The following is a 47871-nucleotide window of genomic DNA, read 5'->3' as shown; positions in this document are numbered from 1 at the left end:
GAAATCCGGTGGGCGGGGCCGGGGCCGGTACGGCCCGTGCCGCGCCCTCTGCCACAGCCGCCGCCCTCAGTCCCCCACGGCTTCGGCCTCCTCCTCGGTCTCCCGCACCCGCGGGCCGAGGATGGAGGGCAGGGTCTCCACGAACCAGGTGTAGATCACCACCGTGCCGGCGGTGGCGCCCACGGAGAACAGGATCTCCGCCACGCTGGGCGTGTACTGCGAACCCAGGGCGCCCATCAGCGCCGTGAAGCCCACGTTGAGGCGCAGGGCGATCATGCCCAGCACGGTGAGCAGGCCGCCGGCCACCAGGCCCGCCCTGGTATACCGGGCCCGGGAGGAGAGGATGACGATCGGCGCCACGAAGCCGACCAGGATCTCCGCCCACCAGAGCAGGGTCTCCACCCGGGGGGCGAAGAGCAGCCCCAGCTGGCCATCCGCCGCCAGCCAGCCCACCCGCCAGAGCAGCACGGCCGAGAGGAAGCCGGCGCACCAGGGGGCCAGCCGCGCCAGCGCGTCACGCTCGAACTTGATCTTGTAGTAGGCGCTGGTGAAGCCCTCGATCACCATCATCATGCCGAGGCCGGTGGCGATCGAGCTCAGCAGGTAGACGTAGTTCAGCCACGGATGGTACCAGAGCGGGTCCATGCGGCGGCCGGTGATCATGAACAGCGTGCCCAGCGAGGAGTGGTGCATCGTGGAGAGCAGCACGCCCACCAGCACGAAGCCCGGCAGGATCTTGTGCAGCGCGTGGTCGGCCCGCTTCACCCACGGCCGCTTCTGCTCCTCCGCCACCCGGCTGATGTTCTCGAAGAAGAGCACGATCAGGTAGAGGAAGACGCACCAGGCGATCTCAAACAGCGGCGAGTGCAGGTTGCCGCCGAAGACGATGGGGTTGATGATGCGCCAGGGGATGCCGATGTCGAAGGCCAGGCGCACGCCCATCGAGAGGTACATGATCGCGGCCCAGATCACCGCCCGGCGGTTGATGTACTCGTACCGCTCGCCGCCCGGGGTGAAGTAGCGCACGAAGGCCATCACGAACCCCGTCGCCCCCAGCGGCACCACGACCACCACGTCGTAGATCTTCCAGAGGCCCCAGGGCATCGAGTCGTTGAGGCCGGTCACGGCCCCGAGGCCCACGAAGAGGCGCACCAGGGCGACAACAGCGGCCGCACCGAACAGGAGGAGCAGGAGCGCCTTGCCCGGCGTCATGCGCCAGCGCCACCACTCCAGCTGCAGGAGCCGCGTGGGCTTGCAGGTGCTCGTCATGCTGGTCGTGCTCACTGCGCCACGCCTCCCCTCTGCTCGGCCTCAATCAGCGCCCGCCGCTTCGAGTAGGCCATGAGCCCCAGCGAGAGCACGGCCACGCCGCTCACCAGGGCCGGCAGCTGCCGCATGGCCTTCCAGGTGAAGCTGGGCACCGGGTCGGTGGTCACGTCGGTGTTGAGGGCGGTGAGGTCCAGCGGCACGGACGAGATGTAGAGCACCGAGGTGCCGCCCGCCTCGTGCTCCCCGTAGATGTGGTCGACGTACCTGCCGCCGCCCCTGGCGATGCGCTCCCGGGCCAGCTTCAGCAGGTCGTCCCGCTCGCCGAAGATGATGGCGTCGGCCGGGCAGGTGGCCGCGCAGGCCGGTTCCAGGCCCGCCTCGATGCGGTCGAAGCAGAAGTCGCACTTGCGCATGCGGGGCACGACCTGGTCGTACTCGTACTTGGGCACCCCGAAGGGGCAGCCGATCTGGCAGTAGCGGCAGCCGATGCACTTGTCGTGGTCGATGGTGACGGCGCCGTTCGGATTCTTCTTGATGGCACCGGCGATGCAGACCGACTCGCAGGCCGGCTCCAGGCAGTGCAGGCAGCCGGTCTTGGTGAAGGTGGAGACGGTCTTGCCGTTCACCTCGGCCGTGATGAACTCGATGGTCGTCCAGGTGTAGGCAGACCGCTTCTGCGGGTTGGTGTAGTCCGTTCCCAGGCTGGTCTCCTCTCCGGGCAGGTCGTTCCACTGCTTGCAGGCCACCTGGCAGCCCCGGCAGCCCATGCACTTGGAGAGGTCGATGAGCATTCCGTAAGCCATGAGCCTACCCCCTTACCGGGCCGGAGCCGCCGGCCTTCTTCACGTTGCAGAGGAACGCCTTGTACTCGGGGATGTTGGTGTTGGCATCCCCCACGTGCGGCGTGAGCACGTTGGCGGAGGCGCCGGTGAACTTGCCCATGTAGCCCCAGTGCCAGGGCATGCCCACGATTTCGATCTCCCGGCCGTGGACCCGCACGGGCCGCATGCGGGGCGTGACCATGGCCGGGGCCACCAGCGAGCCGCGGACGGTGGTCACCTCCACCCGGTCCCCGGGCTGCACGCCCAGCCTGGCGGCCAGGCTCGGCGAGATCTCGACGAACATGTCGGGCATCAGCTCGCCCAGCCAGGGGAGGGACCGGGTCATGGCGCCGGACTGCCAGTGCTCGGTCACCCGGTAGGTGGTGCAGATGTACGGGAAGTCGGGGTCCTCGGCCTCGGTGAGCCGGCCGAACTCGCCCTTGCCGGAGATGGTGATGGCGGGGTTGAACTGCCGCCGGTTCAGCCGGTTGGCCACCGGCGACTCCACCGGCTCGTAGTGCTCGGGGATCGGTCCGTCCTTCATGCCGGACGGGGACCAGAGTGCGGCGACCCCCTCCTGCATCATGATGAAGGGGTTCTGCGCCGAGACTTCGGGCGGGTTGGCGGCGGCGAAGTCGGGCACGTCCTGGCCGGTGAACTTCTCGCCGTCCCACCAGAGCAGGGCCCGCTCCGGATCCCACGGCCGCCCCTGTTCGTCCGCCGAGCAGCGGTTGTAGAGGATGCGCCGGTTGGCCGGCCAGGCCCAGGCCCAGCCCAGGTGGGTGCCCAGGGTGGTGCCCGGCTCGTCCTTCACCCGGCTCTTGCACTTCGGCGTCTCGAAGTTGTCGAAGTAGCCGGTGTAGATCCAGCAGCCGCAGGCGGTGGAGCCGTCTTCCTGGAGGCTTCCGAAGCTGGTGAGGCCCTTCCGGTCGGCCCAGGTGTAGCCGTTGATCTCGAAGGCCACCTTCTCGGAGGACGGGTGCCCGCTGCCGTCGTCATAGTCCCAGTGAAGCTTCAGGATCGGGTCGGGGAAGACCCCGCCCTCGGTGGCGTACAGCTCCCGTAGCTTCTTGTAGAGCCGGTCGGCGATCCACAGGTCGTCGTGTGCGTCACCCATGGGCTCGACGGCCTTGTCGCGCCACTGGATCCAGCGGCCGGAGTTGGTGACGGTACCGCATTTCTCGTAGGAAGCGGCGGCCGGCAGCAGGAAGACCTCGGTCTGAATCTCGGCCGGATTCATGCCCGGCCCCTTCCAGAAGGCCGCCGTCTCGGTCTCAAAGAGGTCGACCACCACCAGCCAGTCGAGATTGGCCAGCGCCGCCCGCTCCTTCGAGACGTTGGGGCCGCCCACGGCGAAGTTCTGGCCCCAGGCGAAGAGGCCCTTGAGCTCGCCCCGTCCCATCGCCTCGAAGATGGACATGTGGGTGTGGTCGCGGCTGTCCAGCTTCGGCAGGTAATGGTAGGCGAACTCGTTCTCCGGCGTGGCGTTCTCGCCCCACCAGGCCTTCAGCAGCGAGATCATGAACTTGCGCCGGTTGGACCAGAAGCCCGACTTGGGCGTCGTCGCCTGGTAGGCCTCGAGCGTCGGGTGGGTCTTCGCCGCCGGCATCGGCATGTAGCCGGGCAGGTTGTTCCAGAGCATCGCCAGGTCGGTGGAACCCTGCACGTTGGACTCGCCGCGGTGGGCGTTCACGCCGCCGCCGGGGATGCCGATGTTGCCGAGGAGCAGCTGCAGCATCGCCACCGCCCGCACGTTCTGGGAGCCGTGGGACGACTGGGTGATGCCCATCGCGTACATGATGTTGCCCGCCTTATCCGGCCGGCCGGTGGAGGTGAAGAGCTCGGCCACCTCCAGGAACTCCTCCACCGTCATGCCGCAGGTCTCGGCGACCATCTCGGGCGTGTAGCGGCTGTAGTGCTTCTTCATGAGCTGGAAGACGCACTGCGGATGCGTGAGCGTCGGGTCCTTGAGGATGTTGCCCTCCGTGTCGAGCTGGTACTGCCAGGTCGTGGTGTCGTAGGTCACCTGGCCGTCCTCGCCCACCTGGGCCCCGGAGAAGAGGCCGTCCTCAAACTGGAAGTCCGGGTGGATGAGGTAGCTGGCGTTGGTGTACTTCACCACGTAGTCGTGGAAGTACCGGCCGTGGGTCATGGCGTAGTTCATCAGGCCGCCGAGGAAGGCGATGTCGGTGCCCGGACGGATCGGCACGTAGAGATCGGCCTTCGCCGCCGTGCGGTTGAACTTCGGGTCCACCACGATCAGCTTGGCGCCCCGGGTCTCCCGGGCCCGGTCGATCCAGCGCATGGAGATCGGGTGGTTCTCGGCCGGGTTGGTGCCCAGCACCATGAACACGTCGGTGTTCTGGTAGTCGTTCCAGTGGTTCGTCATCGCTCCACGGCCAAACGAGGGGGCCAGACCGGCCACCGTGGAGCTGTGTCAGAGGCGGGCGTGGTGCTCGAGCCGCACCACGCCTAAGGCGCGCATCAGCTTGCCGATGACGTAGTTCTCCTCGTTGTCGAGGGCCGCCGAGCCGATGTGGGCCAGGGCGAAGGTGCGGTTGACGGTGACGCCGTTTTCGTCCACCGTCTCGAAGGTGGCGTCGCGCACCTCCTTCACCTTCCGGGCGATCCGGTCGATGGCCCAGTCCCAGTCCTTCTCCTCCCAGTTGCTGGCCCCGGGGGCCCGGTAGAGGACCTTGGTCAGCCGACGGGGATTGGGCACGTAGCGGTTGTCCTTGCCGGCCACCAGCCGCAGGTTCAGGATGGACGCGCCCTTGGGACAGAGGGTGCCCTCGTTGATCGGGTGGTCGGGGTCGCCGTTCACGTGCACGACCTCGCCGTCCTTCACCCACAGCTGGATGCCGCAGCCCACCGAGCAGTACGGACAGATGGTCCGGTAGTCCCTGGCCCCCTCCAGCTTGAGCTCGCCGCGGGTCCCGGCCTCCGCCTCATCCGCCAGCCCCAGGAGGGAGAGGGCTCCGCCCGCCGCCAGCGATGTCTTCAGCAGTTCGCGCCGGGTCAGTGTCAAGACTTCCACCCCCATGTGGTCAGAGAAGACCGTTTCGATCCAAAGTGCTATGGGTGCGCTGTTCCTCTGGACGAACGGTTTACTCTCAGCTTACCTTTGGTCTAGGCGGACGGAAAATAGGTCAGGGTGGAGGTTTTGTGATGGTACGCTTGGCTCCTGGGTCTAATTGTTAGCGCGATCACAATCCCGACGGTGGATGTTACCCCCTTCACAAGCCGGGGCGAACGACCGTTGGATAGGTCCTTTTGGCTGGGGCCATCAGGCGGTATCTTCCCGCTGTGATGCTCACTTCTGCCTATCTCCCGCGGTCTCGTGGCCGCCGGGACGGGCGCGGCCTGTGTAGAGACAGATAGGCGGGCCCTGGTGTGGACCCGCCCTTTGTTCATAGCCATGTGGCGGCGTATCAGGATGATTGGCAGTTATATAGAACTAGGTATTCCATGCTAGGCAGTCTACATGCGCAGATTGTGAAGGCTATCACGACCATAGTGCTTGAGCGTTATTCCGAAAGTTTGGATGTGTGGCATGGGTGAGACGCGTTTTAAGTCACCTGCAGATTTACGCGTCTTGCGCCTGCAGCAAGGCCAGGCCGTCCGCGGGAGCGCGGGGGAGGCACAGACTGGCCCGGCTGCCGGTGAGGCCCTCATTTACCCGGCCACAACGGCGCCTCCGGAGGCTGGTCGCCACACGGGCCGGGCCATGGCCGGCGGCGCACCGGCGCGACAGAGGCTGGCCGGGGAATGCAGACACACAGGGCCCCGCCGGGGATCGGGCCGGGCGCCCGGTCCCGTGCCGGTCCGTGTGGGGCCACGTAACGCGCGGCCGGGGCGGGCACTCAGTGCGTGTGCCCGCCAGCCCGCAGGAGCACGTAGACCAGCATCATCCCCAGCAGTGACAGCCAGGGCAGCTCCTCCCGCCGCAGGGCCCGCGGCAGCAACTCGGACGCCCCCACGTAGAGGATGCCGCCGGCGGTGATGCCCAGTCCGCCCGCGGTGAGGGCGCCCCCGCCGCCCAGGTATCCCAGCCAGGCGCCGGCCACGGTGGCCGTGGCGGCGGTCGCCAGGTTGAACAGGGCAACCCGGGTCGAGCCGGTGGCCGTGCGGAAGAGCGCGGCGCCGCTGATGCCCTCGGGGATCTTGTGCAGCATGAGCCCGATCACCACCAGCCGCGCGGCCGGGCCCGCATGCCGCAGCGCCAGCCCCAGCGCCACCCCTTCCAGCAGGCTGTGCAGGCCCATGCTGGCCAGCGCGGTCCAGGCGGAACCCGTCCCCTCCTCCCCGCCCTGCCGGCCACCCACCAGCGCCCGCAGCAGCAAGAACAGGCCGAACCCCGCGCCCAGGGCCCCCGCCCCTCCGGGGGCGCTCACCGCCCCCGGCACCAGAGACAGCAGGGCGGTGCCCACCAGGAAGCCCGCACCCAGGGCCGCAACCTGCTCCACCTCGCCGCGCACGTCGGCCAGCCGCAACGCCACCCATCCCCCGGCCATGTGGACCAGCGCGGCCGTGAGCGAGACCAGTGTGACGACTCCCATCGCGCCCCCCTCCGGGGGCATGTATACGCCCTGTGGGACAGCCTGAGAAGGGGACGGCGGGGTTGCGGAGGGACCCGTCGCATCCACCCGTGGCGCCAGGGAGCAACGGCCTTCGGGCCCGGCGATTGCCTTGCCCTCATCCGGACACACGGCGAAACGTTGCAAGTGCATCTTGCAAAACTGTAAGGAAGAAGTTCGCATCCGTCACGTAATTCGCAGGAAGTCCCTCACCGCGGCCGCTACACTGGGGGCAGAACCCCGTGGAAGGAGGCCCCCAGATGTTCTGGCATAGGCTTAAGCACGCCGCCGCGGTGCTGGTCACCTGCGCGGCCCTGGCCGGCCTGGCTGCGTCGCCGGCCATCGCAGCGTCGGACACTCTCCAATCGCCCCGGTACCCCACGAAGCCGACCGAAGTGGTGATCATCGGAACCATGCACTCGGCCCAGTTGGAGTTCGCGGACCACAGCCCGGCCAGGCTGCGGGCGCTGCTGAACCGCATCAACCCCGCCGCCGTGGGCGTGGAGACGCCGCCGCAGTGGTTTGAGCACGACGTGTACTACGAGATCAGCTACGAGTCTTACGGGGTAGCCGTGCCCTGGGCCCGCGAAAAGGGCCGGGAGGTCCGGCCGGTGGACTGGGTGCCCGACACCGCTGAGCAGGTGAGTGCGCTCGCCTGGCCGTGGGTGGAGACGGACGCCGGGTCGATGTCGTATGCGGATCTCCTCGCGTCCTGGGAGGTGCCGCCCCTCCTCTTCGCCGACCTGCCCGAGTGGCACGCCGCGGTCAACCAGACCTACGCCAACGGCGACGCCGATCCCAATCCCTACAACGAAGCGGGGCGGCGCTACATGCTCTACCGCAACCTGATGATCGCACGGGAGATTGTGAACATGGCCGCGGACTACGAAGGCCAGCGGGTGGCCGTCCTGATCGGCGCCGCCCACAAGCCCGACCTGGACCTCTTCCTCGCCACGGTGCCCAACATCGTCGTCCGGCAGGCCTCCGAGTGGGGCGGCACGGCAACCGTGGACGAGGTGGCCGCCGAGGAACGCCGGCCCGACCACCTGGCGATCCTCTGGTACAACCTGGCCGGCAGCCGCATGCCGCCCGCAGCCGTCGACCTGGCCCGGATGGACCGCCTGCTCGCCGGGCTGGAGAAGGAGACGCCCCGTGACCCCGAGGTCCGGTTCCTGCGTGCCCGCTGGCACCAGCTGAACGGGCAGACGGCCCGGGCGCTTTCCATCTACCGCACCCTGGCCTGGGGGGAGGCGTGGACCGACCGGCCGTTCACCTTCCCCGACCTCGGCCTGGCCCAGCGCACCGTCGATTGGTGGAATGCGAACGCTCCCCTCGACGAGCCCGTGCAGCTGGGGCTGGACAACGTCTTCTCCCCGGTGGGCAACCTGACGATCCGCCAGCGGGTGCTCTACGAACTGGCCCTGCAGCAGGCGGACCCGACCGCCCGCCAGCGGGCCCGGGCGGAACTGCTCAGTCAGCCGTTCAGCCCGACGCAGCTGCAGCAGCTGCAGGCGCTCCTGGACGCCCCCGCGGCGGCACAGCCCTGACGCCCGCAGACCGCCTCCGGGTCCGAGCGCTGCACCTCGAAGCTGTCTGCGATCTGTCCCACTCCCAGAGTCACGCCCTCGGCAACGGCGCCTGCAGGCTCCTCTGCAGGCGCCTGCCGCGCCGGGGCGACGCGAGGCGCCTTCCAACACCGCCCCCGGGCCTGCATCCCGCAAGCCACGCGGGTAGGGACAGGTAAGGGGTATGCAGAAGACTAGAAGGGCACCAACGGTGGGAGGGAATTCCCTTGCTGCACCTGCTCGAAGCCTTCTGCGCCGCCGCCGAAACCGGCAGCCTGAGCAAGGCCGCCGAGGCGCTGCACCTGTCTCAGCCTGCCATCACACGTCAGATCAGGGCTCTGGAGGCCCAGCTCGGCGCGGTGCTCCTCACCCGCACCCCCAGGGGGGTGGAGCTGACGCCGGCCGGCCAGGCCGTGCTGCCCCACGCCCGGGCCGCCCTGGCGGCCGTGGCTGCCTGCCGCCACGCCGCCGCCGAGGCGTCCGGCCGGGGTCCCGCCCGCCTGCGCATCGCCGCCGGAACCATGATCACCCTCTACACCCTTCCCCCCGTCATCGCCGCCTTCCGGGAGGCCTACCCCTCCATCCCCGTCGAGCTGCTGCCCGGCCACCACCGGGACGCGCTGGAGCAGGTGATTGAGTACAAGGCCGACGTGGCCTTCATCGCCACCAACGTCTCCGTGCCCGGGACCAAGGCGATCAGACTCTTCTCCGATCCGCTGCTGCTGGTGAGCCACCCCGAGTCGGAGCCCCTGGAGCGGCTGGCGGACCTGCGGGACCGGACCCTGCTGGTGCTGGAGCCCAGGGCGGGCATGCGGCACGAGGTCGAGCGCGCCCTGGCCGAGCACGGGGTCTCCTGCCGCCTGGTGGAGCACCCGACCGTGGAGACCATCAAGACCGCGGTGATGCTGCAGATGGGCGTCACCATCCTGCCCGCCAGCGCGGTCCGGGAGGAGGTGCGCGCCGGCCGGCTGGCCGCCCGTCCCATTGCTGACTGGCCGGGGTCGGTCCGGACCATCCAGGCCTTCGTGCGCGCTGAGGGGACCCTGCCGGAGCCGGTGCGGGCCTTCATCCACATGGTGAAGCGCCACTACCGCGAGCAGTGACGAGCCTTTGACGCGGCGGACCATCTGCGCTATCCTCTTCGTTGAAAACATTCTTACTGGCTGCCGACACCAGCCGACAGCCCACTTACCGAAAGCAGGTGGAGTCATGCAATCGCCCACGCCTTCTGAAGGGCTCCTGGCCGATGAGTACGCGCTCGAGATGATGCGCGCCTACTGGCTGGCCGGGCAGCACCGCCGCAGGGTGGTCAAGGAGGTCTTCTTCCGCAAGGCCCCCTTTCAGGGCCGACTGGCGCTCGCCGTCGGCATCAACCAGGTGGCCGACTATCTGCTTAACCTGAAACTGACCGAGGATGACCTCCAGTACATCGCCTCGCTGGGCTTCGAGCCCGAGTTCGTCGAACACCTGCGTGGCCTGCGCTTCACCGGTGACATGTACGCCGTGGCGGAGGGGACGTTCGTCTTCCCCGGCGAGCCCATCATCACGCTGGTGGGCCCCATCGAGGAGCTCACGTACGTGGAGGCCCGCGTCCTCAACATCGTCAACCCGCAGACGCTGGTGGCCACCAAGGCCTACCGGGTGGTGGAGGCGGCCGAGGGCGACCCCATCCTCGAGATGGGGCTGCGCCGTGCGCAGGGGGGCGACGCCTCCATCTACCACAGCCGGGCCGCCTACATCGCCGGCGTGGCCGGGACCTCGAACCTCGAGGCCGGCCGCCTTTTCGGCATCCCCGCCAAGGGCACGCACGCCCACGCGCTGGTGATGCTGGGGGGTGACGAGAAGGAGGCGTTCCGCCTCTGGGCTCAGTCCCAGATCAAGCTCGGCCGCAACCCCACCTTCCTGGTGGACACCTACGACTCGCTCCGCTCGGGCCTGCCCAACGCCATCGCCGTGGCGCGGGAGATGGGCATCCGCATCGGCGCCATCCGCATCGACTCGGGCGACCTGGCCTACCTGTCGAAGAAGTGCCGGAAGATCCTGGACGACGAGGGCTTCAAGGACGCCCAGATCATCGCCTCGGGCGACCTGGACGAGTATGTCATCCGCGACCTGAAGCTGCAGAAGGCCCCCATCGACATGTGGGGGGTGGGCACCAACATGGTGGTAGCCGCCGACCAGCCCTCCCTGGGCGGCGTCTACAAGATGTCGGCGGTGGAAGAGAACGGGGCCTGGTCGCCCCGCATCAAGGTCTCGGAGAACCCCGAAAAGGTCACGCACCCCGGCGGGCCGAAGCAGCTGATCCGGTTCCGCTGCCGGGAGACGGGCTACTACCTCGCCGACCTGCTGATGCTGCCCGATGAGCCGCTGCCCAAGCCCGATCAGCCCTTCCTCATCTTCGACCCCGTCCACACGTGGAAGCGCACGTGCCTGCGCAACTTCGAAGTGGAGAACCTGCTGATCACGTATGTCCGCGACGGCCGGCGGGCGATTCCCCGGCGGTCCCCCGCCGAGGTGACCGCCGAGGCCCGGGAGCGCGTGGCCACACAGCGGCAGCGCTTCTACGAGGAGATCCAGCGGCTCACGAACCCGGCGGCCTACAAGGTGGACCTGTCGGAGCCGCTGTGGAAGCTGAAGATGCAGATGCTGGACGCCATGACCCGGCACTGAACGGGGTTTTCGGGGCTGTCCCAGAGTCGCCGCATGTGACTCCGGGACGGCCCCTCTGGCGTTTCCGGGCTCTGGTCTCGCATCGTCCCTCCCCTCACCGCCTCGGGATCTGCCCCGGGCCCGTGCCCAGCAGCTCCCGACGGTCTGCCACCTGTGCCCGGGCCCCCGCCCTGCCCACCAGCCCACCCGGCGGCCCGTTCTGTTAGATTTTCGTACCCCTCCCCCCCAACCCTGTACGAATTTGTGTCACTTCATCCCTCAACCATCGGGCCACCCGACCCCCGTAATGCCCACCAGCCCACCCGGCGGCCCGTTCTGTTAGATTTTCGTACCCCTCCTCCCCGACCCCGTGCGAGTTTCTATCACTTCATCCCTTAACCATCGGGTTGCCCGACCCCCGTCCTGCCCACCAGCCCACCCGACAGCCAGTTCTGTTAGATTTTCGTACCCTTCCGCCCGGACCCCGTGCGAATTTCTGTCACTTCATCCCTCAACGATCTGCGCGCACAGTCTCAGGCCTTGCTTCGGTCGCTCCGAAAGGCAGGCAGGCGTGAGCTGTCCCGGCCATTCGCGGAAACCTCCAGGAAGACCCCGATCCGAAGTGCCTCCGTACGAAGGAATTCTCCACTACAGCAACTAAGGCAGGAGGAAATGACCGACGACGGTGGAAGAAGGTCATATCGCAACACGCCAGGAGGCTTTCCGCCTTGCCACACCCTGAAGCGCCGTCAGAGACCGGCCCTGGTGGGTCCCCGAGCCCCCACACCGAGGCACGGACCCCACCTGGCGATCCCCAGGTAAGCCGCAGCAAGCCACTGACCCGGACCGTCGAATCGCAGGCTCCCCCGTCATCGTCTCCGTCCGGCCTCACCCCGGCGCAGACCCGTCTCGCCATGGGCGCCGCCCTCGTCGAGGGCGGCCTGTTCGCCGTCTTCTCCGGCGCCATCAGCGGGAATCTGCTCACGGCCTTCCTGCTTCACCTGGGCGCTTCCAACAACCAGATTGGACTGCTCTCCGCCCTGGGGCCGCTCAGCAGCCTCTCCACCCTTTTCGCGGCCTACGTGCTGGCGCTGCTTCCCCGGCGCAAGCCCTTCATGCTGGCCATGGCCTTCCTCCACCGCACGCTCTGGCCGCTGGCCGGACTCATTCCCCTGCTCCTGCCTGCCGGCGTGCGGGTATGGACCTACCTCGCCGTCTACTTCGTGGCCAACCTCGGGATCTCGCTTTCGGGGCCGGCGTGGCAGTCGATCATGGCCGACACCGTCGCCCCCGAGCTGCGGGGCCGCTACTTCGGCCTGCGCAACGCGGTGACCCAGGTGGCCACCGTCGGGACCGTGCTCTGGGCCGGCCACTACCTCGATGCGCACCCCGGCTCGGAAGGCTTCCGGACCCTCTACCTGATGGCCCTGCTGATCGGCCTGCTGGACGTCGCGACCTTCCTGGTGCAGCCGGAGCCCGCCTACGTCCGGCGGAAGCCCGAAGGGGCGCTCCGCCACCTGGCCCTCCCGTTCCGGTCACGCCCATTCCTCGTGGCGGTGCTCTTCACCACGGGCCTCAGCATGGCCGGGTCGATGGTGAGCCCGTTCTACGCCGTCCAGATGCTCAAGGTGCTGAACCTGAGCTACGGCTTCGTGACGCAGGTCTCGGCCGTGGGCACCGCGACGGGCATCCTGGCCTACCTGGTCCTCGGTCGCGTGGTGGACCGCTTCGGCGAGGAGGCCGTGCTCGGGGTGCTGCCGTGGCTGAGCATCATCCCCACGGCCTGCTGGTTCGCCATCGGGCCGCACTCCACGCTGCTCCTCTACCTCGTCTTCGTCCTGCAAGGGCTGATTGGCGCCCTGCAGGGCCTGGTTGTGTTCAACGTCAACCTGGGCATCGCCCCGCGCACCGACCGGCCCATCTACCTGGCGGCCTTCTCGGCCGTAAACGGGCTGGGGGGATTCTTCGCACCGGTGCTGGGCGGCGCCATCTCGGACCGCAGCGGTCTCTTCCCCCTGCTCTGGCTCTCCATCGGGGCGTACTGCCTGCTTGCCCTGCTCTGGCGGGGCCTGGTCCGACCGCAGGTGCGCGCAGCCATGCAGGCGGGGAAAGAATGAGGGCAGGCCCGGAAGCCAAGAACTGAATGCAGGAAAGGCGTGATCCGCCCGTGAAACTGAGGCCCGGGGACCGCGTGCTCTTCTACGGCGACAGCATCACCGAGCAGCACGGCTGGACCCTCTACCTGGAAAACCTGCTCCTCTGGCAGGAGCCCACGCTGACCATCCGCAATCGCGGCTGGGCCGCCAACCGTGCCGAGGACGGGCTGGCCCGCTTCGACCGCGACGCGGCCCCGCTTGCCCCCACGCACGTCTTCATCGCCTTCGGCATGAACGACGGCCGCTATCTGCCGCCCTGCCCCGAAATCGCCGATGGCTACGAGGCCGCCCTGACCGCGCTGGCCCGGCGGGCCCGGACCCTGGGGGCCGGGGCGGTTCTCTGCTCGCCGCCGGCCGTGGACGAGGCGTGCGACCCGGTGCTCGCGGGCTACAACGAGACACTGGCCCTCCTCACCGACCGCTGCCGGGCGGTGGCCGAGCGGGAGGGCGTGCCGTTCGTGGACTTCTTCCACCCGACCCTCGCGGCGGGGCCCGGGCTCAGCCCGGACGGCATCCACCCGGGTCCCCGGGGCCACGTCATCATGGCCCGCGCCGCGGCCCAGCAACTGGGCCTCACCGGCTGGGCGGAGAGGATGCACTGCGGCGATGGGAGAGCACCGGTGCGGAGCGCCGGTGGTGCGAAGCCTTCCGGGCCGTCCGGAAGTACCGTGCCCGCTGGAGTGCCCGCCGGGGCGACGCTGCTGGAGGACGGCACGCCGGAACCGGTCCTCCCCTGGCGGAGCGCCGCGCCCCTCAAGCCGGGGCGCTACTCGGTCTATGTGGACGGGGTGCGCACCGGCAACTTCAGTGCGGAGGAGCTCGACAGCGGCGTGCCGCTCCGGGGCGGCGGCCTGACCGCCCGGGCCAGGGCGGTGATGGCACTGAGCCAGGCCTTCTGGCAGCTGGACCGCATGGCCTGGCGCACCTGCGGCCCCCTGGGCTGCGACCAGAACCGCTCGCCGGCGGCCGCCGCGGCTCTCGCAGCGGCCGCGGCCGACCTGGAGACCCGCCGGCGGAATCTGCTGCAGCAGCCGTTCACGGTGGAGGCGAGGCCGGAGATCCCGATCTCCCTGGGACCCTGGCGCGTCTTTGGCCCGTACCGTCCCGACTCGCCGGTTCTGCTCACGACCCAGCGCTTCCCCCCCGAGCCCGCGGCCGACGGGACTGGCCAGGAGGCCGGGCCCCGGGAGCAGGATGGCGGCTCTCGCGGCCAGAGCGGCAACCCGGCGCGGCCCGCCCCGCCCGAGGGTGCGACCGTCGCCGCCGAGGGCCCCGAGGGCTTCGTGGACCTGCTCCCCCTCTTCGGCCCGCTCAGCCAGGCAGTGGCGTACGCCGAGTGCACCTTCGCGGCCCCCGCAGACGGCGAACTGCTCCTCCGCCTTGGCTCCGACGACGGCTACCGACTCTATCTCAACGGCCGGTGCGTGGCCGACGTGCCGGTCTTCCGGGGATCGGCGCCCGGACAGGAGGAATACCGGCTCCCGGTGGGGAAGGGCGCAAACCACCTGCTGCTCCGGGTTCACCAGGGCATCGGGGACTGGCACTTCTTTGCCACCGCCTACCTGCAACCGAAAGGGGAATGATGATGCGCACCCTACTGCTGACCCCCGACCTGCTTCCCCAGGCCGTGGACCTGTGGAACCGCGCCCTGGGCGCGCACTTCCCGATGCGCCCGGCGCTCCTCAAAGCCAACCTCTGGGAGGAACCCAACTTCGACGCCGAGGGCAGCCGCGCCGTCCTGAAGGGCGACCGGCTGGTCGGTTTCATCGCGCTGAAGCGCCGCACCGCGCCCATGGGGAACCTGCCCGCCGACCAGAAGGGCTGGATCTCGGCCCTGGTGGTGGATCCCGAGTTCCAGGGGCAGGGCGTGGGCACCGGCCTCCTGCGGGACGCCCTGGCCCATCTGCGCCAGTTCTCCACCGAGCCGGTGGGGATCGGCAGCGACCCCGGCCACTTCTTCCCCGGGATTCCGCTCGAGTGCCGCCAGGCCCTGGACTGGTTCGCCCGGCGGGGGGCCGAGCTGGGCGGTCTCTCCTGCGATCTGGTGAGCCACGAGATCGCCGCCTACACGCACCCGGAGGCGGCCCTGCAGGCCTTCCGCCGCTCGCCATCGGTGATGTACCGTCCGATGGAAGACGGGGAACAGGAAGCCGTGCTTGCCTTCATGCGGCAGGAGTTCCCGGGCCGCTGGGCCTGGGAGATGGAGCAGCACCTGAGCCGGGGCGGGAACCTGGAGGACGTGATGCTGGCGCTGGACGAAGGGCAGGTGGTGGGCTTCGCCCGGATCCATACGCCGCGGTCCCGCCGGTTCGGGCCGGGCATCTACTGGGCCCCGCTCTTCCCGGGCGCCCACGGCGGCCTGGGACCCATCGGGGTGGGCGCTGCCCAGCGGGGACGGGGCATCGGGCTCGGGCTGCTTTCGGCCTCCATCGCCGAGCTGCGCAACCGGGGGGTCGAGAGCGCCGTGATCGACTGGACCGGGCTGGTCCGTTTCTACGGCATCGTGGGCTTCCGCCCCTGGAAGTGGTACGTGATGGCCTCGTTCAAGTAGCGCCCGCCCGTCCGGCCCGCAGTTCGCCGCAGGCGTGGCCGGCCAGGTCGGCCGACGCGAGGTTCGCAGTGCGACCTGCCGACGCGCCCGGGGCGTACAGTTCCTGCACCCATCGCTCCACTCGATCTCTGGAGGGAACACGCCATGACATGGATCGACGCCACCGACCCCCGCCTGCAGGTCGCCGGGCTCCCGTGGCTGGCCGAGAACCGGGGCAAGTTCCTGCGCCTGCCGGAGCGGGCGAAAGGACAGGTCCGTCCGCCGATCTGGTGGCTGGCCCAGATGCCTTCGGGCGGCCAGATCCGCTTCCGCTCCGACACCACCTCGATGCAGCTGCGGGTGAGCCACAGCGAGCACGTGCACATGTGGAACATGCCCCGGGTCGGCCACAGCGGCATCGACGTCTACGTGGGCGGCCCGGGCCGGCAGCGCTACTGGGTGAGCACCACGCCCCTGGGGGACGACCCCACATACGAGTGCGACCTGTTTGCAGGCCTCACTCCGGAGGTGCGGGAGTACACGCTCTACCTGCCCACCTACAACGACCTCACCAGCCTCCAGATCGAGCTCAGCCCCGGGGCCCAGGTGCTGCCTCCGACCCCGTTCGCGCTGCCGAAGCCCGTGGTCTTCTACGGCAGCTCCATCACCCAGGGCGCCTGTGCCACCCGGCCCGGCAACGGCTACGTGAACACCCTCGGCCGCCTGCTGAACGTGGAGGTGGTGAACGAGGGCTATTCCGGCAACGGCCTGGGCGAGCCCGAGATGGCCGCGCTCCTGGCCGAGCTGGACCCCGCCTGCTACGTGCTCGACTTCCACTGCAACGTAGAAACCCCCGAGGAGCTGGCGGAGGTCTACTACCCCTTCTACCGCACGCTGCGGGAGGCGCACCCCGACGTGCCCATCGTGATGGTCAGCATGCTGGAGCTCCCGCAGGAGCTGTACCGCCCCGAGGTGCGGGCGAAGCGGCTCGGCCAGACCCGCGTGATCCTTGAGGCCTACCGCCGGGGCATCCGGGAGGGCGACGACCGGCTCACCTTCATCGACGGCGCCTGGCTGCTGGACGCGCAGACGGAGGGCGCCTACGTGGACGGCGTCCACCCCACCGACCTGGGCTTCGCCCTGATGGCCCGGCGGCTGGAGCCGGTGCTGCGCTCGGTGCTGGGGCTGTAGGCCGGCCATCGACAAGTCAGGCCCGGGGCGGCTTGCCCCGGGCCTGTTGCGTACGATCCCATTTGTGTCACGCGGACCTCTCTCAGATTTGAACGCGCATCCCGTCGTAGGCCACGGCGAACCCCTCCGGGCAGAGCCGCTCCTCCAGTTCGGCGTGCAGCAGCCCGCCGTTGTGGGAGAAATGCGTGGCCACGAAGCGCGTCTCCGGCGTGGCAATGCCCCTGGCCAGCATCCGGCGCCGCACCGCGACCACCTCGCCAATGCCCATGTGGCCGCCGCGGAAGGTGAGCGGCCCGTTGGTGCAGTCCAGCACCACGGCGTGCAGCGGCGACCGGTTCGCCAGGTAGGCCCACGTCTCCTCCGGGAAGAGGTCGGTATCGAGCCCCCAGAGGAGGCGACGGCCTCCCCGCTCGATCAGGTAGAGGTAGCAGGTCTCCAGCGGGTTGTGGTCCGCGAGCAGCGGCGTGATGCGGAAGTCGCCCGCGGCGAAAGGCTCGAAGGGCCGCACCCGGCGCAGCACCACACCGGTGGTGCGCTCCACGGCCAGCGCCTGCCGGGCCATGGCCAGGGCCTGGTCGCCGGCCCAGACGGTGAGGTCGTGCTCCAGGCCGTGGGCGTACACCGTACCCCGCAGGGCCAGGTCGCCCGGAGCGAAGTGGTCGCCGTGCGCATGGGTGACGATCAGGTGCTCCAGCCGGGTGAGGTCGATCCCCTGCTGGAGCGCCTGCATGTACGTGTCAGGGCCGAAGTCAATCTTCAGCACCCCATCGACGACGGCGCCGGCACGGGTACGTACATCCCTGCCCCCGCGCCGGCGCGCCTCCTGACAGTACTGGCAGCGGCACCAGACGGCCGGCCAGCCTTCTGCGGCCGCAGTGCCCATGATCACCAACTCCACGGGCCTCGCCTCCCTACCGCGCCCGGGTGCAGACCGAGCGCATGGCGTCCACGTACCAGGCGGTCACCGTCTGCGGCCGCGTGATGGCGGTGCCCACCACCACGGCGTGCGCCCCCAGTTCCAGGGCCCGGGCGCAGTCCTGCGGGTCCCGGAACCGGCCTTCCGCCACCACGGGGACGGAGATCCGGCTGACCAGTTCAGCGATCAGCTCCAGGTCCGGGCCCTCCAGGCGGCGGCTGTAGGAGGTGTAGCCGCTCAGGGTGGTGGAGACCAGGTCCACCCCCAGCTGTGCCGCCGCCAGGCCCTCCCCCAGGGTGGAGATGTCCGCCATCACCGGCAGGCCGGGGTAGGCCAGGCGGATCTGACGCAGCAGTTCGGCGTTGGTGAGCCCGTCAGGCCGGGGCTGGTCCGTGAACTCCACGGCCACGATGTCAGCCCCGGCGTCGGCGATGGAGCGCACCTCGGTCATCGTCGGGGTGATATAGACGGGTGAGTTGGGGTAGTGCTTCTTATAGAGTCCGATCACCGGCAAGGGCACCGCCTGCCTGATGGCGCGCACGTGCTGGGGGTAGTTGGTGCGAATCCCCACCGCACCACCCACGTGCGCTGCACGGGCCAGGGCGACCATGTGCTCGACCCCCCAGAGGGGGTCGCCCGGCTCCGCCTGGCAGGAAACGATCAGCCCTCCTTTGAGTGTCGCGATGACGTCGTTCATCCAATCCACTCTTTCTCGCTGAAAATGGGGTCCACGGCCGTGCCCGCTACACGAGCCGGTCCACCACCGCGCTCGCCGTCTTCTCGGTGAGCCGGAGCGACCGCTCCCGGTCGCGCAGGGCGAGGGCGACGTAGATCACGTCGAGCGCGTGGATCTGGGCGATCTTCGCCGCAAACGAACTGCCCTCCAGCGGCGCCTCCCGGGGTGCGGTGAGGAGGACGATGTCCGCCTCGGCCGTGATGGGCGAGCGGGCATGGGCCGTGAGGCAGATGGTGGTGGCGCCCGCCTGCCGTGCCGCCCGCAGGGCGGCCAGCGTGTCCTTGGTGGAGCCGGAGTGGCTGATGCCGATGGCCACGTCCTCCGGCCCCAGCAGCACCGCGGACATCGCCGCGTAGTGCGGGTCGGGGATGGCGGTCATGTTGATGCCGATCCGGCGGAAGCGGTACATCGCGTCCAGGGCGGTCACGCCCGACGTGCCCACGCCGTAGATCTCCACCCGGCGCGCCCGCCGGATGGCCTCGACGGCCCGGTCGACCGCCGCGGGGCTCAGCAGGGCCCCGGTCTTCGACACGGCGTCTGCGTTGTTCTGCGTCACCTTGGCGAGGATGGCGCCCGGGTCGTCAGACTCCTCGAGGTCCTCCCCCAGGTTGCGGGCCCCGAGCGACTCGTCGCGGGCCAGCAGCAGCTTGAACTCCTGGTAGCCGCGGCAACCGAGGGTCCGACAGAAGCGCAGCACGGTCGTCTCGCCCACCCCGGCCTTTTCGGCCAGGTCGGTCACCGAGTCGAAGATCGCCGCCTGGGGGTCGCTAAGCACCGCGTCTGCGACGCGCCGCTCGGCTTTGGTCAGCGACCCGTGAATCGACTGGATCCGCAAGAGCAAGCCCGTACCAGGCTCTGCACTGGCCATCGTCGCGCCACCTCCACCGGCTCACGATGCCGCTATCCCTTCACGGCTCCGGCGACGCCGTTGATGAAGTACTTCTGCAGCAGCAGGAAGAGGATGATCATCGGGGTGATGGAGATCACCGTGCCTGCGGCCAGGTAGAGGAAGTTGTAGGAGAACTGCCCCTGCAGGTAGAGCAGGCCGGCCGCCAGCGGGTAGTTGTTGGGATCCTTCATGACGACCACCGGCCAGATGAAGGAGTTCCAGTGCGCCATGAAGTCGAAGATGACCACGGTGAGAAGCGTCGGTCGAATCAATGGTACCATAATTCGCCACCAGATGAAGAACTCGCTCGCTCCATCAATGCGGGCGGCCTCCTCCAGCTCCTTCGGGATGGTGGTGTAGGCCTGCCGGAGCAGGAAGATGGAGAAGATGGTGGCGGCGCTGGGCAGGACGACGCCCAGGAAGGTGTTGGTCAGGTGCAGGGTGCGCAGGGTCATGTAGTTGACGATCATGCCGGCGCCGTTGGGGATGATCATCGTGCTGAGCAGGGCGCCGAAGATGATGTCCCGGCCCGGGAAGCGCATCCGCGCCAGGGGGTAGGCCGCCAGGGTGCTGAACGTCAGGTTGAGCCCCACGCCCAGGGTGGTGATGATGGCCGTGTTCCGGAGGTACCGGAAGATGGGCACCATCTTGGCCACGCCGATGTAGTTGGCCAGCGTCGCCGGCCGCGGGATCATCTGCGGCGGGAAGGCGTAGACGTTACCCGGCGTCTTGAACGAGGTGGAAAGCAGCCACAGGAAAGGGAAGACCATCAGGATGGCGATGGCGATCATGAGCAGGTACAGGAGGACATTCTTGATCACCGTGCGGACCTTGCCGGCCCGCTTCAGGGCGATGCTGCTCATTCTGGCCTGAACCCTCCCTTGTTGAGGCGGAAGGTGATGAGCGAGAAGGCGAAGATGATGAGGGCCATCACCCATCCGAGGGCGGCGCCGTAGCCGAACTCGAAGTGCTGGAAGGCAGTCTGGTAACTGTAGAGCGCCACCACGTTGGTGCCGGCCCCGCCGCCGGTCATGGCCATCACCTCTTCCATCACCCGCAGGGCGCCCATCACCGACATCAGGGTGGCAATCAGGGCGAAGGGCTTGAGCAGCGGAATGGTCACGTGCCGGAGCACGCCGACCTTCCCCGCGCCGTCGATGGCCGCCGCCTCCTCCAGCTCCTTGGGGATGGACTGGAGGCCGGCCAGGTAGATTACCATGTAGTAGCCGAACCCCTTCCAGGCGGTCATCGCCATCACGGACCAGAGGGCCAGGCGCGTGTCACTCAGGAAGTAGATGGGCTTGTCAATGATCCCCCACTGCAGGAGCGGGGCATTGATGATGCCCTTGTAGTCGTAGAGCCACTTCCAGGCGATGCCGGCCGCGATGGACGAGGTGACGACGGGCAGGTAGTAGGCGGTCCGGAAGATGCCCACTCCCTTCAGGGGGCGGTTCACCAGCACCGCCAGGAGGATGGCCCCGATCTGGATGACCGGCACCACCGCCACGTAGAGCACGCTGTTCTTCAGCGCTTCCCAGAAGTAGGGGTCGCTCATCAGGCGCCGGAAGTTGTCCAGGCCGACCCAGCGGGTCTCGCCCACCACCGAGTAGTTGGTGAAGGCCAGGGGCAGGCCGTAGATGATCGGCCAGAAGACGAAGAGCGCAATGATCACCAGGGCCGGGAGCATGAACAGGTACGCCACGCCGGTGGTACGCCAGTCGATGCCGGACCACCACTTGCGCAGGCGGGATCCGAAGGAAGGCTTCGTGTCCACACCTGCCGCCCCGGGGGAAGCCAGTGTGCCCATAAACAACCCCCCTGATTGGAAAGTGAAACCTTTTGAAGGAAGGCCGGCGGCTGCCTTGATGCCGCCGGCCTCCGTGCGTTCAGGAGACTTACTCGGGCTGGGCCAGGATGTTGTTGACCTGCTCCTCGAGCCAGTCCACGCCCTCCTGGGCCGTGATCTCGCCGAGCATGACCCGCTCCAGGGCCTTCAGGTAGGCCTCGTGGACCTTGCTCTGCTTGCCGCCGATGCCCAGGGTGAAGTCGTAAGAGATGGCCATCTGGTCAACCGTGATCTTCCGCGCCTTGTCCTCCAGCGGGTTGCCGGTGTCCTGGCTGAAGAACGGATCCTTGGCAGCCTCCTTGGTGGAGGGCAGGATGTTCACGATCTTCGCGAACTCGAGCTGGCTCTCGTCGTTGGTGATGAAGTTGGCGAACTTGATCGCAGCCTCGTGGTTCTTGGAGGCCTTCGGCACGACGACGTTCATCAGCGAGGCCTGCAGCTTCTTGCCCTTGTCGAGGATGTACGGGGCCACGTCGGTGACGGCGTAGATCTCGGGGGCGTTGTCGCGGACCCGGGTGAGGAACTGCGGGCCGGTCAGCAGGAAGGCCAGCTCGCCCGCCATGTAGCGGTTCAGGGCCTCGTTGTAGTTCTTGGTGATGGAGTCGTGCGGGATCACGTCCTGCTCGATCCAGTCACGCATCCGCTGGTAGACGGCGACGGCCTCGGGGGTGTTCAGGGTGGCCTTGGTCTTGTCCTCGTTCAGCCACTCGACGCCCGCCATGTTGAACTGCACCATGTTGCGGTCCGGCATGAAGGCGTACTTGCCGGTCTTCTCCTTGATGGTGCGGGCCCACTCGGTCATCTCGTCCCACGTGGTGGGGGCGTTGGCCGGGTCGAGGCCGGCGGCCTTGATGATGTCGGTGTTCATGATCAGCAGGGCGGACGTGGCGTACCAGGGATAGGCGTAGACGCCGCCCTTGAAGGTGGCACCCTGCAGCAGGCTCTCCTGGTAGATCGACAGGGTCTCGGGCGCCTCGGCCTTCAGGTCGACCAGCGCGCCCTTCTGGGCCATGTTCAGGGCCATGCCGGTGTTCAGGTTGACGACGTCGGGCGCCTCGTCAGAGCCGATGGACGTGAGCAGCTTCTGCTCGATGGCGTCGTACGGCAGGTCGGTCCACTTGACCTTGATGCCTTCGTTCTCGCTCTCGAACTTGGCGATCCGACCGTTGATGTAGTCATCGAAGGTGGGGGACAGGGAGATCGTCCAGAACTGGATCTCCACCGGGTTCTTCTGCCCGGTCTGCTGACCACCGCCGGACGGCGCAGGCGTCTCGCCGCCCTTGTTGCCGCTACCCGCGCAGCCAGCCAGCACGCCCAGGGCGAGTACGGTGGCGATGGAGAGCGCCATGCCTTTGCGAGCCTTAGAGAACATCAATGGGCACCTCCTCAGAGTGTGTGAATCCTGAGCCCTTTCCTGGCGGCTGGGCGCCCTGGCCCGATCGCGGCGCCTGTCCTCCAGGTCTGAATGGAGGATTCTCCGCCTGCACGGTGGATTCCTCCTTCGCGAGTACAACTTTCGGAGGAAATCTCCGCTTCTCGACGACAAAATGGAATGAGGCGCGGAGGAATACTCCTTTTCACCTCGGTACACGGGGGCCGCACCCTTTTCACGCCAGCGCTTCCCGAGTCGCCTCCCACCAGTCGTAGCCGTCCACGTAGCAGAGGTCGAAGAGCATCACGCCGGCCGAGCGGGCCCGGCAGGCGGCGATCGCCTTCCGGTACTGCGCCACGTTGCCCTCGTACTGCTGCAGGAAGAGCGAAGCGATCACCGGGGTGGCACCCATGACGGCCGCCCCGGCCAGGTCGGCGGCGCCCTCCACGCTGTACCAGTCGGCGGGGGAGCTCTTGGCCCGGGCCTCTTCCACCGTCACCTCGGGGTAGTAACAGCCGCTGCAGAGGTAGTCCAGCAGCTCCGCGTAGCCGGTGTCGGCGTAAGTGGGCGGCAGGAAGGGCAGGCCGGGATCATAGCGCCGGCTCGCCCAGTTGACCCCCACCTGGTAGTAGAGCGGATACCAGGAGCCGGTGTAGTCGCCGAAGAACAGGTTGGGCCGGATCGCCTTCACCCGCTGCCGGGCCGCCGCGAAGAAGTCCCGGATCGTCGCTGCCCGGTACTCCAGCCAGGCCCCGAAGAGCGGCCCCGGTGCGCAGCGGGTCCCGGGGATCACCCCGAGGCCGCCGGCGGGTGCGGCGTACCCCGTCACGCCGCCGTGGGTATCCGGTGCGGGCGCCGCTGCGGGCACAGTCTCCTCCCCCGGCCGCAGGATGCGGTAGACCCACTCCGGCCAGTCAGGGCCGTCCAGCCGCTCGCCGGTCCGCCCGGCCAGCGCCCGGCGGGTGTGGTCGCTGAAGTCCACGTGCAGCCCGTCGTACCGGCCCCGGTCGAGGCAGAAGCCGTCGATGGGGTACTCGCGGGCCAGCTCCTCCAGCACCTCCAGGAGATACTCCTGCACCTCGGGATGGCCGGGGTTCAGGAAGCCGACGCCTTCATTATTGATGGGCACGCCGGTGACGAGGCCCTGCGGCACCCGGGTGTACGGGTGGCAGACCGGCCGGAGGGTGGCGGGGTCGAGGCCGTAGACCACCGACTGCCAGTCGGGATGCCGGCTGGCCACGTAGGCCGGGTGGTGGTGCGACCAGCGGCCGCCGCTGAAGACGTCCGGCGCCGCGTGGACCCGGAGCCCCCGCTTGTGCCCCTCTTCCAGGACAAGCGCCAGGAGGTCGTAGTCCTCGGGGTAGTCGCCGTGCACCTGGGAGCGGTGGGGTACCAGCCGGCTGCGGTAGAGGGCGAGCCCGTCCGGACTGCGCACGTTGACCAGCAGGTCGGTGATGCCCGCCTCGGCGCACCGCTCCACCATGCGGGCGACCCCCGCCGGCGTGGAGAGCCGGGGCGCGTTGGCCGACTGATCGAACCAGATCATCTTGGGTTCGGGATGCAGAGGCAGGGTCTCGACCATGTTGGTTTTTCCTCCTCACAGACCGGGGCGGCGGTAAGGGCGCCCCCCGGCTGCATGCTCTAACGGCGCCGCTGCGCCACCAGCCCCCGCCCCCAGGCCAGCGAGAGCCGGGCGAAGTCGTCCCACAGTCGGTCGAGCGGATGCGTGGAGTGGGAGCAGGGATACGACTGGAGCCGCTTCACGCTGCTGCCGAGGGCGTGGTAGATGGCGGCCACCGTCTCGCCGGGCACCACGTCATCCAGCACGCCCAGCCCGATCAGGGCCGGCACCCAGATCAGCGGCGCCACGTTGACCACGTCGAAGTAGCGCAGGTTCTCGACCAGGGCAGCCCGCTCCTCCGGCGTGACGGCGGCCAGGAGCCGGTTCACCTCCGCTCCCGATCCCCGCTTCACCAGGCGCTCGCGCAGGCGGTAGGCACCGAAGGTGGGGACGGAGGCCACGACGCCCATCAGGTTCCGAATCCACGGGGCGGCCAGCAGCGCCAGGCCCCCTGCCATGGAACCGCCCGTGAGCAGCGTGAGGCTGGGGTCGGCGCCGGGAAGCGACCGGGCCACCTCGGCCGCGCGGATGAAGTCGGCCACGGCCCCCCGCAGAATGTAGCCCCGCCGGTCCTCAATACCGTGGACCGCCCAGCCGGGGATGCCCGGGTCGCCGGCCTGGCGGCTCCGGCCGTAGCCCCGCACGTCTACCGTGACGGTGATCCACTCCGGATCGCCCTCCACCACGAAAGGCTCGCTGCCCTGGGGGATGCCGTACCCGTGGCCCCGAACCCACTGTGGCCGCAGGGAACGCCAGGGGCCGGGCGGGATGGTGAAGGTGCCCCCGATTCGGCGGCCGCCCAGCGAGGTGGCGTACCACTCCCCGCGCCCGGCGTCTGGGTCGAGAAGCCGCAGTTCCAGGTCGAGCGGCGTGGCATTCAGTTCGGCCACTACCTCGGCCCAGAAGTCGATCAGGTCGTCGGGCGGGTCGGGCTCCACCCGCACCGCCCGCACGCGCAGGTGGTCGGCGGGGCCTACCTCATCCGGGGTGGACGCGGTTTCCGCCCTGCCGGCGAGCCCCGGGTCTGCGCCCCGGGCGCCCTCCCCCGTCAGCACCCGGGCGAGGGCCTCGCATGAGGGCCGGAAACGGCCGTGGCAGCAGACGGCCACGGGGTACTCGGCCACGGGGTAGGGGCTGCCCATCGAGATCATCACGCGCCCGGGGTGCCCCTCCAGCCGGTCGGCCAGGGCCCGGAGGCCGTCGGGCAGAGCCGCCTTCTCGGTGCAGCAGACCAGCACGGCGTCGAACCCATCGGCCCCCTGCACCAGGGCGGCCACCCGCTGCGGGTCGGGATCCATGCCGGTGTCCCGCCCTTCCGCCCGCACGCCGCGGCTCTGCAGTGCGGCCACCAGGTCGGCCAGCGGGGAGGAGAAGTCCAGCGACATCGGCCGTTCCACCCGCTCCGGCGCCAGCACCAGCACCCGCTCTCCGGCCCGGAGGCGGGGCAGCTCGCCGTTCACGGGGCGCACGGCCGCCTGGCAGAGCACCTCCACCACGGCCCGGTGCTCCGCCGAGTCGCAGACCGACACGTCGCCGGGCTGAACCCACGCGGCCCGGCCGCCAGGCTGTTCCCACGCGGCCGCGTAGCCGTGCCCGCGCCGGGGTGCTTCTCCTCCGGTGCCAGCCGCCTCCCGAGGAGCCGGCCCCTCCCGCAGGTACCGGTCCTTGGCGGCCAGCACCCGCCGCACGGACTCCTCGGCCCGCTCCCGGGGGATCGTGCCGTCGGCGATGGCCGCGGCCAGGGCCTCGATCGTCGTGGCCGCCCGGTCCAGGTCGCCGAGGGCCATCACCATGTCGGCCCCCGCCAGCACTGCCCGCACGGCCGCCTCTGCCGTACCGTAGTGCTCCTTGATGGCGTTCATCACCATCGAATCGGTGATGACGAGCCCGTCGTAGCCCATCTCCTCCCGCAGCAGCCCGGTGAGCACCCGGCGGCTCAGGGTCGCCGGCACCCCCTCCGGCTCGATGGCCGGGAAGACCACGTGCGCGGTCATGAGCGAGCCGAGGCCGACGGCCATGGCCATCCAGAAGGGCCACAGTTCCACCGCCTCCAGGCGGTCCCGGTCGTGGGGCAGGACCGGCAGGGCGAGGTGGGAGTCCAGGCTGGTGTCGCCGTGGCCCGGGAAGTGCTTGCCGCAGGCCAGCACGCCCTCTGCCTGCACCGCCTGCACGAAGGCGGCGCCCATGCTGGCCACCAGGTTCGGGTCGCTGCCGAATGAGCGCGGGCCGATCACCGGGTTGGCCGGGTTGCAGTTCACGTCCAGCACCGGGGCGAAGAGCCAGTGGAAGCCCATGGCGCGGACCTCCCGCGCCAGCACCCTGCCGGCGGCCTCGGCGAACGCCGGGTCGCCGCTCGCGCCGATGCCCATGAGAAACGGCGGGTGGGAGACGCCCTGCTGCACCACCGACGCTGCGCCGCCCTCCTGGTCGATGGCGAGCAAGAGCGGCGGCAGGCCGGCCGCGACGGCGGCCTCCTGCAGCCCCCGGGTGAAGGCCGCAGCCTGCGCCGGGGTGGCCACGTTGCCGCTGAAGAGGATCACCGAGCCGACGCGGTAGCGGGCGAGGAAAGCCGCGGTCTCCGGCGTGCACGCCTGGCCGGGCACCTGGATCTGCGTCATCTGCCCCGCCAGTTCGAGCGGGCTCATCCGGGACGGGTCGGGAACCTGCCAGTCCGGAGCGAAGCCCGCGGGATGGGCCGTGGTTGGCATCGTAAGCAACCTCCAGTTGTGAGTGCCCCGGGTGGAAGGGGCTGATGGCCGGGCAGGCCTCCGATGACCTCGGGGGTCGTCGGTCACCGCCCTTCAGCGGGCGGTGACCTCCAGGTCCAGGCCCACCTCGAAGGAACGCTTCCAGGGCAGGTAAATCTCCTTCAGGTTCAGCTCGCCGGCCCGGGCGAAGTAGCGGGCGTGGAACTCCCGCAGGGCGGGCTCCAGCCGCCGGGCCGTCTCCGCCAGCAGCCGGTCGGGCGGCAGCTGGTCCACGCCGAAGGCGGCACGCACCTCCGTCCGCACCAGCACCTGGTAGAGGTAGTCGTCGGCGAACCGCTTCAGCAGGAAGGAGAGGTGGGCGGTCTGGTTGAGCCGGCCGGTGCGGCGGCCCAGGTGGCGCATCGACGCGTGGGCCGCCACGGTGCCCATGGCGTTGCCGGCGGTGTTCCAGCCGGCGTACGCCTCGAGGTCCGGCAGGTTCACGGCCGATCCCAGCAGGGGAATCAGGGCGGCGTCGGCGCCGTTGGCGTAGGCCAGGTCGGCCACCGCCACGGGCCGGCCCGCGGCCAGGTAATGGGCGATGCGGGCGACGAACTCGGGCAGGTTGCGGCCGGCGGTATCCACCAGCCGCCGGTGGGCGGGCTCGGGCGCCTCGCCCTGTGCGTCGCCGGGGGTGTTGACGGCGAGCAGGACGTCCGCGTCCGCCGGCGAGTCGGCCAGCAGGCCGCCGCAGGCAAAGATCTGCCCCTTCACGGTCTCGCCCAGGGGCCGGTCCTCGTAGCGGGCGTGGATCAGCGGGCCCTTCGTGGAGGAGTAGAAGGGATAGAACCGGGGCGTTGTGCCCATGGCCCGGTTGGCCGCCCGGGCCACCAGGGCGAGCCCCACCTCGTCGGCGCCGGGATAGATGAGGGCCTTCATGCCCAGCCCCCGCCGGTTGATCTCCTCCCTGAGCTGCCGCTGCTCGGCGATGTTCCAGCCAAACTCGCTGGTGTCGTCCTGCGGGAAGACGATCAGGTCGAGGAGCCCCTGTTCCGCCATCTCCAGGGCGTAGAGGTTCACCTCGAAGTTGCGGGCGCGACGGGCCCGGAACTCGGCCACCAGTTCGGCCGGCACCCGGGCAGCTGCGGCCTCCGCCTCGGCCCGGGCCGCCTCGTCGCCGGTGGTGCGGAACTTGTCGTCGTAGAAGGAGAGCCGCCACAGGTCGTAGCCGTAGGTGGCCCAGTACTCCGGCTCCTCGGCGTCGCTGTTGTATGCGGGGATGCGCATGGTAGCGCTGAAGGCGTAGACCGGCAGGTCCGGCCGCTCCTCCTTCAGCCGGAAGACCGGGGCCAGCCGCGCCTTCACCTCCTCCTCCGTCACGCCGCCGAAGCGGGAGGGGCAGAGGCCGCCGTAGCCGAGGAGGTCGAGGCTCACCACCACGGCGTCGGCCAGCGGCAGGTGCTCGTCCGTCCAGGCCCGCACGGCGGGCAGGTCGGCAGGCTGCTTGAGGAAGCCGAGGATCTCCTTGGGCGGGACCATCACCTCGATGCCCGCCACGGCGGCCACCTCGACGGCGATGTCGCGGGTGACCGGGCGGGCGTCCACGGGAATCAGGAGAATGCGCATGGGGTTTCCGCTCCTGCTGAAGTTGTGTTCGGTTACCGCTGCCGTGCGCTCGCGCCGCCGGCGCCGGGTGCGCCGGCCTCCGGACATCGGGTCACGGGCATACCGGTCGCCCGGGTCACGCCGGTCGGGCTACAGGCTCGCACCTTTCTCCCGCAGCACCTGCCGCAGTTCGGCCCCGTCCAGCTGCCGCGGGGTGATGCCCTTCTGGAGCGACAGCGCCGCGGCCACGCCGGCCGCCTCGCCCATGGCCTGGCAGTTGGACTGAACCCGCACCGACGACTGCGCCACGAACGTGGCCGAGAGGCAGCGGCCCGCCACCAGCAGGTTGTCCACCTTGAGCGGCACCAGGCACCGGTACGGGATCTCGTGGTACTCGCCCGGCGGCAGGTAGATCAGGTTCCGCTTCTCCTCGTTGATCGACTGCTTGGGCCCGTGGACGTCCACCGGGTAGCGGTTGCGGGCGATGCCGTCCGGGAACTTCCGGCACGCGACGATGTCGTCCAGGTCGAGCACGTACTCGCCGGTGATCCGACGGCTCTCCCGCACGCCCACCTGCGTGGCCACCGAGGCGACGTGGGCCTGCTCAAACCCAGGGAGATACTGGTGGAAGAAACGCATCAGCCGCCGGATGCGCCGCCGCCCCTCGACGAAGGCCCAGGTGAGGTCGTCGGCGTTCGTGCCGTCGGCCCGGAGGGGGATCTCGGGGCAGTTGAAGGCGAGGGCGCGGGGCCGGCCCGGAAGGCCGAAGCACTGGAAGTAGTTGCCGTCGCTCTCGTCCAGCACGCCGTCCGCCACCGCCTGACGGAAGACCGGCTCCAGCGGCCACCCCCGGCCCCAGACCATGGCCGTGTGCACCATGGGCACCGTGGGGTGCATCTCAGCCGGGCCGCCGAGGGTACGGTGGAACTGGCAGAACCGCTCCAGGTCGATGCCGTCGACCGTGAACCGGAGCGACATGGCCTGGTGGGTGCCGTCCTCCTCCATCCCGGCCATCATCGGCACGCCGGCCAGGGCGGCCACGTCGGCGTCGCCGGTGCAGTCGATCACCCGTCGGGCGAGGATGGCCTGGCGGCCCGACTTGTTCTCGACAATGACGCCCTGGATCGCCCCGTCCGCCACGATGGCGCCCACGGTGAGGGTCTGCAGCAGGAGCTCCGCCCCCGCCTCCAGCACCATCTCGTCCAGTACGGCCTTCAGCATCTCCGGGTCGAACCAGGGCTGCCCGGTGTGGGTCCAGCCGCAGCCCGCCTCCTCGGCCCGGCGCATGATCTCCAGGCCGATGCCGGCGTTGAGCGGCACCCCGTCCACGTGATTGGGCATGGTGGGGCAGACCTGCGCGCCGGTCTGGCTCCCGCCCAGGAAGCCTGCCGCCTCCACCAGCAGCGTCTTCGCTCCCTGCCGGGCAGCGGCGATGGCGGCGCACACGCCGGCGGTACCGCCGCCCACCACCAGCACGTCCACCGCTCGGGCCACGGGAATGGTGCGCGCGGACTCCTGATAGGTCGTGGTCATGATCAGTCCTCCCGATTGTGGTAGAAGAACACCTGGGCGGCGGCGCCGATAACGCCGGCGCGGGGACCCAGCGCGGCGGGGCGCACCTGGCAGCGCCCCCGGACGAACGGATGGGCGTCGAGGTGCCCGCGCAGGGGTTCGAAGAGGAGCGCGCCGGCCTGCGACACGCCGCCGCCGATCAGGACGGCCTCGGGGTCGAAGGCGGCCACCATGGCGACGATGCCCTGGGCGAGCCAGCGGGCAACGCGCTCGGTGACGGCCCGGGCGGCGGAGTCGCCCGCGGCGGACAGGGCGTAGACTTGGGCGGCGGACTCGGCGGCGAGACCGGCCTCCCGCGCCAGGCGGAGGATCCCGGTGGCCGAAGCGTAGGCCTCCAGGCAGCCGTGGGCTCCGCAGGAGCAGGGGGCGCCGCCGGGCTCCACGGGGATGTGTCCCAGCTCGCCGCCGCCGCCGTGCGCGCCCCGCACCAGCCGGCCGCCGGACACCACCCCGCCGCCGATGCCGGTGCCGAGGGTGAGGCAGATCAGGTCGCTCAGCCCCTGCCCGGCGCCGTAGGTGAGTTCCGCCAGGGCCGCGGCGTTGGCGTCGTTCTCCACCCAGACCGGCAGGCCGAACGCCGCCCGCATGCGCGGGCCGATGTCCATCCCCGTCCAGCCGGGCAACGCCTCGGTGGCATACCGGCAGATGCCGGTGGCGAAATCGATCTGGCCCGCCGAGGCGATGCCGATGCCGGCCACCGATCCGGGCGGCGCCGCGCGCAGGAGCTGCCCTGCCGCCTCGATCAGCCGGTTGATCAGCACCTCGCCGCCGTCCCGGGCGCGAGTTGGGATGTCGCCCATATGATGAAGCCCTCCGGACGAATCCATGAGGGCCAGCTTGCACGAAGTGCCGCCGATGTCGATGCCCAGCGCCAGGCGTTCGGTCACGGCGGGTCCCTCCTCCCTTACAGGTTCACGCCACCAACATTCTCGTTGAATGTGGAGTTTTCCTCCTTTCGCGTCGCGATAATGCGGAGAATCCCTCCATTCCAGGTTCCGATCGGCTCCGGTCGGGTGTGCGCCGGCGCTGTGCCTCTGAGGCACCCGGCCCCAACGGATCACCAGGGCAGACCCGGTCCGGATGCAGGCGATCACCTCGACCGGGGGTGAGCGAGTGCCAGGTGGGGGCGATACGCGGTCGACGAGCGGGAGCCTGGGCCGTGCGGTCTGCGTGCCCGAGGATCCACGCACCGGTATACCAGAAAACGGAAACCGCGGCCCGGTCAACCTCCACGGGCCACGGTTCCGTTTTTCTGGGGTTCGCACTGCCATTCGACGACGCCCAGCCTGCAGCCCCGCTGTGCGGCTCGCACGCCCTAGCCGGCCTTCAGGTACTGCCAGAGCTGCTTCAGGCTGGGCCGGGTGCCGAAGGTGAGCAGCGCCGCGCGGTAGATGCGGCCGCTGGCCCAGGCCAGTATGGCCGTCGTGGCCGCCAGCAGCACCACCGAGGTCACCACCTGGGCCATCGGCACATCGGAGAGCATCACCCGGATCAGCATCGTGATGGGCGTCCAGATCGGCACGAAGGAGAGCACGGTGGCCAGGGGGCCGCTGGGATCGGAGAAGACCGGGGCGATCAGGAACATGGGCAGCATCATGAGGAGCAGCACCGGCGTCACCACCGTCTGGCTGTCCTCCATGCGGCTGATGGTGGCCCCCAGCGCGGCCAGCACCGAGGAGTTCAGCGCGTAACCCAGCACGATGAAGAGCATGATCAGCAGGGCAACCCCCGGCGTGATGCTGCCCGAGGGCACCCCCAGGGCGCTGGTGGTCAGGGCGTTGCCGGCCACCCAGGCAACCATCACGGCCAGGTACTGCACCACGCCCAGCAGGCCCAGGCCGAGGATCTTGCCGGCCATCATCTCGGCGGGGCGCACCGCTGCCGCCATCACCTCCACGACCCGCGACACTTTCTCCTCCAGCACGCCCTGGAAGACGAACTGGCTGTTCATGACCGTGATCAGGTAGACCGACACGATGGCGCCCATCACCAGGAAGATCATGCCGGCGAACTGGTCGGAGGTCCGCTCCTCATCGGCCGTGAGCTGCAGTTCCTCCACCGTGAGCGGCTCCATCACCTCCCTGGCCACCTCGACAGGCAGCCCCCGCTCGGCCAGGCGGGCGGCCCGGACCAGCTCCTCCAGGGGCCCGGTGACCAGGCCCGAGTCGCCCAGGTCACGCACGCTGCTGGCGAGAAAGCGCGCCCTCAGGTCGCCGGGATAGTTCCCCTCGATGATCAGCAAAGCGGTCTCGTCCGCGCGGGCCTCGGCGATCAGCTCCTCGTCGTCGCCCTCCCCGGCCCTGATCTCCACCCCCCGGCTGCCCTGGTTGGCGGCGACGGCTTCCCGGAGGGGCTCCAGAAGCCGGCCGGTCCGGTCCACCACGGTCACGACGAGGGGCTTGGGCGTTCCGCCTTCCATGAGGTAGGGGATGGCCGTGACCGCAAAGAGGGTCACCATCATCAGGACGGTGCTGGTGATGAACGCCCCCGATCGGATGCGGGTCAGGAACTCACGCCGGGTCACGAGCCAGAGGTTACGCATCCGCCCCACCCACCTTTTCGATGTAGATCTCCCGCAGCGACGGCTCGCCCAGCGAGTACTCCGTCACCGTGTCGGCCTGCAGCGCGCGCTGCAGGATGCGGTTGGGGTCCACGCCCTCGGGCACGGTGATCTCGATCGCCCCGCCCGAGGCAGCCCGGGTGCGGATGCCGGGGAACTCGCGCAGGAAGCTGTAGTCGCCCGACTCAATGCGCAGCCGCACGGTCTGCCGGCGGGCGGCCCGCTTCACGTCCCGGAGGGTGCCGGCGAGGACCACCTTTGACCGGTGGAGCAGCACCACGTCGTCACAGAGGGCCTCCACCTGGTCCATGTTGTGCGAGGAGAAGAGGATGGTGGTGCCCTCCGCGGCCAGGGTGCGGAAGGCCTCCTCCATCACCAGGGTGTTGACGGGGTCCAGGCCGGTGAAAGGCTCGTCCAGGATACAGAGTGCGGGGCGGCTGGCTGCGGCCGCGATGAACTGGACCTTCTGCTGGTTGCCCTTGGAGAGTTGCTCGGCCCGCCGCCGGGCGTATTCGCCCAGCTGAAGTCGTTGGATCCAGGTGTCCACCTGCCGCGCGGCGTCGCCGCGGCTCAGCCCCTTCAGTTGCGTGAAGTAGATGAGCTGCTCCCGCACCTGCATCTTGGGGTAGAGGCCACGCTCCTCCGGCAGGTAGCCGAAACCGGCGCGCACGGCATCGGTGACAGGCTGGCCCTGCCAGCGGATCTCGCCCTGGTCGGGCAGCAGGATGCGCATGATCATGCGCATGGTGGTCGTCTTGCCGGCGCCGTTGGAGCCCAGCAGCCCGCAGACCCGGCCCGCCGGTACGGTGAACGAGACGTCCTGCACCGCCCGGACGGAGCCGAAGGACTTGCATACATTACGCACCTCCAGCGTCACAAAACCCCTCCATTCCTCAAAGATCTTACCGTCCAAGAGACCGGCCGGGAGGCCACCTGGGTTCAGTGGAACTCCCCGCGACCTCCCTCCTGCCGGGGGAGGTGGGCGGCAGGAACGGCGGGCCGCCGGCTCGCCGATGGTCGTCCGCCCTGCACCGACCGGGAATGCGCTGACTGCGCGCGCAATAGATACACCGGATCACTTGACTATCGGTGCAATCAATGCTACGTTTGGATTGCGCGGAGACGCAACAGAAGGAGTGAGCCCCATGACCGACCGCGACCGGCTCCGGCAACTCATCCAGTTCCGCTACTCGCCGCTGCTGGACCTGGCGCTCTCGCTGCTCGTCATCCAGAACCCCGCGCGCTTCGGCCCCGCCGCCCCGTGGGAACAGCGGGTGCTGAACCGGCTGCCGCCGGGGCTCCTCGACCGCCTGCACGCCCACGCCCAGCAGACCGACCTGTTCGCCCTGGCACTGGAGCTGGAGGAGTCCACCAACCTCCCCACGCCCGACGCCCTGCGCCGCCTGGGCGACCGTGAGCCGGCGCTGGCGGCCGACCTGCTGGCCTACTGGGAGGCGATCTCGCCGGAGATCGGGGCCAGGGCGGGGGTGCTGACGGAGTCGATCCAGCGCGAGTCCGCCCTCCTGACGCAGGTGGACCCCGTTTCCTTCATCTCCCGCTTTTCCGACCGGGTCGGGGTGGCTGGCGACGGCGATGCGCTCATCCTCCACTGGGGGAAGGGCATGCGGGTGCCGCTCCAGGACCTGAGCCGGATCCTCTTCGTCCCTTCGGCCTTCAGCCCCCGCAGGCTGATGTTCTACCGGCTCGACCGGACGCAGATCTTCTTCTACGACCCGCAGCACGAGGCGGCTCAGGAACCGGAGGAGGCCCCGGAAAGCCTGCTGCTGGGCTTCACCGCCCTCTCGGACCCCACCCGTTTCAAGCTCCTCCGCCTCATCGCGCACGAGCGGGTGCCCGCGCAGGAGATGGCCCGGCGACTGGGGCTGAACGAGTCCACGGTCTCCCGCCACCTGCGCCTCCTGGTGGAGGCCGGGCTGGTGGGCCGGGCCGGTCAGGAGGGCAAGTTCGTCCTCTACGAGTTGAACCCGGACCGAATCGACCAGCTGGCCGCCCAGGCCAAAGCTTACCTCGGGAGGGAGATCCATGACGGCGACGACGGTGATCTGGCGTTCCCCAACCGCAAGTGAACCCTGGAATCAGGAAGCCAACCTCGCCAGGCTGGCCGCCCGGGTCCTGACGGTCGGCGGGCGGGCCCTCATCTCGGAGGCACGGGCCGAGGTCCAGGGAACGCCGCCGCCGGCGCTGGGCGACAGGGCGCTGACGACTGACGACCAGCCCGTCCTTCCGGACGATGCGGCCTACGTCGACGGCCAACGGGATGACCTCTGGTGGGAGTTCACGTTGGAAGCCTCGTTCCGCTGGCAGGCCCACCTCGCCCGGATGCGCCCCGAGGTCTACCAGAGCCGGCTCCGCCATCTCACCCACACCCTCGGGCTGGAGGGCCTGCTGGGCCGGCAGGTCGCCGGCCTCACCCACGGCACCCGGGCCCTGGCAGACTTGGCCGTCGCCCTGCTGCCCGCGCCCCGGCTCCTGGTCTGGGAGGAGCCTTTCTACCTGATGAGCGAGGCCGAGGCGGAGCGGGCGGTCCGGCTGGTGGAGGCGGAGAACGCCGCCGGCATGGCGCTGGTGGCGGTGGCCCGGGAGAGGCCCGGACTGGCGGACCTTCCCCCCGTGCCCCGCTGGCCGCACGGGCGCAGGCTCCCCGCCGCGCTGTAGAAGGGAGGTACCCGTGATGAACGGAGACACCAGGACAAACGGCAACAGCCGCCTGGCGCTGGCTGCGCTGGGTACCGCGCTGCTCATCGGCCTCCTGGGGGACCAGTTGATCCTGCAGGCGCAGGATCTGGGCCTGGGCTCTTTCCTCTGGGTGGCGGCCCTCGCCGGGGCGACGGTGGCCCTGGCCAGGTGGATTCGGGCGGACCGGGCAGCGGCGGATGAGACGGAACCGGGCGGTGCGGCGCACGGCGGGACGGAGTCGACTGGTGTAACGCCCGACGCGACGGCACCGGACGGTTCCGCTCCGGCTCGCACGGCGGCCTCGGGGGAGGCGGCCGGTGCGTTCCGGGGCGAGGGGCGCTGGCTGCTGGCCGGAGCGGTGCTCTTCGCCGCCTGCCTCATGTGGCGGGCCTCGTCGGTCCTGCAGTTTCTGGACGTCCTGGCCATCGGCCTCTGCCTGGGCCTCGCCGCCCTCACCCTCCGGAGCGGACGGATCAGCCGGGCCGGTGTGCTGACCTACCCCGCGGGCCTCGTCGTCTCCGCCGCTCACCACGCGGTCGGCCCCTTCTGCCTGTTGTTCACGGATGTGCAGTGGAAGGCGCTCGCCCGGGGGCGCAGGTCGCGCTACACGACCGCCGCCCTGCGGGGCCTGGTCATCGCCATACCGCTCCTGCTCCTCTTCGGCAGCCTCCTGGCCTCGGCCGACGCCGTCTTCGCCCAGCTCCTGCGCAGTGCACTCGCCTGGGACGCGGCCGACTGGCTCGGCCGCCACCTGTTCGGAATCCTGTTCTTTGGCTTCCTGGCGGCCGGGTTCCTGCGCACCGTGCTCATCCAGAAGCCGGACGGGTTGCCGGATCTCCGCCAGATCCAGAGAGGCACCTTCGCCCTGGGCCCGATAGAGGCCGGCGTCGTGCTCGGCCTGCTGGATCTGCTCTTCCTCGCCTTCGTGGCGGTGCAGGTGCGCTACCTGTTTGGCGGCGCCGACCTGGTCCTGGCCACGGCCGGCCTCACGTACGCGGAGTACGCCCGCAGCGGGTTCTTCGAGCTGCTCCAGGTGACCGCCCTCGTGCTGCCCGTCATGCTGGCCCTGCACTGGGCCCTGCCGGAGTCGGACGGGGCGGCGCACCGGCTGTACCGGTGGCTGGGCATCCCGCTGGTCTGCCTGCTCTTCGTCGTCATGGCCTCGGCGATGCAGCGGATGTGGCTTTACGTGCAGGAGTACGGCCTGACCGAGCTTCGCCTCTACAGCACCGCCTTCATGGCGTGGCTGGCCTTCCTGTTCGCCTGGTTCCTGGCCACGGTGATGCGGGGAGTGCTCGACCGCTTCGCCGCGGGCGCCCTGACCGCCGGCCTCGTCGTGCTGCTGCTCCTGCACGCGCTCAACCCCGAAGCGCTCATCGTCCGCACCAACGTCGCCTGGGCACAGTCCACCGGCCGGTTCGACGTGGAATACGCCGCCTCGCTGGGATCCGACGCCCTGCCGGCCCTGACGGAGGCAGTGGAACAACTGCCCGGTCCGACCGCGGACAAGCTGGCCCGGCAGCTGCGGGCGCGGTGGGGAGCCGCACCGCCTGACGACTGGCGGACGTGGAACTGGGGGCGGTACCGCGGCGCTCTGGCGCTGTCAGACCTGCTGACCAAATAGAAAGAACAGAGGAGGCGCAGTCCGGCGCTCTCCTCTTGTTTTTGTCCCCCGGTGGGCGAGCCGGTTTCGCCACACCACGCTCCCACCCAGTCCCCGCCCGCCGAGGAGGCTGATCGAACACCGCACGCAGACTGGCGGTCCTGGAACGGAAGGTGCGCCCGGGCGTCCACCCTGTGACAGGCCTGCGGAGCCAGCAGGAGAAACTAGAGGACAGGTGCGGCGCCACGCGAACCTTGGGCGCCTGTCGCACCCTCTGAAAGAGTGAGAGGCGCCTATCGATCATCCCGGCAGATGCTGTGTCCACCGGCCCCCGTGGCTTCCGAACCACGGCACCCGCAGCACCCGCCGGGGGTTCCCTGAAGGAGGCCCTGCGTTGTCACAGAGCAACTGGCACACCCTGCCCGCTTCCGAGGTCACGTCCCGGCTGAAGGTCGACCCCGCCCGCGGGCTCACCGCCGCCGAGGCCACCGAGCGACTTGGCCGCTACGGTCCCAACCGGCTGGCCGAGGAGCGGCGGCGCGGGCTCTTGGCCGCGTTCATCGATCAGTTTCGCGATGCCATGGTGCTGATTCTGCTCGGCGCCAGCCTCCTTGCGCTCCTCCTCGGGGAGTTCCTGGACGGCGGCGCCATCCTCGCGATCGTCGTCCTGAACGCGGTGCTGGGTCTGGTGCAGGAGTTCAAGGCCGACCAGGCTCTGGCGGCCTTGAAGGAGCTGACCGCCCCTCAGTGCAAAGTCCGGCGCGACGGGCGCGTGGTGGAAATCGATACCCGGGAGCTCGTGCCCGGCGACGTGGTGCTCCTGGAAGCGGGAGACCCCGTTCCGGCCGACCTGCGGCTCATCCGGACCGTGATGATGCAGATCGACGAGTCCCTGCTCACCGGCGAGTCCGTCCCGGTGCACAAGGAGGCGGGCAAGGTCCTGAAGGCCGGCACCCCGCTGGCTGAACGGGCCAACATGGCCTTCATGTCCACCGCGGTCACCTACGGCCACGCCGAGGGCGTGGTGGTCGCCACGGGAATGGAGACCGAAGTGGGCCGCATCGCGGGCAAGCTGCAGGAGGAGCAGCAGGAGGCGACGCCGCTGCAGAAGCGGCTCTCCCAGTTCAGCCGGCAGCTGGGTGCGGCGATGCTGGTCATCGTGGTGATCCTGGGCGCGCTCGGCCTCTGGCGGGGAATGCCCTGGCTCGAAGTGCTCATGGTCGCCGTCTCGCTGGCGGTGGCCACCATCCCCGAGGGGCTGCCCGCGGTGACCACCATCGTCCTCGCCCTGGGGATGCAGCGCATGGCCCGGCGCAACGCGGTCATCCGCCGGCTCTCCGCCGTGGAGACGCTGGGCTCGGCCACCTACATCTGCTCGGACAAGACCGGCACCCTCACCCAGAACAAGATGACCGTGACCCGGCTCTGGCTGGCCGAGGGATGGGCCGATCCCGACCAGCGCCACGCCCTGGACAGCCCCCCCGGCCAACTCCTGGCCGCGGCGGCCCTCTGTACCGACGCCAGCCTCTCGGAGGAGGACGGCGAGTTCCGCTCCGTCGGCGACCCCACCGAGACGGCGCTGGTTCTCGGCGCGGCGAAGTGCGGCCTGGATAAGCGCGCCCTGGAGCGGGACTTCCCCCGGGTTGCCGAGGTGCCGTTCTCGTCTGACCGGAAGCGGATGACCACCTTCCACGCCCTGGGCGAGGCGGAGGAGGGCTACACCGGCATCGTGAAGGGCGGGCCGGACGTGGTGCTCGCCCGCTGCACGCGAATTCGCCTGGCGGAGGGCACGGCCGCGCTCACCCCCGAGCGCCGCCGGGCGGTGGAGGAAGCGAACCGCAAGATGGCTGAGGAGGGCATCCGGGTGCTGGCGGTCGCCTTCACCCGCCCCGCCGTGGACCTGCCCGGCGACCTCGCCGCGCTGGAGAAGGACCTGGAACTCATCGGCCTCATCGGCATGACCGACCCGGCCCGCCCGGAGAGCGCCGACGCCGTGCGCCGGGCGCATGAGGCCGGCATCCGCACGATGATGATCACCGGCGACCATGCCACCACCGCCCTGGCCATCGCCAGGCAGGTGGGCATCGCCGACGAGAACAGCCGCGTCCTCAGCGGTCCCGAGCTGGATCAGCTGGACGACGAAGAGCTGGACCGGGCGGTGCGCACGGTGCCGGTCTACGCCCGGGTCTCGCCGGAACACAAGCTGCGCATCGTCGAATCCCTGCGCCGGCAGGGGCAGGTGGTGGCCATGACCGGCGACGGCGTGAACGACGCCCCGGCCCTGAAGCGGGCCGACATCGGGGTGGCGATGGGCGTGGTGGGCACCGGCGTCGCCCGCGGAGCGGCCGACATGGTGCTGATGGACGACAACTTCGCCACCATCGTCGCTGCGATCGAGGAAGGGCGCACCATCTACGCCAACATCCAGAAGGCCACGTTCTTCCTCCTCTCCGCCAACGTGGGCGAACTGCTCATCATGACCGTCGCGATGCTGGCCGGCTGGCCGGTGCCGCTGCAGCCGATTCACCTGCTCTGGATCAACCTCATCACCGACTCGCTGCCGGCCATCGCCCTGGGCCTGGAGCCGGCCGAGGAGGGCACCATGCGGCGCAAGCCCCGGAACCCCAGGGAGCCCGTGCTGACCCGGCGCCTGCTCACGCTGATGGGCATCCAGTCAGTCTTCATCACCGCCGCAGTGCTGGCGGCGCTCTTCCTGGGGCTGCGGACAGCCCCCGAGGGTACGTCGGCCGCGGCAGTGGGTTCCACCTACGCCTTCGCCACCCTGGCCCTCGCCCAGCTCTGGTGGGCACACGGCTGCCGCGACCTCGCCCGGCCGTCCTGGCGCATCGGCTTCTTCCGCAACCGGGTGGCCTGGGTGGCCACCGCCGTCGGCCTGGCGCTGCTGCTGGCCGTCATGACCGTGCCGGGGCTGCGGCCGTTCTTCAAGGTGACCGCCCTGAGCCTGCAGGGCTGGCTCACCGTGCTGGGGCTATCGCTCCTTCCGACCCTGCTGATGGAGCCGCTGAAGGCCCTGGTGGCCCAGATGCGGAAGTAGGCGCCGGCGGCCTGGCACGGGCTGCGGCATGCAGACACACACTTGGGGAACACGCGTGCTGTTCCCGGCTTGCGCACATTGGCAAACCCCCGAGGCCACGGAAAGGTCTCGGGGGTTTCGTGTGAGAAACCATCTGGAGAAGACGTAGTACCGGGTGGAAGGCAACGACGCGCCGTCCCTCACCACACAACGTCGCCGCAGCCAACCAGAGGAGGGTGCAAATGCCGGAGTGGGATGAACAGACGATCCACCGCCTGCTCCTCGCCCGTGACCCCACGGGGCTGGACCTCCTGGTCGACCTGGTCGCCCACAAGGCCTACCGGCTTGCCCGGATGGTCCTGGGCGGACTGGGCACCGAGCAGGATGCGGAAGAGGTGGTAAGCGACGCCCTGGCCGCCGCCTGGGAGCGGGTCGCCGAGTTCGACCCTGCGCGCTCCACCCTCACCAACTGGGTCCTGATGCTCACCAAGTACGCCGCCCTTGACCGCCGCCGGATGCTGCGCCGCCGCAAGCTGGACGCCGGGGGCCAGAGCCGGGTGATCCCGCTGGGGGCCGCACCGGAGCCGGCCGCCCCGCCCAGCGACGAGGTGGTCCTCGCCGGGGAAGTGCAGGCCGCCCTCCACGCCGCCCTGCGCCGGCTGCCGGAGGCGGAGCGGGAACTGCTGATTCGCCGCTACTTCTTTGAAGAGCCTCTGGCGGAGATGGCCCGGGACCTGGGCATCACCCGGGGTGCGCTGGACACCCGCCTCTGGCGGGCCCGGCAGAGCCTCAAGCGCCTGCTGAACGACGAAAGCGAGGTGCAGAGCCATGGACGCTAGGCAGCGAACCGACCTGCAGCCGGAGGAGCAGGCCTTCCTGGCGGAGACCGGCCTGCGGCCCGACGACCTGGCCCACCTGGTGGACGATGCACCCGCGCTGCCTGCCGACGTGCTGGCACGCGTCCGCCGCCGGGCCATGGAGAAGGCGGAGATTGCCCCATCCCAGGCGCCTTCCACCGCGTCTGCCGCCCCCGCGCCCCGCTTCGCCTCGCCGGGCGCCGCTGGTGACGGGATCGGTGCCGCCGGCCAGCCCACCGCCGCCGCGCAGACACATGACTCGACCATCGCGCCGAGCGCCTCCGGGCCGACTTCAGCGCAGCCGCACGGTCGCCCCCGCCGCTGGCTGGCTGCAGCCGCGGCGGCCCTGCTCCTGGTGTCGGGTGCGGTGGCGGCGAGCAACCCGGAGGGGGCCCTGGCGGCCATCCAACGGCTGGTGCGACTGGTGCCCGGGATCGGGCTGACCGAGACGGACGCGGAGACGCGCGTCCTGATCGCGCCCGTCTCGGTAGAGCAGGGTGACGTGCGGGTGACCGTGACAGGGGTCATCGCTTCGCGTGCGAATACGTGGGTCGAATTCCGCGCTGAGTGGCCCGCCGTGCTGAACAAGAAGAGCGTCGCCTGGCGCAGTTTCGCTCCCGTGCTGCGCCTTCCCGACGGAACCGCACTGCGCGGCTCCGGTCACCTGGCGGGTGGCAGCAGGAGCCTCGAGGGCTCGTACTGGTACGCTCCCCTGCCCCAGGGAATCCATGAGGCCGTACTGGTCCTGTCTGACCTGGAAGGCACGGAAGGGCAGGTCGAGGTCCCGCTGACGTTGGTCCGAGCCGACGAGTCCGGGCTGGCCGAGGCCTACGCCGGGACATGGTCGGCCGAGCGGTGGGGCGTGAAGGTGGGGGTTTCCTACTGGACGGCCACAGCCGACCGCATTGTCATCGCCCTCGATGCCGAGTTGCCGGAAGGGGTTACCCTGATACGGTACGGCGACGACTTCGGAGGTGGGAAGACGCTGCCGGCCCTCGCCGACGACCGGGGCCGCGTCTACCCGCTGCTGGTGGATGAATCCCGCTTCCAGGGGGGTACGGCCCAGGTCGTCTTCCGGGGTCCCCTAGCGCGTGACGCCAGCACCTTGACGCTCTCGGTCCCTGCGCTGACCGTGGCGGAACCCTCCGCCAGGACCCGGCTGACGGTCCCTCTCGCCCGCCTGCCCGAAGGCGAGCCTTTGGAACTGAACGAGGAGTTGACCATCGGCAGCCGAAGCTTCACGGTCCGGTCGGTGACCCGGCTGAGCCCGCAGACCTTCCGCTTCGACCTGGACCTGGGCCCGGAAGTCGACGGAGCCCTCCTGCAGTGGGTGAGCTTTGCGCCGCCCGGGCTGCCCTTCGGCAACAGTCCGACGGGCTGGAGCGGCCAGGGCACCGACGGGCAGATCACGCAGCTGGAGGTCGACTTCAAGCGGGCGCCGATCGGGAATCTGACCGTCGTCTTCGCGAGCCCCGAGTACCGCCTGAGCGGCGGGTGGGAGGTGCAACTCCCGGTCCCGCCGAGTCCGTCTGTGGATCGGTAGCCTGGCGCAAGCGCGCATCGAAGGCCCCTCCAGCCCTGTTCAGATCGTGCTGGAGGGGCCTTGCCTGTCCGCTGGACACCCGCCGGAGGTAGCCACGGCCGCCTTCCCTGACACCCCCGGCTCATTGGCAGAGGGCGATGGCCGCGCCCCATGACCGGCACTACTCCACGATCAGCCAGCCCTTCACCCCGAGCTTGCCCGGGTCCCCGATCGCGTACCGCCCCGGCTGCGTGGGCGTGAACTCCACGATGGCCGTGCGGCCGGGCGAGACGTGGATCATCACGTCGGCGTCGCCGCCGTGCATCTCGAGCTGCGGGTCGAAGCGCACCATCTTAAGGAACCGGTGGGGCACCTCCTGGATGATGAAGTTGTGGATCAGCTCGGGATGCCGGTTGGTAAGCGACACCCTGACCTGCTGCCCCACCTTCGCCCGCAGTTCCACCTCCAGGGTCGGCTGGTCGATGACCAGGTTGTAACGCACCGTGTTGAAGGGCTGGGTGTAGAAGAAGGCGAGCCAGATCGCAAACGCCATTACGCCGGCGGCGGCCAGCTTCACCAGCGCGTCGCCCCGGATGCCCCCCTTGCTGCGGGGGTTGTACCGCTTGAGCAGGAGCGAGTTGGAGACCACCGAGACCGAAGAGAAGGCCATGGCCCCGCCCGCGATCATCGGGTTCAGGAGCCCGAAGGCCGCCATGGGGATGCCGATCACGTTGTAGATGAAGGCCCAGAAGAGGTTCTCCTTGATCGTCCGCATCGTCTGCCGGCTGAGCCGGAACGCCTGGGCGATCCCCCGCAGGTCGCCGTTCATCAGGGTGACGGAGGCCGTCTCGATGGCGACGTCGGTGCCGGTGCCGATGGCGATGCCCAGGTCTGCCGTGGCCAGCGCGGGGGCGTCGTTGATGCCGTCGCCCACCATCGCCACCACCTTGGCGCCGCCCTCCTTCAGCCGCTCCACGTGGGCGGCCTTGTCGCCGGGCAGCACCTCGGCCAGCACCCGGTCCACCCCCACCTGCCGGCCGATGGCCTCGGCCGTCCGCCGGTTGTCACCGGTGATCATGACCACCTCGAGCCCGAGGTCGTGCAGCTCCCGGATCGCCTCGGCGGAGGTGGGCTTCACCGTGTCCGCCACGGCGACGATCCCCGCCAGGGCTCCGTCCACGGCCACCAGCATCGCGGTCTTGCCCATGTTCTCCAGCTCGGCCATGCGGGCTTCGGCCGGAGCGGTGTCAATCCCCCGCTCGGCCATCAGCCGCCGGGTTCCCACCAGCACCTGCCGCCCGGCCACTCGAGCTTCCAGGCCGGCGCCGGGAATGGCGCTGAATGTCTCGACCGGCGGCAGCGCCACGTCCCGCTCCTTGGCCCCTGCCACGATGGCCTGCCCCAGGGGGTGCTCGGACCGGGACTCCGCGGCCGCGACCCACGCGAGCAGCTCGTCCGCACCTGCCGCCGCCAGCGGGATCACGTCGGTCAGCTCGGGCCGGCCCCAGGTGATCGTGCCGGTCTTGTCCAGCACCACCACGTTCACCCTGTGGGCCCGCTCCAGGTGCTCGCCGCCCTTGAAGAGAATGCCCACCTCCGCGCCCTTGCCGGTGCCCACCATGACGGCCGTGGGCGTGGCCAGGCCCAGGGCGCAGGGGCAGGCGATCACCAGGACGGAGATGGCGGCGTGCAGCGCCTGGTTCCAGTCGCCGGCGATGAGGCCCCAGGCCAGCAGGGTGACGCCGGCGATGCCCACCACCGCCGGCACGAAGATGCCCGAGATCTGGTCGGCCAGCTTCTGAATCGGCGCCTTGGAACCCTGAGCCTCCTCCACCATCTTCACGATGTGCGCCAGGACAGTGTCCTTCCCCACCCGGGTCGCCCGAATGGTGAGGGAGCCGTTCTTGTTGAGGGTGGCGCCGGTCACGGCGTCGCCCGGCTTCTTGTCCACCGGGATCGGCTCGCCCGTCAGCATCGACTCGTCCACGGCGGATATGCCTTCCAGCACCACGCCGTCGACGGGAATCTTCTCGCCGGGCCGGACGAGGATGGTGTCGCCCACCACCACGTCCTCCACCGGGATGTCCCGCTCCACGCCGTCCCGCACCACCCGGGCGGTCTTGGCCTGCAGCGAGAGCAGCTTCTTGATGGCCTCCGACGTCCGCCCCTTGGCGATGGCTTCAAAGGTCTTCCCCAGGAGAATCAGGGTGAGGATCGTCGCGCTGGCCTCGTAGTAGTTCTCGCCGCCCAGGAAGAAGGAAAGGGCAACGGAATAGATGTAAGCTGCCGTCGTGCCCAGGGCCACCAGCACGTCCATGTTGGCCGAGCCGTGGGAGAGGTTCAGCCAGGCGCCCCGGTAGAAGCGCCAGCCCACCACCACCTGGATCACCGTGGCCAGGGCGAACTGGAACCAGCGGTTCATCAGCACCGGAACGTCGATGCGCAGCGGCATCAGGACCATGTTGGCGATGAACAGCGGCAGGGTGAGGGCAGCGGAGAAGACCAGGAGGGCGACCTGCCTGCGCATTTCCTGCCGCCGGCGCTCCCGGTCGGCGTCGGCGGCGTCGACCGCAACCCGGGCGCCGTAGCCCAGGTCTTTGATGGCGCGGATCAGGTCCTCGGCCTTGACCCCGACGGCCTCTACCGTGGCTTTCTCCGTGGAGAGGTTGACGCTGGCCTGCAGGACCCCCGGCATCTTCGCCAACCGCCGCTCGATGCGGGTCGCGCAGGCCGCGCAGGTCATGCCGGAGATGTCGAAGGTGTACTTATCCTTGACGACCCCGTAACCGAGGTCGGTGACGAGGTCAAAGAGCTTGTCGGGTGTGATCTGGGCCGGATCGTAGTAGACCGTGGCCTTCTCGGTGGTCAGGTTGACGCTGGCCTCACGCACACCCTGGGCCTTGCTCAGCCGGCGTTGGATGCGGGACGAGCAGGCGGCGCAGGTCATACCGGTCACGCCGAACTCGAGCCTGACCCCGCCCTGCGCCTCCGTTCCTTTCACGAGCTTCATGGCATCGCTCATGATCGTGCCCTCCAGACGAGTACACTGTATCGGATCCCGTCTGGGTGCTCTCTTGGGGGGAGTACCCCTACGGGGTATGGGTTCTGCGGTTCTATCGTAGTGCGCGAACGACCGATCCGTCAAGGGCATCGTCCTTACGTCCGCCGCGGGCGTCCTCGTCATCCCGTAGCTTCTCCATTATTCCGCGCCCGATGCGGCTTGATCCAACTACCCGGCCGGCTCTGAACTCGGCCTGGAAAGCATGTCTCCTTAGGCCCTCACCACGACTGGGCGGCCTCCTCCGGGGCATCGCCCGACCTGCAAGGCACGTTCTTGTCCGGTCATCGCCCGGCCTGAGTGCCATCTTCGTGCAGATCGTCGGGCGTCATGCGCATCAGGTACTCGGGCGCGGGCTCCCCCGGCACCACGGCGCGCTTCCAGAAACGGAAGCCGGCCTTCTCGTACGCCCGGATAGCGGCCTTGTTCGCCACCTCCGGGCCGATCACACACGCCCGTGCCCCGAACGAGCCGAAGACCACCTGGCGCATGAAGGCACGGATTGCCGCCGGTCCCAGCCCCCGGCCGATCAGCTCGGGCTCCCCGATAAAGATGTCGACGCCGGCGGTGTCGTCGTCCACGCCGATGTGCCTGGCGTAGTCGGGCCAGTCGTTTACGCGGTAGGTCTGGATATACCCTACGGGGGTATTGCGGTACAGGATCAGGTAGGGCTCCGTAGGCTTTTCCCGGCGGATGTAGGGGAGGTACTCCTTTTCCACCTGCTCCCGCGTCTGACCGCCGGGGCTGTACCAGCGCATCACGTGGGGCGTGTTCAGCCAGCGGTGCATCAGGTCCAGGTCGCCTTCCGTCAGTCGTCGGAACCGAATCTCGTGCTCCACGGTGTCCGGCCTCCTCGTGCACAAGGGTACAGACCAGGTCTCGCCGGCCCCCCGCCCCATGTGCGCGACAATAGAACAAGGCGCCGGAATCGGTGGCGGCCCGGCAGCCCCCACCCGCACGCGGAGATCTCCGTGCCGACGAGCACAACCGCCGTACGGGTCTCTTTACACGCGCCCGCGCAGAAATCGCAGGAGCGGGAGGGACAACGGCGCGCTTCTGTCGAACTATTGTAAAGAATCATTTCGGACGGAGGAACTGCGCGATGAAGGCGTTGCGTGCGGTCTCGGTGGCCAACACGGTGGTCATGCTCGCAGCGGTCCTCTGGGGCGCGTGGGTCACGTCCAGCGAGTCTGGAGACGGGTGCGGGGCATCCTGGCCCCTGTGCAAGGGCACCTTCATGCCGGAGTGGGACTATGCCGCCATCGTCGAGTTCGGCCACAGGGTCGTCTCCGCCCTCGCCGGGCTATTCTCGATCGTCGTGCTGATCTGGGTCCTGCGGGCCCTGCCCGCCGCAGTCCGCCTGAAGCGGCTTGCCTTCGGAACCGTCTTTTTCGTCGTGCTGCAGGGCGCCCTGGGTGCGGCGGCGGTGCTGTGGCCGCAGCCGGACCTGGTGATGGCCCTCCACTTCGGTTTCTCGCTGCTCTGCTTCACCTTCGCCTTGCTGGTGACGGTCGCACTGGGGGAGGCGGTCAGAGAGGATCGTCCCGCGGCTCCGCCCGCCCCGGGTGAGGCTGCACCGGCGGAGGCGGTCGACCCGGGCCTGCGCACCATCATCTGGGGCACGGCCGTCTACACCTACCTGGTCATCTACCTCGGGGCCTACGTCCGCCACATCGGGGCGTCGCTGGCGTGCATGGGCTGGCCGCTCTGCAACGGGGAGCTGTGGCCGACGCTCTACGGCCCCGTCGGGGCCAACTTCGCCCATCGCCTCGGTGCGGCGCTCGGGGTGCTGCTCGTACTCCGCCTCTGGTGGGCCGTCCGCCAGTCCGGCCGCCGGGACCTCCGGCGCGGCGCCTCCTGGGCCCTGGCGTTCATGCTGGCCCAGGTAGCCAGCGGGGCGCTCTTCCCCCTGGGCTATCTCAACCTCCTCACGCAACTCCTGCACACCACGTGCATCTCCGGCTTCTGGGCCGTGCTCAGCTACCTCTGCTACCGCACGCTGCCCGCCCATCCGGCCGCAGTGGCGGTGAGCGCGTAGGCCATGATGCAGGACGTCATCCTCGACCCGGCACTCACGCTGGAGCAGAAGGGTCTGTACTCGTTGCTCTCCGTGATGGCTGAAAGAGGCGAGCCGACGACCATCGGCAACGTGCTGGCCCGGTCCGATCTCAGCCCGAAGACGCTCCGGAATCACCTGAAGGCCCTGGCGGCCAAGGGTTTTCTCTCGGTCGTCCCGTCGGAGCGGGATCGCCGTTCCCGCCTGGTGCTGCTCGTGGGAAACATCGAGAAACGAAACGAGGCCATGATCCAGGCGATCATCCGGCGGCTCGCACAGGCCCGGAGCCGCATCCGGGACGAGGGCAGCAAGGAGTCCATCGGCGAGGCCCTCATGAAGGAGTGGCTGTCCCTGCTGATCGCCATCGATACGTACACCGACAACGCCCGCCCCGGGTTCCTGGTAAGTCCGCTCACCCACGAGCGCCTGGAGTACGACCGCTGGTACCCCACGGTCAGGGTGGCGTTCGAGTTCCACGGCCC

At 69.5% G+C, this 47871-nt stretch carries 33 protein-coding genes and 1 pseudogene; 15 read left to right on the top strand and 19 right to left on the bottom strand.

Annotated features, from left to right (window positions below):
* Positions 1-66: 66 nt before the first annotated feature.
* The 4 genes from AB2385_RS10895 to AB2385_RS10880 form a co-directional block, all read right to left on the bottom strand.
* Entirely contained in the window at positions 67-1284 is a 1218-nt protein-coding gene (locus tag AB2385_RS10895; protein WP_367655020.1) for a hypothetical protein, read from the bottom strand.
* Entirely contained in the window at positions 1281-2072 is a 792-nt protein-coding gene (locus AB2385_RS10890) for a 4Fe-4S dicluster domain-containing protein (protein ID WP_367655019.1), read from the bottom strand. Before AB2385_RS10890 ends, AB2385_RS10895 begins: the two co-directional genes overlap by 4 nt.
* A gap of 4 nt (positions 2073-2076) precedes the next feature.
* Complete coding sequence (gene fdnG, locus AB2385_RS10885) at positions 2077-5118, bottom strand: formate dehydrogenase-N subunit alpha (protein WP_367655018.1); 3042 nt, start codon at positions 5116-5118, stop codon at positions 2077-2079.
* A gap of 835 nt (positions 5119-5953) precedes the next feature.
* Positions 5954-6649 carry a ZIP family metal transporter gene (locus AB2385_RS10880; protein ID WP_367655017.1) on the bottom strand — a complete coding sequence of 232 codons (696 nt, stop codon included), beginning with the start codon at positions 6647-6649 and terminating at the stop codon, positions 5954-5956.
* Between the two features lie 278 nt (positions 6650-6927).
* Between AB2385_RS10880 and AB2385_RS10875 the strand changes: the two genes are divergently transcribed.
* The 7 genes from AB2385_RS10875 to AB2385_RS10845 all read left to right on the top strand — a co-directional run bounded on the left by AB2385_RS10875 (position 6928) and on the right by AB2385_RS10845 (position 16758).
* Positions 6928-8214: a hypothetical protein gene (locus tag AB2385_RS10875; RefSeq protein ID WP_367655016.1), complete on the top strand. Its 1287-nt coding sequence runs from the start codon at positions 6928-6930 to the stop codon at positions 8212-8214.
* A gap of 245 nt (positions 8215-8459) precedes the next feature.
* A complete protein-coding gene (locus AB2385_RS10870; protein WP_367655015.1) occupies positions 8460-9335 on the top strand; it encodes a LysR family transcriptional regulator in 876 nt (291 codons plus the stop codon).
* Positions 9336-9441: 106 nt separating this feature from the next.
* Entirely contained in the window at positions 9442-10902 is a 1461-nt protein-coding gene (locus tag AB2385_RS10865; protein WP_367655014.1) for a nicotinate phosphoribosyltransferase, read from the top strand.
* A gap of 707 nt (positions 10903-11609) precedes the next feature.
* A complete protein-coding gene (locus tag AB2385_RS10860) occupies positions 11610-12998 on the top strand; it encodes an MFS transporter (RefSeq protein ID WP_367655013.1) in 1389 nt (462 codons plus the stop codon).
* Between the two features lie 50 nt (positions 12999-13048).
* A complete protein-coding gene (locus AB2385_RS10855; protein WP_367655012.1) occupies positions 13049-14620 on the top strand; it encodes an SGNH/GDSL hydrolase family protein in 1572 nt (523 codons plus the stop codon).
* Between the two features lie 2 nt (positions 14621-14622).
* Positions 14623-15588 (top strand): GNAT family N-acetyltransferase, encoded by a 966-nt coding sequence (locus tag AB2385_RS10850; RefSeq protein ID WP_367655011.1) that lies wholly within the window; start codon positions 14623-14625, stop codon positions 15586-15588.
* Between the two features lie 144 nt (positions 15589-15732).
* On the top strand, positions 15733-16758 hold the full coding sequence (locus AB2385_RS10845; RefSeq protein WP_367655010.1) for an SGNH/GDSL hydrolase family protein: 1026 nt from the start codon (positions 15733-15735) through the stop codon (positions 16756-16758).
* A gap of 82 nt (positions 16759-16840) precedes the next feature.
* On the opposite strand, the gene AB2385_RS10840 is transcribed toward AB2385_RS10845, so the two are convergent.
* The 13 genes from AB2385_RS10840 to AB2385_RS10780 form a co-directional block, all read right to left on the bottom strand.
* Entirely contained in the window at positions 16841-17656 is an 816-nt protein-coding gene (locus AB2385_RS10840; protein ID WP_367655009.1) for an MBL fold metallo-hydrolase, read from the bottom strand.
* A 13-nt stretch (positions 17657-17669) separates the two neighbouring features.
* Positions 17670-18371 carry an N-acetylmannosamine-6-phosphate 2-epimerase gene (locus AB2385_RS10835; RefSeq protein ID WP_367655008.1) on the bottom strand — a complete coding sequence of 234 codons (702 nt, stop codon included), beginning with the start codon at positions 18369-18371 and terminating at the stop codon, positions 17670-17672.
* A gap of 46 nt (positions 18372-18417) precedes the next feature.
* Positions 18418-19278 (bottom strand): MurR/RpiR family transcriptional regulator, encoded by an 861-nt coding sequence (locus AB2385_RS10830; protein ID WP_367655007.1) that lies wholly within the window; start codon positions 19276-19278, stop codon positions 18418-18420.
* A 32-nt stretch (positions 19279-19310) separates the two neighbouring features.
* Positions 19311-20162: a carbohydrate ABC transporter permease gene (locus AB2385_RS10825; protein WP_367655006.1), complete on the bottom strand. Its 852-nt coding sequence runs from the start codon at positions 20160-20162 to the stop codon at positions 19311-19313.
* Positions 20159-21106 (bottom strand): carbohydrate ABC transporter permease, encoded by a 948-nt coding sequence (locus tag AB2385_RS10820; protein ID WP_367655005.1) that lies wholly within the window; start codon positions 21104-21106, stop codon positions 20159-20161. Before AB2385_RS10820 ends, AB2385_RS10825 begins: the two co-directional genes overlap by 4 nt.
* Positions 21107-21194: 88 nt before the next feature.
* A complete protein-coding gene (locus tag AB2385_RS10815; protein WP_367655003.1) occupies positions 21195-22517 on the bottom strand; it encodes an ABC transporter substrate-binding protein in 1323 nt (440 codons plus the stop codon).
* Between the two features lie 235 nt (positions 22518-22752).
* Positions 22753-24099 (bottom strand): alpha amylase family protein, encoded by a 1347-nt coding sequence (locus AB2385_RS10810; protein ID WP_367655001.1) that lies wholly within the window; start codon positions 24097-24099, stop codon positions 22753-22755.
* A gap of 59 nt (positions 24100-24158) precedes the next feature.
* On the bottom strand, positions 24159-26846 hold the full coding sequence (locus AB2385_RS10805) for a glycoside hydrolase family 3 N-terminal domain-containing protein (RefSeq protein ID WP_367655000.1): 2688 nt from the start codon (positions 26844-26846) through the stop codon (positions 24159-24161).
* Positions 26847-26939: 93 nt separating this feature from the next.
* The gene (locus AB2385_RS10800; RefSeq protein ID WP_367654999.1) at positions 26940-28451 is read right to left on the bottom strand and encodes a DUF4127 family protein; all 1512 of its coding nucleotides are present in this window, start codon (positions 28449-28451) and stop codon (positions 26940-26942) included.
* 129 nt (positions 28452-28580) lie between these two features.
* Positions 28581-29963 (bottom strand): FAD-dependent oxidoreductase, encoded by a 1383-nt coding sequence (locus tag AB2385_RS10795; protein WP_367654998.1) that lies wholly within the window; start codon positions 29961-29963, stop codon positions 28581-28583.
* A gap of 2 nt (positions 29964-29965) precedes the next feature.
* On the bottom strand, positions 29966-30889 hold the full coding sequence (locus AB2385_RS10790) for an ROK family protein (RefSeq protein WP_367654997.1): 924 nt from the start codon (positions 30887-30889) through the stop codon (positions 29966-29968).
* Positions 30890-31317: 428 nt separating this feature from the next.
* Positions 31318-32544, bottom strand: coding sequence for an ABC transporter permease (locus AB2385_RS10785; protein ID WP_367654996.1), 1227 nt, complete (start codon positions 32542-32544; stop codon positions 31318-31320).
* Complete coding sequence (locus AB2385_RS10780; protein ID WP_367654995.1) at positions 32537-33439, bottom strand: ABC transporter ATP-binding protein; 903 nt, start codon at positions 33437-33439, stop codon at positions 32537-32539. The genes AB2385_RS10785 and AB2385_RS10780 overlap by 8 nt, the downstream gene beginning before the upstream one ends.
* 268 nt (positions 33440-33707) lie before the next feature.
* Between AB2385_RS10780 and AB2385_RS10775 the strand changes: the two genes are divergently transcribed.
* The 6 genes from AB2385_RS10775 to AB2385_RS10750 all read left to right on the top strand — a co-directional run bounded on the left by AB2385_RS10775 (position 33708) and on the right by AB2385_RS10750 (position 42296).
* On the top strand, positions 33708-34649 hold the full coding sequence (locus AB2385_RS10775; RefSeq protein WP_367654994.1) for an ArsR/SmtB family transcription factor: 942 nt from the start codon (positions 33708-33710) through the stop codon (positions 34647-34649).
* Positions 34606-35238 (top strand): hypothetical protein, encoded by a 633-nt coding sequence (locus AB2385_RS10770; protein ID WP_367654993.1) that lies wholly within the window; start codon positions 34606-34608, stop codon positions 35236-35238. Before AB2385_RS10775 ends, AB2385_RS10770 begins: the two co-directional genes overlap by 44 nt.
* Before the next feature lie 16 nt (positions 35239-35254).
* Entirely contained in the window at positions 35255-36883 is a 1629-nt protein-coding gene (locus tag AB2385_RS10765; RefSeq protein WP_367654992.1) for a DUF4153 domain-containing protein, read from the top strand.
* A gap of 373 nt (positions 36884-37256) precedes the next feature.
* The gene (locus tag AB2385_RS10760) at positions 37257-39917 is read left to right on the top strand and encodes a cation-translocating P-type ATPase (RefSeq protein ID WP_367654991.1); all 2661 of its coding nucleotides are present in this window, start codon (positions 37257-37259) and stop codon (positions 39915-39917) included.
* Positions 39918-40138: 221 nt separating this feature from the next.
* The gene (locus AB2385_RS10755; RefSeq protein WP_367654990.1) at positions 40139-40735 is read left to right on the top strand and encodes an RNA polymerase sigma factor; all 597 of its coding nucleotides are present in this window, start codon (positions 40139-40141) and stop codon (positions 40733-40735) included.
* The gene (locus tag AB2385_RS10750; protein ID WP_367654989.1) at positions 40725-42296 is read left to right on the top strand and encodes a hypothetical protein; all 1572 of its coding nucleotides are present in this window, start codon (positions 40725-40727) and stop codon (positions 42294-42296) included. The genes AB2385_RS10755 and AB2385_RS10750 overlap by 11 nt, the downstream gene beginning before the upstream one ends.
* Positions 42297-42456: 160 nt before the next feature.
* Here AB2385_RS10750 and AB2385_RS10745 read toward each other — a convergent pair whose 3' ends face one another.
* Positions 42457-45297 carry a heavy metal translocating P-type ATPase gene (locus AB2385_RS10745; protein WP_367654988.1) on the bottom strand — a complete coding sequence of 947 codons (2841 nt, stop codon included), beginning with the start codon at positions 45295-45297 and terminating at the stop codon, positions 42457-42459.
* 320 nt (positions 45298-45617) lie between these two features.
* The gene (locus AB2385_RS10740) at positions 45618-46172 is read right to left on the bottom strand and encodes a GNAT family N-acetyltransferase (protein WP_367654987.1); all 555 of its coding nucleotides are present in this window, start codon (positions 46170-46172) and stop codon (positions 45618-45620) included.
* Between the two features lie 263 nt (positions 46173-46435).
* On the opposite strand from AB2385_RS10740, the gene AB2385_RS10735 reads away from it, so the two are divergent.
* A complete protein-coding gene (locus tag AB2385_RS10735; protein WP_367654986.1) occupies positions 46436-47371 on the top strand; it encodes a heme A synthase in 936 nt (311 codons plus the stop codon).
* 3 nt (positions 47372-47374) lie between these two features.
* A pseudogene (locus AB2385_RS10730) lies at positions 47375-47871 on the top strand (hypothetical protein); the annotation flags it as partial.

The organism is Symbiobacterium sp., assembly GCF_040797425.1.
GTDB lineage: Bacteria > Bacillota > Sulfobacillia > Symbiobacteriales > Symbiobacteriaceae > Symbiobacterium.
Note: the sequence above shows the minus strand (reverse complement) of the source record. Positions and strands in the feature narration are given on the sequence as shown.

What these genes read in the sequence shown, in the direction of transcription:
- AB2385_RS10735 (WP_367654986.1), top strand. Translation starts at nt 46,436, where the DNA reads ATGAAGGCGTTGCGTGCGGTCTCGGTGGCCAACACGGTGGTCATGCTC.
- AB2385_RS10805 (WP_367655000.1), bottom strand. Translation starts at nt 26,846, where the DNA reads ATGCCAACCACGGCCCATCCCGCGGGCTTCGCTCCGGACTGGCAGGTT.
- AB2385_RS10755 (WP_367654990.1), top strand. Translation starts at nt 40,139, where the DNA reads ATGCCGGAGTGGGATGAACAGACGATCCACCGCCTGCTCCTCGCCCGT.
- AB2385_RS10770 (WP_367654993.1), top strand. Translation starts at nt 34,606, where the DNA reads ATGACGGCGACGACGGTGATCTGGCGTTCCCCAACCGCAAGTGAACCC.
- AB2385_RS10785 (WP_367654996.1), bottom strand. Translation starts at nt 32,544, where the DNA reads ATGCGTAACCTCTGGCTCGTGACCCGGCGTGAGTTCCTGACCCGCATC.
- AB2385_RS10810 (WP_367655001.1), bottom strand. Translation starts at nt 24,099, where the DNA reads ATGGTCGAGACCCTGCCTCTGCATCCCGAACCCAAGATGATCTGGTTC.
- AB2385_RS10875 (WP_367655016.1), top strand. Translation starts at nt 6,928, where the DNA reads ATGTTCTGGCATAGGCTTAAGCACGCCGCCGCGGTGCTGGTCACCTGC.
- AB2385_RS10745 (WP_367654988.1), bottom strand. Translation starts at nt 45,297, where the DNA reads ATGAGCGATGCCATGAAGCTCGTGAAAGGAACGGAGGCGCAGGGCGGG.
- AB2385_RS10775 (WP_367654994.1), top strand. Translation starts at nt 33,708, where the DNA reads ATGACCGACCGCGACCGGCTCCGGCAACTCATCCAGTTCCGCTACTCG.
- AB2385_RS10795 (WP_367654998.1), bottom strand. Translation starts at nt 29,963, where the DNA reads ATGACCACGACCTATCAGGAGTCCGCGCGCACCATTCCCGTGGCCCGA.
- AB2385_RS10750 (WP_367654989.1), top strand. Translation starts at nt 40,725, where the DNA reads ATGGACGCTAGGCAGCGAACCGACCTGCAGCCGGAGGAGCAGGCCTTC.
- AB2385_RS10800 (WP_367654999.1), bottom strand. Translation starts at nt 28,451, where the DNA reads ATGCGCATTCTCCTGATTCCCGTGGACGCCCGCCCGGTCACCCGCGAC.
- AB2385_RS10890 (WP_367655019.1), bottom strand. Translation starts at nt 2,072, where the DNA reads ATGGCTTACGGAATGCTCATCGACCTCTCCAAGTGCATGGGCTGCCGG.
- AB2385_RS10865 (WP_367655014.1), top strand. Translation starts at nt 9,442, where the DNA reads ATGCAATCGCCCACGCCTTCTGAAGGGCTCCTGGCCGATGAGTACGCG.
- AB2385_RS10820 (WP_367655005.1), bottom strand. Translation starts at nt 21,106, where the DNA reads ATGGGCACACTGGCTTCCCCCGGGGCGGCAGGTGTGGACACGAAGCCT.
- AB2385_RS10825 (WP_367655006.1), bottom strand. Translation starts at nt 20,162, where the DNA reads ATGAGCAGCATCGCCCTGAAGCGGGCCGGCAAGGTCCGCACGGTGATC.
- AB2385_RS10830 (WP_367655007.1), bottom strand. Translation starts at nt 19,278, where the DNA reads ATGGCCAGTGCAGAGCCTGGTACGGGCTTGCTCTTGCGGATCCAGTCG.
- AB2385_RS10835 (WP_367655008.1), bottom strand. Translation starts at nt 18,371, where the DNA reads ATGAACGACGTCATCGCGACACTCAAAGGAGGGCTGATCGTTTCCTGC.
- AB2385_RS10845 (WP_367655010.1), top strand. Translation starts at nt 15,733, where the DNA reads ATGACATGGATCGACGCCACCGACCCCCGCCTGCAGGTCGCCGGGCTC.
- AB2385_RS10850 (WP_367655011.1), top strand. Translation starts at nt 14,623, where the DNA reads ATGCGCACCCTACTGCTGACCCCCGACCTGCTTCCCCAGGCCGTGGAC.
- AB2385_RS10815 (WP_367655003.1), bottom strand. Translation starts at nt 22,517, where the DNA reads ATGTTCTCTAAGGCTCGCAAAGGCATGGCGCTCTCCATCGCCACCGTA.
- AB2385_RS10765 (WP_367654992.1), top strand. Translation starts at nt 35,255, where the DNA reads ATGAACGGAGACACCAGGACAAACGGCAACAGCCGCCTGGCGCTGGCT.
- AB2385_RS10880 (WP_367655017.1), bottom strand. Translation starts at nt 6,649, where the DNA reads ATGGGAGTCGTCACACTGGTCTCGCTCACGGCCGCGCTGGTCCACATG.